Annotated in this window: 49 protein-coding genes and 7 pseudogenes (2 of these 56 running past the window's edge); 26 read left to right on the top strand and 30 right to left on the bottom strand. The window is 65.5% G+C overall.

Translation table 11 applies throughout. The features are described 5' to 3' along the window. Positions 1–597 (bottom strand): annotated as a pseudogene (locus MPSD_RS21675) (Rv1453 family transcriptional regulator); it reaches 669 nt to the left of the window's first position. A 326-nt stretch (positions 598–923) separates the two neighbouring features. Here MPSD_RS21675 and MPSD_RS21660 point away from each other — a divergent pair. The 3 genes and pseudogenes from MPSD_RS21660 to MPSD_RS21645 form a co-directional block, all read left to right on the top strand. Then, positions 924–2126 (top strand): ISAs1-like element IS2404/ISMul1 family transposase, encoded by a 1203-nt coding sequence (locus tag MPSD_RS21660; RefSeq protein ID WP_420811958.1) that lies wholly within the window; start codon positions 924–926, stop codon positions 2124–2126. 263 nt (positions 2127–2389) lie between these two features. After that, entirely contained in the window at positions 2390–3592 is a 1203-nt protein-coding gene (locus MPSD_RS21650) for an ISAs1-like element IS2404/ISMul1 family transposase (RefSeq protein ID WP_420811957.1), read from the top strand. 21 nt (positions 3593–3613) lie between these two features. Further along, positions 3614–4246: pseudogene (locus MPSD_RS21645) on the top strand (alkaline phosphatase family protein); the annotation flags it as partial. 36 nt (positions 4247–4282) lie between these two features. Here MPSD_RS21645 and MPSD_RS21640 read toward each other — a convergent pair. The 11 genes from MPSD_RS21640 to MPSD_RS21590 form a co-directional block, all read right to left on the bottom strand. Next, complete coding sequence (locus MPSD_RS21640; RefSeq protein ID WP_011740418.1) at positions 4283–4684, bottom strand: Rv3143 family two-component system response regulator; 402 nt, start codon at positions 4682–4684, stop codon at positions 4283–4285. Positions 4685–4758: 74 nt separating this feature from the next. Further along, on the bottom strand, positions 4759–5298 hold the full coding sequence (locus MPSD_RS21635; RefSeq protein ID WP_020786330.1) for a YceI family protein: 540 nt from the start codon (positions 5296–5298) through the stop codon (positions 4759–4761). Between the two features lie 35 nt (positions 5299–5333). After that, the gene (locus MPSD_RS21630) at positions 5334–5744 is read right to left on the bottom strand and encodes a nuclear transport factor 2 family protein (RefSeq protein WP_036426352.1); all 411 of its coding nucleotides are present in this window, start codon (positions 5742–5744) and stop codon (positions 5334–5336) included. An 11-nt stretch (positions 5745–5755) separates the two neighbouring features. Beyond that, positions 5756–6097 carry a DUF6285 domain-containing protein gene (locus MPSD_RS21625; RefSeq protein ID WP_020786332.1) on the bottom strand — a complete coding sequence of 114 codons (342 nt, stop codon included), beginning with the start codon at positions 6095–6097 and terminating at the stop codon, positions 5756–5758. Continuing rightward, entirely contained in the window at positions 6097–7059 is a 963-nt protein-coding gene (locus tag MPSD_RS21620; protein WP_086085842.1) for a phosphotransferase family protein, read from the bottom strand. Before MPSD_RS21620 ends, MPSD_RS21625 begins: the two co-directional genes overlap by 1 nt. Then, entirely contained in the window at positions 7056–8294 is a 1239-nt protein-coding gene (locus MPSD_RS21615; protein WP_020786334.1) for an acyl-CoA dehydrogenase family protein, read from the bottom strand. Before MPSD_RS21615 ends, MPSD_RS21620 begins: the two co-directional genes overlap by 4 nt. A gap of 24 nt (positions 8295–8318) precedes the next feature. Further along, positions 8319–8960 carry a TetR/AcrR family transcriptional regulator gene (locus tag MPSD_RS21610; RefSeq protein ID WP_020786335.1) on the bottom strand — a complete coding sequence of 214 codons (642 nt, stop codon included), beginning with the start codon at positions 8958–8960 and terminating at the stop codon, positions 8319–8321. After that, on the bottom strand, positions 8960–9856 hold the full coding sequence (locus MPSD_RS21605) for a hydroxymethylglutaryl-CoA lyase (protein WP_011740412.1): 897 nt from the start codon (positions 9854–9856) through the stop codon (positions 8960–8962). The genes MPSD_RS21610 and MPSD_RS21605 overlap by 1 nt, the downstream gene beginning before the upstream one ends. Then, entirely contained in the window at positions 9853–11058 is a 1206-nt protein-coding gene (locus MPSD_RS21600) for a CaiB/BaiF CoA transferase family protein (protein ID WP_020786336.1), read from the bottom strand. Before MPSD_RS21600 ends, MPSD_RS21605 begins: the two co-directional genes overlap by 4 nt. Continuing rightward, positions 11055–12245 carry an alpha/beta hydrolase gene (locus MPSD_RS21595; RefSeq protein WP_020786337.1) on the bottom strand — a complete coding sequence of 397 codons (1191 nt, stop codon included), beginning with the start codon at positions 12243–12245 and terminating at the stop codon, positions 11055–11057. Before MPSD_RS21595 ends, MPSD_RS21600 begins: the two co-directional genes overlap by 4 nt. Before the next feature lie 2 nt (positions 12246–12247). Next, positions 12248–13351 (bottom strand): homogentisate 1,2-dioxygenase, encoded by a 1104-nt coding sequence (locus tag MPSD_RS21590; RefSeq protein WP_020786338.1) that lies wholly within the window; start codon positions 13349–13351, stop codon positions 12248–12250. Positions 13352–13666: 315 nt separating this feature from the next. Between MPSD_RS21590 and MPSD_RS21585 the strand changes: the two genes are divergently transcribed. Further along, a complete protein-coding gene (locus MPSD_RS21585; RefSeq protein WP_232022621.1) occupies positions 13667–14323 on the top strand; it encodes a PPE family protein in 657 nt (218 codons plus the stop codon). Here MPSD_RS21585 and MPSD_RS21580 read toward each other — a convergent pair. Continuing rightward, the gene (locus MPSD_RS21580) at positions 14320–15522 is read right to left on the bottom strand and encodes an ISAs1-like element IS2404/ISMul1 family transposase (RefSeq protein WP_420811912.1); all 1203 of its coding nucleotides are present in this window, start codon (positions 15520–15522) and stop codon (positions 14320–14322) included. The two genes, MPSD_RS21585 and MPSD_RS21580, sit on opposite strands and share 4 nt — an antisense overlap. Before the next feature lie 147 nt (positions 15523–15669). Here MPSD_RS21580 and MPSD_RS21570 point away from each other — a divergent pair, with 147 nt between their 5' ends. Beyond that, positions 15670–16851, top strand: coding sequence for a PE-PPE domain-containing protein (locus MPSD_RS21570; RefSeq protein ID WP_086085290.1), 1182 nt, complete (start codon positions 15670–15672; stop codon positions 16849–16851). Between the two features lie 17 nt (positions 16852–16868). Here MPSD_RS21570 and MPSD_RS21565 read toward each other — a convergent pair whose 3' ends face one another. The 6 genes and pseudogenes from MPSD_RS21565 to MPSD_RS30450 form a co-directional block, all read right to left on the bottom strand. Then, positions 16869–17840, bottom strand: coding sequence for an NADPH:quinone oxidoreductase family protein (locus MPSD_RS21565; RefSeq protein ID WP_015354951.1), 972 nt, complete (start codon positions 17838–17840; stop codon positions 16869–16871). Between the two features lie 42 nt (positions 17841–17882). Then, entirely contained in the window at positions 17883–18881 is a 999-nt protein-coding gene (locus tag MPSD_RS21560) for an acrylyl-CoA reductase family protein (RefSeq protein ID WP_086085289.1), read from the bottom strand. Between the two features lie 105 nt (positions 18882–18986). Continuing rightward, a pseudogene (locus MPSD_RS21555) lies at positions 18987–19601 on the bottom strand (amidohydrolase family protein); the annotation flags it as partial. Next, positions 19598–20638, bottom strand: coding sequence for a VOC family protein (locus MPSD_RS21550; RefSeq protein ID WP_086085288.1), 1041 nt, complete (start codon positions 20636–20638; stop codon positions 19598–19600). The pseudogene MPSD_RS21555 and the gene MPSD_RS21550, both read right to left, overlap by 4 nt. Beyond that, the gene (locus MPSD_RS21545; protein WP_086085287.1) at positions 20635–21498 is read right to left on the bottom strand and encodes an alpha/beta fold hydrolase; all 864 of its coding nucleotides are present in this window, start codon (positions 21496–21498) and stop codon (positions 20635–20637) included. Before MPSD_RS21545 ends, MPSD_RS21550 begins: the two co-directional genes overlap by 4 nt. Then, positions 21495–23170, bottom strand: a pseudogene (locus tag MPSD_RS30450) (FAD-dependent monooxygenase). Before MPSD_RS30450 ends, MPSD_RS21545 begins: the two are co-directional and overlap by 4 nt. Positions 23171–23277: 107 nt before the next feature. Here MPSD_RS30450 and MPSD_RS21535 point away from each other — a divergent pair. From MPSD_RS21535 to alsS, 5 genes are read left to right on the top strand one after another with little or no spacing between them, the layout of a single operon-like run. After that, entirely contained in the window at positions 23278–23946 is a 669-nt protein-coding gene (locus tag MPSD_RS21535) for a TetR/AcrR family transcriptional regulator (RefSeq protein WP_036427185.1), read from the top strand. Beyond that, a complete protein-coding gene (locus MPSD_RS21530; RefSeq protein WP_020786348.1) occupies positions 23943–24953 on the top strand; it encodes an acetaldehyde dehydrogenase (acetylating) in 1011 nt (336 codons plus the stop codon). Before MPSD_RS21535 ends, MPSD_RS21530 begins: the two co-directional genes overlap by 4 nt. Then, positions 24950–25984, top strand: a complete 1035-nt coding sequence (gene dmpG / locus MPSD_RS21525; RefSeq protein ID WP_086085286.1) for a 4-hydroxy-2-oxovalerate aldolase — start codon at positions 24950–24952, stop codon at positions 25982–25984. The genes MPSD_RS21530 and dmpG overlap by 4 nt, the downstream gene beginning before the upstream one ends. Before the next feature lie 48 nt (positions 25985–26032). Then, positions 26033–26809, top strand: coding sequence for an acetolactate decarboxylase (gene budA / locus MPSD_RS21520; RefSeq protein ID WP_015354960.1), 777 nt, complete (start codon positions 26033–26035; stop codon positions 26807–26809). A gap of 2 nt (positions 26810–26811) precedes the next feature. After that, positions 26812–28482 (top strand): acetolactate synthase AlsS, encoded by a 1671-nt coding sequence (alsS, locus tag MPSD_RS21515; RefSeq protein ID WP_020786350.1) that lies wholly within the window; start codon positions 26812–26814, stop codon positions 28480–28482. A gap of 9 nt (positions 28483–28491) precedes the next feature. On the opposite strand, the gene MPSD_RS21510 is transcribed toward alsS, so the two are convergent. The 3 genes from MPSD_RS21510 to hisN form a co-directional block, all read right to left on the bottom strand. Beyond that, positions 28492–29697: an acyl-CoA dehydrogenase family protein gene (locus MPSD_RS21510; protein ID WP_015354962.1), complete on the bottom strand. Its 1206-nt coding sequence runs from the start codon at positions 29695–29697 to the stop codon at positions 28492–28494. A gap of 54 nt (positions 29698–29751) precedes the next feature. Continuing rightward, positions 29752–31149 (bottom strand): acyl-CoA dehydrogenase family protein, encoded by a 1398-nt coding sequence (locus tag MPSD_RS21505; protein WP_015354963.1) that lies wholly within the window; start codon positions 31147–31149, stop codon positions 29752–29754. 81 nt (positions 31150–31230) lie between these two features. Further along, positions 31231–32019, bottom strand: coding sequence for a histidinol-phosphatase (hisN, locus tag MPSD_RS21500; RefSeq protein ID WP_020786351.1), 789 nt, complete (start codon positions 32017–32019; stop codon positions 31231–31233). Between the two features lie 23 nt (positions 32020–32042). Between hisN and MPSD_RS21495 the strand changes: the two genes are divergently transcribed. After that, on the top strand, positions 32043–32378 hold the full coding sequence (locus MPSD_RS21495) for a hypothetical protein (RefSeq protein WP_036426358.1): 336 nt from the start codon (positions 32043–32045) through the stop codon (positions 32376–32378). 18 nt (positions 32379–32396) lie between these two features. Here MPSD_RS21495 and MPSD_RS21490 read toward each other — a convergent pair whose 3' ends face one another. Next, positions 32397–33545, bottom strand: coding sequence for a PPE family protein (locus tag MPSD_RS21490; protein WP_020786353.1), 1149 nt, complete (start codon positions 33543–33545; stop codon positions 32397–32399). A gap of 540 nt (positions 33546–34085) precedes the next feature. Then, a pseudogene (locus MPSD_RS21485) lies at positions 34086–35234 on the bottom strand (PPE family protein). Between the two features lie 937 nt (positions 35235–36171). Between MPSD_RS21485 and MPSD_RS21480 the strand changes: the two are divergent. Genes MPSD_RS21480 through MPSD_RS21470 form a run of 3 tightly spaced genes read left to right on the top strand, consistent with a single transcriptional unit; the run spans position 36172 to position 39409 of the window. Continuing rightward, positions 36172–36966, top strand: a complete 795-nt coding sequence (locus tag MPSD_RS21480) for a universal stress protein (protein ID WP_020786356.1) — start codon at positions 36172–36174, stop codon at positions 36964–36966. 23 nt (positions 36967–36989) lie between these two features. Continuing rightward, positions 36990–37640: a hypoxia response regulator transcription factor DosR/DevR gene (dosR, locus tag MPSD_RS21475; RefSeq protein WP_011740390.1), complete on the top strand. Its 651-nt coding sequence runs from the start codon at positions 36990–36992 to the stop codon at positions 37638–37640. An 11-nt stretch (positions 37641–37651) separates the two neighbouring features. After that, entirely contained in the window at positions 37652–39409 is a 1758-nt protein-coding gene (locus MPSD_RS21470) for a GAF domain-containing sensor histidine kinase (RefSeq protein WP_020786357.1), read from the top strand. Here the strand turns inward: MPSD_RS21470 and MPSD_RS21465 are convergent. Then, positions 39389–40387, bottom strand: coding sequence for an Acg family FMN-binding oxidoreductase (locus MPSD_RS21465; protein ID WP_086085285.1), 999 nt, complete (start codon positions 40385–40387; stop codon positions 39389–39391). The two genes, MPSD_RS21470 and MPSD_RS21465, sit on opposite strands and share 21 nt — an antisense overlap. 191 nt (positions 40388–40578) lie before the next feature. Here MPSD_RS21465 and MPSD_RS21460 point away from each other — a divergent pair, with 191 nt between their 5' ends. Continuing rightward, positions 40579–41967 carry a WS/DGAT/MGAT family O-acyltransferase gene (locus tag MPSD_RS21460; RefSeq protein ID WP_015354971.1) on the top strand — a complete coding sequence of 463 codons (1389 nt, stop codon included), beginning with the start codon at positions 40579–40581 and terminating at the stop codon, positions 41965–41967. Between the two features lie 2 nt (positions 41968–41969). Next, the gene (locus MPSD_RS21455; protein ID WP_015354972.1) at positions 41970–42386 is read left to right on the top strand and encodes a group III truncated hemoglobin; all 417 of its coding nucleotides are present in this window, start codon (positions 41970–41972) and stop codon (positions 42384–42386) included. Between the two features lie 84 nt (positions 42387–42470). Here the strand turns inward: MPSD_RS21455 and MPSD_RS21450 are convergent, their stop codons facing one another. Further along, complete coding sequence (locus MPSD_RS21450; RefSeq protein ID WP_011740385.1) at positions 42471–42899, bottom strand: pyridoxamine 5'-phosphate oxidase family protein; 429 nt, start codon at positions 42897–42899, stop codon at positions 42471–42473. A 4-nt stretch (positions 42900–42903) separates the two neighbouring features. After that, positions 42904–43905 (bottom strand): Acg family FMN-binding oxidoreductase, encoded by a 1002-nt coding sequence (locus MPSD_RS21445; protein ID WP_086085284.1) that lies wholly within the window; start codon positions 43903–43905, stop codon positions 42904–42906. Between the two features lie 151 nt (positions 43906–44056). Between MPSD_RS21445 and MPSD_RS21440 the strand changes: the two are divergent. The 3 genes and pseudogenes from MPSD_RS21440 to MPSD_RS21430 all read left to right on the top strand — a co-directional run bounded on the left by MPSD_RS21440 (position 44057) and on the right by MPSD_RS21430 (position 47264). Beyond that, a pseudogene (locus tag MPSD_RS21440) lies at positions 44057–45429 on the top strand (HNH endonuclease signature motif containing protein). A 28-nt stretch (positions 45430–45457) separates the two neighbouring features. Further along, a complete protein-coding gene (locus tag MPSD_RS28485) occupies positions 45458–45661 on the top strand; it encodes a hypothetical protein (protein ID WP_036426361.1) in 204 nt (67 codons plus the stop codon). Positions 45662–45671: 10 nt separating this feature from the next. Next, positions 45672–47264: an FAD-binding oxidoreductase gene (locus MPSD_RS21430; protein ID WP_020786361.1), complete on the top strand. Its 1593-nt coding sequence runs from the start codon at positions 45672–45674 to the stop codon at positions 47262–47264. On the opposite strand, the gene MPSD_RS21425 is transcribed toward MPSD_RS21430, so the two are convergent. Next, positions 47265–48635, bottom strand: coding sequence for an FAD-dependent oxidoreductase (locus tag MPSD_RS21425; RefSeq protein ID WP_020732280.1), 1371 nt, complete (start codon positions 48633–48635; stop codon positions 47265–47267). Positions 48636–48768: 133 nt separating this feature from the next. Between MPSD_RS21425 and prfB the strand changes: the two genes are divergently transcribed. From prfB to smpB, 6 genes are read left to right on the top strand one after another with little or no spacing between them, the layout of a single operon-like run. After that, positions 48769–49884, top strand: coding sequence for a peptide chain release factor 2 (gene prfB, locus MPSD_RS21420; RefSeq protein WP_020786363.1), 1116 nt, complete (start codon positions 48769–48771; stop codon positions 49882–49884). Beyond that, a complete protein-coding gene (locus tag MPSD_RS21415; RefSeq protein ID WP_020786364.1) occupies positions 49874–50860 on the top strand; it encodes a mechanosensitive ion channel family protein in 987 nt (328 codons plus the stop codon). The genes prfB and MPSD_RS21415 overlap by 11 nt, the downstream gene beginning before the upstream one ends. A gap of 2 nt (positions 50861–50862) precedes the next feature. Further along, complete coding sequence (locus tag MPSD_RS29680) at positions 50863–51363, top strand: Rv3103c family proline-rich protein (protein WP_011740378.1); 501 nt, start codon at positions 50863–50865, stop codon at positions 51361–51363. 44 nt (positions 51364–51407) lie between these two features. After that, the gene (ftsE, locus tag MPSD_RS21405; protein WP_020786365.1) at positions 51408–52097 is read left to right on the top strand and encodes a cell division ATP-binding protein FtsE; all 690 of its coding nucleotides are present in this window, start codon (positions 51408–51410) and stop codon (positions 52095–52097) included. After that, the gene (gene ftsX, locus MPSD_RS21400) at positions 52098–52991 is read left to right on the top strand and encodes a permease-like cell division protein FtsX (protein WP_012393370.1); all 894 of its coding nucleotides are present in this window, start codon (positions 52098–52100) and stop codon (positions 52989–52991) included. A gap of 2 nt (positions 52992–52993) precedes the next feature. Then, the gene (gene smpB / locus MPSD_RS21395; protein ID WP_012393371.1) at positions 52994–53500 is read left to right on the top strand and encodes an SsrA-binding protein SmpB; all 507 of its coding nucleotides are present in this window, start codon (positions 52994–52996) and stop codon (positions 53498–53500) included. Positions 53501–53533: 33 nt separating this feature from the next. Here smpB and MPSD_RS21390 read toward each other — a convergent pair whose 3' ends face one another. After that, positions 53534–54406 carry a hypothetical protein gene (locus tag MPSD_RS21390; RefSeq protein WP_165601465.1) on the bottom strand — a complete coding sequence of 291 codons (873 nt, stop codon included), beginning with the start codon at positions 54404–54406 and terminating at the stop codon, positions 53534–53536. Continuing rightward, a pseudogene (locus MPSD_RS30910) lies at positions 54403–56286 on the bottom strand (putative alpha/beta hydrolase). The gene MPSD_RS21390 and the pseudogene MPSD_RS30910 overlap by 4 nt, the downstream one beginning before the upstream one ends. Positions 56287–56630: 344 nt before the next feature. Here MPSD_RS30910 and MPSD_RS21380 point away from each other — a divergent pair. Beyond that, on the top strand, positions 56631–57671 hold the 5' portion of the coding sequence (locus MPSD_RS21380) for an ATP-binding protein (RefSeq protein WP_015354984.1). 195 nt of this gene lie beyond the right edge of the window; only the first 1041 of its 1236 coding nucleotides appear in the window; its start codon is at positions 56631–56633; its stop codon lies beyond the right edge, outside the window.

Genomic DNA, 57671 nt, shown 5'->3' with positions numbered 1-57671 from the left:
GGCTCGAATAAGGGAGTAGCCCAACCGTGTCTCGGCGCGCTCGCGGCTGATAGGGGCGCCTTCTAGCAGGTGGCCCACCACTTCCAGGCGGTCGGCATGGTTGCCGCGGGTCAGCTCGTCGTGTTCCAGTTGCACTTATGCGGCGATGCCGGCCAGCGTGGCCTCGATGAACTCATTGACAGACTTGGCGGAAACGTCGAGCAGCTCGCGCAGTTCCTGCGGATCGGAAGTGAGATCGAAAGCGATGTTGATCCAGAGCCGCCAGGCGATGTATTGGCCGATCCGATATATGTCCAGCGTCAGGGTCTCCAGCCCGCGACGCACTAGATCGCGGGCCATGCGCAACGGCTCCCCGCCGAGATTGGCCGGCACCGGTGCGCCGGGATGACGCACGTTGGCCGCCGCCCAGTGCACCAGATTGGCGCGGTTGGCTCGTTTGACCACCTTTGCCAGCACCGGATCGTTGGCGATGGTCGGGTTGGCCGATACCGTTTCCCGGTCCAGTTCCTCGATCCATTCCGGTCCCGCGTTGAGTGCCCTGCGGGCTCCCTCCCGGATCAGTTCGCGTATCCGGGACGAGGGTCGTTGCCAGGGCACGTGCCGATCCTAGTCACGGCGGCGGTGGGGCGCACTGCATGTCCTCGAGTGTTCGAGTGGAATTAACGCGTTGCGCCCCAAGCGCACTCAGGCCGGTGAGGGCGCGGTCACAGCAGAGGGTTTGATGTTAGCTGTCTCACTGACTGGGGCGGGTCGCCACCGCGGTCGGCTTTGGGCCGGGGGCAGGGCTCCGGCGTTGTTGATTAGCAGGCTTGTGAGCTGGGTTGATGATCTTTGGTGCCGCGCTATTGGGGCCGGAGTGTAGGCACGGGCTATCTGGAGAACGATCGAGTTGGTTACTGTTCGTCGTTGGTCTGGAGTTGCCCGTGCCTACCGTTTCAGTATTGCCTGTGTCGTCGGTTCCAGAGGTGTTCGACCGCTGGAGTCCTGGTGAGCGCAGCGAGTTCATCGGATCGGAGTTTCTCGATGTGTTGGCCTCGGTGCCAGACCCGAGGGGCCCACGCGGTCGGAGGTATTCGCTGATGGCTTTGTTGGCGATCGCGGTTCTGGCCACTGCCGCGGGGATGCGCGGCTATGCTGGTTTTGCCACATGGGCGGCCACCGCTCCCGATGATGTGTTGGCCCAATTAGGGGTCCGGTTCCGGCGGCCCAGTGAGAAGACCTTCCGCGCTGTTTTGTCTCGGCTAGACCCCGCCGACCTCAACGCCAGGATGGGCAGTTACTTCACTGCACACGTGGCCAGCAGCGACCCCAGTGGATTGGTGCCGATCGCGTTGGACGGCAAGATGCTGCGTGGTGCTTTACGCGCCAAAGCGACAGCCACGCATCTCGTGTCGGTGTTCGCCCACCGTGCCCGATTGGTGCTCGGTCAACTCGCTGTCGCCGAGAAAAGCAATGAAATTCCCTGCGTACGTGCCCTGCTCACGCTGCTGCCGGGTAGCTTGCGGTGGCTGGTCACCGTGGATGCGATGCATACCCAGGTCGTCACCGCGAAGTTGATCTGCGCCACCTTGAAGTCGCACTACCTGATGATCGTCAAGTCCAACCAAGCCAAAATACTTGCGCGTATCACCGCGCTGCCCTGGGCCGAGGTGCCCGCAGCCGCTACCGACGACTCCCGCGGCCACGGCCGTGTCGAGACCCGCACCCCGCAAATCATCACCGCTGCACGAGGAATCGGCTTCCCCTACGCAAAACAAATCATCCGGATCACTCGTGAACGCTTGATCACCGCCACCGACCAGCGCAGCGTGGAGGTGGTCTATGCCATCTGCAGCCTGCCGTTCGAGCACGCCCGCCCTACCGCGATCATGACCTGGATGCGTCAACACTGGGGAATCGAGAACAGCCTGCACTGGATACGCGACGTCACCTTCGACGAAGACCGTCAAAGGGCACATACCGGAAACGGCGCACAGGTCCTAGCAACGCTACGCAACACCGCGATCAATCTGCACCGCCTCAACGGCGCCGACAACATCGCCGAAGCCTGCCGAATCACCGCTTTGACCGCCAACCGCCGCCTAGACCTCCTCAATCCACAATTCCCCAGCTCACAAGCCTGCTAATCAACAACGCCGGAGCCCTGTGCCGGGGGACGGACCCATGAGCTTCGGCGACTGCTACGTGAATGATATGGAAACAATTGGTGAACAAATAGAAACCTGGTCAGGTTGGTGCGTTTGAGTCAGGGCTCCGGCGTTGTTGATTAGCAGGCTTGTGAGCTGGGTTGATGATCTTTGGTGCCGCGCTATTGGGGCCGGAGTGTAGGCACGGGCTATCTGGAGAACGATCGAGTTGGTTACTGTTCGTCGTTGGTCTGGAGTTGCCCGTGCCTACCGTTTCAGTATTGCGTGTGTCGTCGGTTCCAGAGGTGTTCGACTGCTGGAGTCCTGGTGAGCGCAGCGAGCTCATCGGATCGGAGTTTCTCGATGTGTTGGCCTCGGTGCCAGACCCGAGGGGCCCACGCGGTCGGAGGTATTCGCTGGTGGCTTTGTTGGCGATCGCGGTTCTGGCCACTGCCGCGGGGATGCGCGGCTATGCTGGTTTTGCCACATGGGCGGCCACCGCTCCCGATGATGTGTTGGCCCAATTAGGGGTCCGGTTCCGGCGGCCCAGTGAGAAGACCTTCCGCGCTGTTTTGTCTCGGCTAGACCCCGCCGACCTCAACGCCAGGATGGGCAGTTACTTCACTGCACACGTGGCTAGCAGCGACCCCAGTGGATTGGTGCCGATCGCGTTGGACGGCAAGATGCTGCGTGGTGCTTTACGCGCCAAAGCGACAGCCACGCATCTCGTGTCGGTGTTCGCCCACCGTGCCCGATTGGTGCTCGGTCAACTCGCTGTCGCCGAGAAAAGCAATGAAATTCCCTGCGTACGTGCCCTGCTCACGCTGCTGCCGGGTAGCTTGCGGTGGCTGGTCACCGTGGATGCGATGCATACCCAGGTCGTCACCGCGAAGTTGATCTGCGCCACCTTGAAGTCGCACTACCTGATGATCGTCAAGTCCAACCAAGCCAAAATACTTGCGCGTATCACCGCGCTGCCCTGGGCCGAGGTGCCCGCAGCCGCTACCGACGACTCCCGCGGCCACGGCCGTGTCGAGACCCGCACCCTGCAAATCATCACCGCTGCACGAGGAATCGGCTTCCCCTACGCAAAACAAATCATCCGGATCACTCGTGAACGCTTGATCACCGCCACCGACCAGCGCAGCGTGGAGGTGGTCTATGCCATCTGCAGCCTGCCGTTCGAGCACGCCCGCCCTACCGCGATCATGACCTGGATGCGTCAACACTGGGGAATCGAGAACAGCCTGCACTGGATACGCGACGTCACCTTCGACGAAGACCGTCAAAGGGCACATACCGGAAACGGCGCACAGGTCCTAGCAACGCTACGCAACACCGCGATCAATCTGCACCGCCTCAACGGCGCCGACAACATCGCCGAAGCCTGCCGGATCACCGCTTTGACCGCCAACCGCCGCCTAGACCTCCTCAATCCACAATTCCCCAGCTCACAAGCCCGCTAATCAACAACGCCGGAGCCCTGCCCGCCGGCCGTCGGAGCCGTCGCCATCGTGAACCTGCTCAGGATCTTGCTATCCAATCCGGCGGTATGGGAGAAGACGGCGCTGATCGTCGGTTACGACGAAAATGGCGGCTTTTTCGATCACGTCGTTCCGCCTACCGCGCCGGAGGGAACTCCCGGCGAATACCTCACCGTGCCGGACATCAATTCGGTCTCGGGGGCCGGTGGCATACGCGGGCCGATCGGCTTGGGCTATCGCGTCCCCGGCATTGTCATCTCGCCGTTTAGCTGCGGCGGCTTGATGGTCCACGACGTGTTCGACCACACCTCGCAGCTGAAGTTGATCAGCAAGCGGTTTTCGGTACCGGTCCCCAATCTCACCCCCTGGCGCGACAGCACGGTGGGCGACATGACCTCGGCATTCAACTTCGCCGTCCCGCCCAACCCGTCGCGGCCCAGCCTGAGTCATCCGGGATTGGCCGCCCTGCCCAAGCTGCCGCAGTGCATTCCCAACGTGTGGTTGGGCACGGTGGGGGTGAACCCGAATCCCTACACCGGCTCCCCGCAGGGAATTCCCTATCGGGTGCCGTTCCCACAGTCCCTGCCGTCGCAGGAAACCACCCCCGCCCGCGGGATCCCCAGCGGGCCTTGCTGACCGGTCGGCCACACCGGGCCGGACCAAGCGCTTGGGCTACAGCGCGGGCGCGCGGAGCAGACCCAGCACCGTTCGGCCCAGCACAATCGGGTCGATGGGGTGAGGCACCGCGGCCTCGGCCCGCGACCAGCTGGCCAGCCAGGCGTCGTCGGGGCGGCCGGTGAGCACCACCAGCGGCGGGCAGTTATCCAGTTCGTCCTTGAGCTGCTTGGCGATTCCCATGCCCCCGGTGGGTGTCGCCTCACCATCGAGAATGGCCAGGTCGATGCCGCCTTCGTCCATTCGCCGCAAAACCATGGGGCCCGTCGCCACCTCGACGTAGGTCAGCGCGGGCAAGTCCGGATGTAGCCGTTTGCCCAGCGCCCGCACTACCTGTTCGCGGGTCTGGACATTGTCGCTGTAGACGAGGATCCGCAGGTCTTCGCTGGAGTCGGCCACGGTGCAGATGCTACTGGTCTCCGGTTGCCCGGCGCCGGGTGGCACCACGGCAAGTGCGCTGGACCCGCGTTGAATCAGACGACCCGCGCCGGGGCGAAGACCAACACCGCCGACACGGTCGCCGTCCTGGCCATCACCCCGAACTTGTTCCAGTCCAGGCCAAACTGCGCGCGATCGATTTCGGCCTCGCCGCAGATCCGCACCGAGCCGTCGCCGAACTCGGTGATTGTCACCGGCAGCGGTACCGGGTCGCCGACGCCTTTGATGGTGAAGTTCGCCCGCAGGTCGGCCCCGCGGCCGTTGGTCGGCTGCAGTCCGGTGACCACCACTCGGATCTGTGGGAAACGCTCGACATCGAAGAAGTCGGCCGAGCGCAGATGCTTGTCCCGGCTGCCGATGTCGGTGCGCACCGAGGCCGTTTCGATCTCCAGATGACCGGAGACTGCGCCGTGGTCGGCCAACTCGCCGTAGCCGCCGAAGTTGGTGAATTCGCCCTTGACGGTCAGCAGACCCCACATGTTCTTGATCTTGAAGGTGATGGTCGAGCGGTCGGCGACGAGATGCCATGGGCCTTGGGCGTCGGGATCGCTCAGCAGAGCTTCCAGGGTCGTCATCATCGCTCCTCACGGTTGTCGAGCTCGTCGGCGCCCTAGTCGAGCAGGGGCGCGAGTTCGGAGGGGTCGAAGTATTCGTCGATACGGTTGATCACACCATCTCTGTCCAGCTTGATCACGATGCAGACCCGCATCGCGATCACCTGGCCGGCTCGGCCGGTCGCGTGCAACGTGTGTTGTTGGACGAAGCCGCTGGCTGATTCGTCGCTGAACACCCGACGGTCCAGGATTTCATAGCGGCGCTCGGTGGTCGCCGAGAGGAACCAATCGATCACCCGCAGCGCGCGCGCCTTGTCGTTGTCCCGGCGCGCGCCGACCCGCCAGACCGCAATGTCGGGGCTCCACATCCGGTCGACTTCGGCCCGGTCGCCGTTCTCGATCGCGGTGAACAATCGGTCGGCTACCTTAGTGATAGCCTCGGTGCTGGATAAGGGCGGTGGGGGCATGCGCCGGGCTCCTATTCGCTGTCGTATCCGGGGTGGGCAACTGCCAATCGATGTCGCACCAGTGTGCGCAGGCACCCGATGACCACCTCGGCGCGACCGTCGAGTTCGCCGGCCCGGATGGCCGCGGCCAGAGCGGCCTCGTCGGCGAAGCCCAACTCGCCCAGCGCGGTCCGCACCTCGGCGTCACCGGGGCCGAGCAGCTCTCGCTCGACGATGCGCAGGGCATTGGCGGCCACCCTGGCATGAAAGTTGACCTGGCCGTCGGTCGCCGCCCGGACATCGCCCTCCAGGAACTCGGCGACGGCGGCCACGAGCTCGGCCGCGGTTGGACGCCCGTAGTTGCCGGTGCGCATCAGGCCCCCTCCAATAGGTCCAGCAGATCCCATTCGTTCTCGCATACCCGTCGGCCGATCGTCGCCAACTCCACCGAGCGGGCCTGCCCGCTCAAGTGGCGCCATGCCTGGTATTGGCAGATCACGCCCCAACGCGGCGTGGCCAACACCAGCCACCAGTGAAAAGCGCCTCGGTCGACGGCGGTGCCGCCGGCCCGCTCGTAGGCCCGCAGGAAGTCCTCGATGCTGCCCAGCCCGCCGGCGCCGTAGCTGGCCGGAGCCCCGAACCGCCAGGCCCGCACGCAGAACCAGGCCAGGTCCTCGTATCCCGCACCGACGTGCACCAGCTCCCAATCCAGCACGGCGGCAAGCCTGGATCCCTCGACGATCAGATTCCCCATCCGGTAGTCGCCGTGCACCAGAACCGGTGCCGACTCGGCCGGCCGATGGGCATCGAGCCAGCGGAACGCCCATTCGAAGGTGGCGGTGGACTCACCCATCGCGTCGAGCCGTTCACGCCAGTGCGCCACCGGGTCTTCGTGGACAAGGCCGGCGTCGCCGGCGTCGGCGCGGTGAATCGCGGCCAGCGCCTGCGCGCATTCACCCAGTAGCCGCTGCCGGCCCGCGTCGTCGAGCTGGCGTTGGATGCGCCGGACGATGGTTTCGCCGCCGACCTCGTCGCAGATCAGGAACGGATTGCCCAGTGCGGCGGGGGAGTCGTCGGCGACCAGCACGTGGGGGACCGGTGCACCGGCGGCCGCGGCGGCGGCCTGAACGCGGGCTTCGAGCTCCATGCCGGCGTGCACATCGTCGGGCGGCCCGGTGCGCAGGATCAGCGATCGGCGTCGGTGGCCGGTAACGGCGTCGAATGCCCAGGTGGTCCTGCTGGCTCCGCCGGTCAGTGCGCGCAGCTTGTCGATGGCCACCTCGGTGCCCAGCATCGGGCGCAACACGGTGGCCAGGCGGTCGGCCAACTCGGTCACTTCTGGCCAAACTTGAACAGCCGCTGCGCGACCCGGCGAATCTGAATTTCCTCGGCGCCCTCGGTGATCCGGTATCGGCGGTGGTGGCGATAGATGTGCTCGAATGGTTCGTGCCGGCTGTAGCCGACGCCGCCGAACACCTGCATGGCCCGGTCGGCGGCCTCGCACACCAGTCGGTTTGCGCGGTAGTTGGCCATCGAGACCTTGTCGGACACCTCCATATGGTGATTTCGGTCCAGATGCCAGGCCGCGTAGTACACCAGCAGCCGCACCATCTGCGCCTCGGTCTGCAGTTCGACAAGCGGCCACTGGATGGCCTGGTTCACCGACAGCGGCTTGCCGAACACGCGGCGTTCGCCGGCGTAGCCGACGGCCCGGTCGATACAGTATTGGGCCGCGCCCAGGCTGCTGGCCGCCTGGCGAATCCTGTTCTCGTGCAGAAAAGTCTGGCCCACCTCGAGGCCCCGATCGACCTCGCGCAGCACCGCGTCATCGGGGACGCGCACGTTGGTGAGCTCGACCTCGCCGTGATCGGTGGGCATGTTCAGCGTCCACCAGTAGTACGGGACGTTGAATCCCGCGGTGTCGGTTGGGACCAGGAACGCGGTGATGCCCCGGGCCTGCCCCGGCTCGCCCGAGGTTCGGGCGAACACCAGGTCGTGGGTCGCGCGATGCACACCGGTGTTGAACCGCTTGGCGCCGTTGATGATCCAGCTGTCACCGGCGTGCTCGGCCTGGGTCTGCATCCAGGTGGCATCCGACCCGTGCAGCGGCTCGGTCAGCCCGAACGCCATCGACCGCTCGCCGGTGATGAGCGCCTCGGTCCATTCGCTTTTCTGAGCGTCGGTGCCAAAGCGATCCATCATGATGACCTGCGGGAAGTTGCCGACGATGGAGGACTCGTTTTGCAGGTCGTTGTGCAGGCCAAGGCCTTTGTGCGCCAGATGTTCGCGGATGGCGGCCATGTCCAGGTTGGTCCCGTCGCGACCGCCGAACCGGGCCGGCAGCCCGTAGCGCAGCCAGCCCGCCTGGTCGGCGCGCCTGCGCATCTCGGCTAGCAGTTCTTCCCATTCCCGGCGCGGGACACCATCGTTGTCCCAGTCGGTGCGGGCGTGCTCGCGACGATGGTCGAAGTATTGAATGTGTTCGTGTTCCAGCGGTTTGATCTCGGCCTCGATGAACTCGTCCATCTGGGCGAGTAGGCTCTGAAGATGTTCTGGCAGAGTGAATTCCACGTTGAATCTCCTCCTGTCGTGCCGCTAGAAACCGTATAGAGTCTTCTTCCAGATCCGCGACAGCGTGGTGATGGCGTCCTCGTCGGTGATGGTGACACCCAGGCCGCCGGGTCCCGAGGATTCCGAGGTGCCGACCAGGACCGAGGTGAAGTTCTCGAACAACAACGCGATGGCCACCGCGGTGTGGTCCGGGTTGAGTTCGGTTCCGTAGCCCTGATCCTGCGCGTGCCGTACCGAGGCGGCGATGATGTCCATGCCGAAGCGCCGGAATTGGTTCTGCACCGCGGCAAAGCGCTGCTGGGTGGCGGCCAGTTGGTCGACGGCGATCATGATGCCGATGTTCTGTTTGAAGATGTTCCAGTAGCCGGTCACCACCGCGGTGAAGAACGTGTCATCGTCGGGAGAGTCCGGCAGTTGCAGGCTGACCCCGGAGGGAGTCACCACATCGTGTAAGAACGACTGCGCCAGGGCGGCCAGTAGGTCTTCCTTGTCGGTGAAGTATCGGTAGAACACCGCTGAGGACTTGCCCGCGGCGCAGGTGATGTCGGCCAGCGTGGTTCCGTGGAATCCTCGCTCGGCGAACAGCTTGCGCGCGGCCTGCTCGATGGCCTGCCGGGTCTGGCGGCCTTTGGAGCTGAGTTCTCGTGACTCTTGCCGGGCGGGCATCAGCTGCGAATCCGGTCTCCTGCGCGCAAGAGTGCGCCTGGCAGGTCATGGCCAACAACCGCCTTGGCCACCTCGGCCGCGGCGATGGCGGCGGCCAAGTCGACGTCGACGGCAAAGCCGCTGTCGGCCAGCAGGTACACCAGGTCCTCGGTGGCGATGTTTCCGGTGGCCCCGGGTGCAAAGGGGCAACCGCCGAGCCCGCCGACCGAGGCGTCCAGCCGGGTGACACCGGAGCACACCGCCGCATAGGCACTGGCCAGCCCGGAGCCGCGGGTGTTGTGGAAGTGCGCGCCCAGCGGCATGTCGCCGAGCACCGGCCCCAGCTGCGCGATGAGCGCACTGACCCGGCCGGGCGTGGCGGTGCCGATGGTGTCGGCGATCGAGAACCGGTCCACCCCTTGGTCAACGGCGGTGGCCGCGATGTCGAGAACTTGCTGTGGCGCGACGGCCCCGTCGAACGGACAGTCCCAAGCGGTGGCCACGATCACCTCGACGGTGACCTCGCCGTCGCGGCCGATGGCGAGGATCTCGCTGATCTGATCGGTCGCGTCGGCGGTGCTCCGTCCGACATTGGCCATGCTGAACGAATTGCTGGCCGCCACCACGTATTCGATCGCGTGCAAGCCCGCGGCAATCGCCCGCCTGGCCCCGTTGGGACTGGCTACCAACGCGGAGAACTCGATGTCGGGGTAGCTGTGCAGCTCCGCGGCGAGTTCGGCGGCGTCGGCCATCGACGGCACTTTCGATGGCGACACGAACGCCGTCGCCTCGACTTCACGGACTCCGGTTGCGGCCACCGCTGCCAGCAGCTCCAGCTTGGCGGACAACGGCACCGGCTTCTCGATCTGCAATCCGTCGCGTAGCGCTACCTCGCGAATGGTGACGTGGGTGGTCATAGCACCTCCTCGGCGCGCAGCTGCTCGAGCTCTTCGATGCTCTTGCCCAGCAAGCCGATGTAGACGTCGTCATTGTGCTGCCCCGGCCGCGCAGGCCCGGCGCTACGCACCTGGCCGGGGGATTCGGAGAGCGCCGGCACAATCCCGGGGCCCAGCACGTTGCGCCCGATTCGTTCGTCGTAGTGCTCGACCAGCATGCCGCGGGCCCGCAGTTGCCGATCCTTGACCACTTCGGCGACGGTATTGATCGGCCCGGCGATCACCCCCGCGGCCGAAAGCGTTTCGATGATCTCATCGGGTTGGCGCTGCGCGGCCCACGCGCCGATGATCTTGTCCAGTTCGTCCTGGTTGCGGCCGCGGGCGCGGTGGGTGGCGAAGCGGTCATCGGTGGCCAACTCCGGACATCCCATCGCTTGGCACAGCCGCGTGAACACGGTGTCCTGGTTCGCCGCGATCACCACCCACGATTCGTCGGCACTGCGATAGATATTGGACGGCGCGATACCTTTCAGCCTGGTACCGGACGGCCCACGCACCACTCCGCCCACGTCGTAGTCCGAAATGGTGGACTCCTGCAGAGCCAAACAGGATTCGGTCAGCGCGACATCGACCACCTGGCCCGTCCCGGTGACGCTGCGGCGGTACAGGGCGGCCAGCGCACCTTGGGCGCCGAACATCCCGGCCAGGCTGTCGCCCAGGGACAGGGCCAGCCGGGGCGGGGGTCCGCCGGGGAAGCCGTTGAGATGGCGCAACCCGCTGGCCGCCTCGGCTACCGACGCGTAACCGGCCTTGTGGGCATCAGGGCCGGTCTGCCCGTAACCCGATACCCGCACCAGGATGATGCCGGGGTTGCGTTCGCGCAGTACGTCGTAGCCCAGGTCCCACTTCTCCAGCGTGCCCGGCCGGAAGTTCTCCACCACGATGTCGGACTTGTCGACCAGCTCCAGGAACAGCTCCCGGCCCTGCGGCCGGCGCAGGTCGAGCGTGATGGCCCGTTTGTTGCGGGCATGCACCGTCCAGAACACGTGGTGTCCGTCGACTTCGGCCTGGCCCCAGGTCCGCAGCGGGTCGGGGGCGCCGGGCGCTTCCGCCTTGATGACGTCGGCACCCATGTCGCCGAGGAGCCGGCCGGCGAAGGGGCCGGCGATCAGGGTGCCCAGTTCGAGCACCCGGATACCGTCCAGTGCCCCGGGTTCGGTCATGGCCTGCTCGCAAAGTCGTGTCGCAGCAGCCAGTCGGTGACAATGTCGACGGCCTGACCTAGCTTGTCGCGCTGGTCGGGGCCCGCGTAATAGTGAGTAGCACCAGGGATTTCGTACATCTCCTTGTCGGCATGCCCGATGGCCTCGAAGAGTCGTCGGGTGTGGCTGGGCGTGCAAGCGTCATCGGCCAGATTACCGATGACCAGTGCCGGGACGGCAAGATCCCGGCCGCCTACCACGCCGTCGCCCCGCGCATCGTCGTAGCTCCATTGCGACAACCAGCTGCGCAGCGTGCAGAAGCGTGCAAGCCCGACCGGGCTCATGTTCACCACCTGCGGATCACCCAGATAGCAGGTGCCGGGCGTGCGCTCGTTGGGGTCGACGCTGGGATCGAGCCAGCGCGGGTCGGCCATGGTGCCGTGCACCACGAAGCAGAACTCCGCAACATCGGAGTCGGGGCGCCCGCTGGCCTCGAGTTCGGCCAGCTTGTCTTTCACCCAGGCGGTGATGCGCCGGTTGCGGTCGATCTGAGCCTGCCGGTAGCGGGTGAGGAACTGTGCGCTGTAGGGCGGTTGGTTGGGGTTGTTCGGGTCGTAGAGATCCAGGTCGGGATCGCGTTTGCTCGGATCGGATTCGTCGATGATCGAGGCGTCCAGCCATTCGGTGAGCGTGCCGTGGCGGCTGATGTGCGCGGCGAGCAACATGATGGCGTCGGCGGCGGGCAGGTCCAGCTGGGTCAGGTCGGGGCCGTCGCCGGAGGGGCTGGCCGTCAGTGTCGGCCGCTGGGCCTGCTGCTGGTAGAGCACCGACAGCGAGCCGCCGCCGCTCCATCCGGCCAGTACCACCTTGGAGTAGCCCAGCCGCTTCTTCGCGTCCTTGATGCATTCGCCGAGATCTTCGACCACCTTCTCCATCAGCAGCGCCGAGTCGGTGCCGCGGAACCGGCTGTTGCAGTAGATGACGTGGTGGCCGGCGCGGGCCAGTGCGTTGATCATCGGCAGATATGCGCCGCCGCCGATCGGGTGCATGAATACCAGCACGGTCTCCGACGGTTTGTCCTTCGGCTTGAGCAGATAGCTCTCCAGGACGGTGATCTCGGCGAGTCCGCCATAAACATCGCGGACCCCGGAATTGTTCTGGAAAGCAACGAGATAGGGGATTCGATCGTATTCGTGTCGGGTCGCCATGGTCAGTGTTGCCCCAGGTCGTGGGCCAGCACCGCGGGCGAGGGTGTCAGGCGCCGGCGGGTGTCGACGGCGATGACCTGCCAGTCGACGCGGGAATATTCGGCGAACTTGCGCCGGGCCCGTTCCCGGGCACGTTCGGGTGCGCCGTGATGAACCCCTTGCGGTGCATGGGAAATCAGCCCCGGCGGCATCGGGATGCCGTAGAGCGAGCCGCCATGGAAAAACGCGATCTCGTCATAGTCGACGTTGCGGTGATACCAGGGTGTGCGCTCGGTCCCCGGAACTCCTTCGGCGGGTTTGGGCAGGAAGTTCATCACGCATACGCCGGTGGCCTGCATGAACAGGTGCACCGTCGGGGGCAGGTGCACACTGTCGGAGGTGATCACGTTGTAGTCGGCGATGTTGAAGGTGAAGGCGAAGTTGTCGCCCCGCCAGCCTTCGACGTCGATCGGATTATGTTGGTAGAAAAGCGTTGTCGGGCCACCCTCATGTACGAGCCGGACTTGGTATTCGTCGCGCGCCCCCAACCCCGGCGGGTTATCGACGGGGGCCGGTTCGGGGATCACGGCTTGGGATGGGTCGAAGGGGAAGTGCCGGCCGAGCGCGCCCGGGGCGGGGACGCGGAACTCGTCGGTGGCCTCCACCATGAGCAGCGTCGTCTCGGTGTCCGGCAGCTGGCGCCAGGTGGTCGCCTTCGGGATATACACCCAGTCGCCGGTGCGGTAACGCAGCGGCCCGAACTCGGTTTCCAGCAGCCCGGCGCCGTCGTGCACGAAGCACAGCAGGTCGCCGTCGACATGGCGGTTGTAGAACGGCGTCACTTGGTGGCGGCGACTGAGCAGGATGCGGCAGTCGGCGTTGCTGAACATCAGCAGCGGGCCGCCGTTGGCGTCGGTGGCATCGCTGGGCTCGAGCTGGTCGGCCAGCACGTCGACGGGGCGCAACGGTCCCACCGCGCGGTAGGCGGTGGGGTCATGGCGACGGTAGAGGTTCGCGGTGCGGCCGGTGAACCCGCCGCGGCCGAGCTCGTCGTCCTTGAGCCCGTCGAGGTCGGCGTGCAGGCGCCGCGGTGTCCTGCCTTTGCGCAGGTGAACGAACGATTCCATGGGTGCTCCGGGACTCGTCGGATACAAAAATAAAAGTGACATTACTTTCTCTTTTGGTGGTGAACAAGGGCCCTGCGCGCAGCTTCGCGCGAGTCGGGGGCAGGCCTCGGCAACGCCGCACCATCAGGGCGCCGGTCGATCGGCTGAAAACGTTCAATTTCGAAATGCCTTCGCATTTCGATGTCTGTGCGACCGCAATTGCGCCGGCGACATTGGGCTGAAACGTGAACGTCATTCGGCCGCCTGGGCTAACGTTCGCGCCATACGCTTGCGTATTGCTGGTCCTGCTCGATCCGGATGAACGAGGTGGGTTAGGTGAATTTTGCCGTGCTATCGCCGGAGGCAAATTCGGCTCGAATCCTTTCCGGTCCGGGGCCGGGACCGTTGTTGGCTGCGGCGGCAGCTTGGGATGGGATCGGTCAAGAGCTGGCCGCGGCGGCAAGCGCGTTTTCTTCGCTGACCTCCGACCTGGCCGGGGCGGCGTGGCAGGGCCCGTCGGCGGCGGCGATGGCCAGCGTCGCGACGTCGTATGTCCGGTGGCTGGGATCCGCGGCGTCCGGCGCGGTGCAGACTGCGCGTCAAGCCGCGACGTCGGCTGCGGTGTTCGAGGCAGCGCGCACGGCCACGGTTCCGCTGGAGCTGGTGGCGGCGAACCGATCTGCGTTGATGTCGATGGTGGCCGCCAACGTGTTTGGGCTGAATGCACCGGCAATCGCGGCGATCGAGGCGCAGTACGAGCAGATGTGGGCTCAAAATGTGGGTGCGATGTTCGGCTACCACGTCGGAGTCTCGGAGGCGCTCTCTGGGCTCGCGCCGTGGCAGGAGGTGCTGTCGGGTGTGTCGGGTCGAGTGGCGAGCGCGCTGGAAGGGACCTCCGCGGCCGCCGCGGCGGCGCTTGGCCCCACCGCGCTGACCGCGGCGGGAAGCGCGCTACCGGCCGCCGCGACCCAGGGCTCCGGCGTTGTTGATTAGCAGGCTTGTGAGCTGGGGAATTGTGGATTGAGGAGGTCTAGGCGGCGGTTGGCGGTCAAAGCGGTGATCCGGCAGGCTTCGGCGATGTTGTCGGCGCCGTTGAGGCGGTGCAGATTGATCGCGGTGTTGCGTAGCGTTGCTAGGACCTGTGCGCCGTTTCCGGTATGTGCCCTTTGACGGTCTTCGTCGAAGGTGACGTCGCGTATCCAGTGCAGGCTGTTCTCGATTCCCCAGTGTTGACGCATCCAGGTCATGATCGCGGTAGGGCGGGCGTGCTCGAACGGCAGGCTGCAGATGGCATAGACCACCTCCACGCTGCGCTGGTCGGTGGCGGTGATCAAGCGTTCACGAGTGATCCGGATGATTTGTTTTGCGTAGGGGAAGCCGATTCCTCGTGCAGCGGTGATGATTTGCGGGGTGCGGGTCTCGACACGGCCGTGGCCGCGGGAGTCGTCGGTAGCGGCTGTGGGCACCTCGGCCCAGGGCAGCGCGGTGATACGCGCAAGTATTTTGGCTTGGTTGGACTTGACGATCATCAGGTAGTGCGACTTCAAGGTGGCGCAGATCAACTTCGCGGTGACGACCTGGGTATGCATCGCATCCACGGTGACCAGCCACCGCAAGCTACCCGGCAGCAGCGTGAGCAGGGCACGTACGCAGGGAATTTCATTGCTTTTCTCGGCGACAGCGAGTTGACCGAGCACCAATCGGGCACGGTGGGCGAACACCGACACGAGATGCGTGGCTGTCGCTTTGGCGCGTAAAGCACCACGCAGCATCTTGCCGTCCAACGCGATCGGCACCAATCCACTGGGGTCGCTGCTGGCCACGTGTGCAGTGAAGTAACTGCCCATCCTGGCGTTGAGGTCGGCGGGGTCTAGCCGAGACAAAACAGCGCGGAAGGTCTTCTCACTGGGCCGCCGGAACCGGACCCCTAATTGGGCCAACACATCATCGGGAGCGGTGGCCGCCCATGTGGCAAAACCAGCATAGCCGCGCATCCCCGCGGCAGTGGCCAGAACCGCGATCGCCAACAAAGCCATCAGCGAATACCTCCGACCGCGTGGGCCCCTCGGGTCTGGCACCGAGGCCAACACATCGAGAAACTCCGATCCGATGAGCTCGCTGCGCTCACCAGGACTCCAGCGGTCGAACACCTCTGGAACCGACGACACAGGCAATACTGAAACGGTAGGCACGGGCAACTCCAGACCAACGACGAACAGTAACCAACTCGATCGTTCTCCAGATAGCCCGTGCCTACACTCCGGCCCCAATAGCGCGGCACCAAAGATCATCAACCCAGCTCACAAGCCTGCTAATCAACAACGCCGGAGCCCTGGACCATGACCGAGGACGCGTCGTGGGCCGAGGGTCTCACCATCCTCGATACCGCGATCAAAGCGCAGCTCGCCGCCGGCAACAACGTTGTCGTCCAGGGCTACTCGCAGGGCGCCGGGATCGCGTCGCTGGAGATGTCCAACCTCAAAGCGGCGGGGGTGCCGACCGGGTCGGTGAGTTTCTCGCTGATCGGTAACGCCATGAACCCCAACGGGGGGCTATATGAGCGTTTCGCCGGCCTGGTTTCACCAAGTCTGGGCAAAACATTCTGGGGCGCAACGCCCGACAATTACTACACGACGGACGTCTACACGCTCGAATACGACGGCTTCGCGGACTTCCCCCGGTACCCGCTCAACTTTGTGTCCGACCTGAACGCCATTATGGGCATTTACTACGTGCACACCCAATATCCGACTCTCACCGCCGCGCAAGTTGCTACCGCATTCACCTTGCCGACGGAGGGGGCAACGATGACCACCTACCACATGATTCCGACCGAGAACCTGCCGCTGCTGGAACCGCTACGTGGGGTTCCGTTTATCGGGAATACCCTGGCAGATCTGGTGCAACCGGACCTGAAGGTGCTGGTCAACCTGGGCTATGGCGACCCCAACTATGCCTATTCGACCGGACCGGCCAATGTGCCGACGCCGTTTGGTTTGTTCCCGGATGTCGCCCCAGCCACGGTGTTCGACGCATTGGTCGCCGGCACTCAGCAGGGCATCAGCGATGCCGCGGCCGATATCGGTGCGTGGCAGTTGCCGTCGTTGCCCGACATTTCGCTCTCGGGCATCTCCAACGCCCTTGGCTCGGATCCATGGTCGGCGCTGAGCAACGCGACCTTGCCCACGCTTTCGGTATCGACGATCGAGAACGCCATCAAGGGCGTCCAGACCGCGACTACCGATATCGCCAATACCATCTCATTCGATGCCACCACGGCGTACGCAACCTTGCTGCCAACCGCGGATGTGGTGAACGCGATGGTCACGACGCTTCCGGCTTACAACCTCAAGCTTTTCCTGGACGGAATTCTGCAGGTCCTCGATGGTGATCCGGCCGGATTGATCTATGCACTCGGGGCACCAATCGCCGCCGACACCGCGTTGGTGACACTGCTGGCCGGCTTCAACCTCTACGCCTACTTGTACGCGTTCAACAAGATCTTGCCGGGGGTCCTCTGAGTCGCTCGCGATGCCACTCAGCCCCGTACCCGCAGCACCACTTTGCCGCGGGCGGTGCGATTCTCCAGCGACGCCACCGCCGCGCCGGCCTGCTCGAGCGGATAGACCGCTGGCTCGGGAGGGGGTAACGCGCCCGAACTCAGCAGACTCTCGAGGGCGGCCCACTGCTCGGCCAGCGCGCCGGGGTGGGTTCCGGCCCAGGCGCCCCAACCGACGCCGACCACATCAATGTTGTTCAGTAGCAGCCGATTTACCTTTACCGTCGGTATCTCCCCACCGGTGAAGCCGATCACCAGCAGCCGCCCGGCCGGAGCCAGTGAGCGAAGCGAATCGGTAAACCGGTCACCGCCGACCGGGTCGACAACCACGTCGACGCCGCGGCCGTTGGTGAGCTCCTTGACCGTGTCCTTGAACCCGTCGGCGAGCACCACGTCGGTGGCACCGGCGGCCGTCGCGATTGCGGACTTCTCCTCACTGCTGACCACCGCGATGGTGCGAGACGCGCCCAGCACCGGGGCCAGCCGCAGCGCCGAGGTGCCGATGCCGCCGGCCGCGCCGTGCACCAGGACCGTCTCGCCGCGCTGTAGGCGGCCCCGGACGGCCAGGGCGAAGTACACGGTCAGATCGTTGAACAGCAAGCCCGCTCCGGCTTCGAAGCTGACGTTGTCGGGCAGCCGGAACACCCGGTCGGGCGCGAGCACCGCGACCTCGGCCATGCCGCCGGAAAGCATGGTCAAACCGACGACCCGGTCGCCGGCGCGCACGTGGCAGTCCGGTGGGGCGCTCCGAACCACACCGGCGATCTCGGCCCCGAGCACGAAGGGAAGCTGCGGTCGGTATTGATAGAGGCCGCGAGTGAGCAACGCATCGGGGAATGCCACCCCGGCGGCATGCACATCGACGACCACCCCGTCGCCGGTTGGTTCGTCGACCTCGGCCACCTCGACCGCGTCCGGACCATCGAGCCGAGTCACCCGTATCGCGCGCATGCCACCTCCGTTGTCAGCTTCGACCCTCAATGAGGCCCCAATCTAGAACGCGCCGGCCACCCGCGCCACAGCCCGGCCGGTGAATTCGCCCGCGCGCAGTTGATCGAGCACACCGACCACGTCTTTGATGTCGACATCGGTGGTGAGATCGTCCAGACGGCGGGGCCGCAACGAATCGCCGAGAAGTGACCACAGCCGCCGGCGCGGGCCGATGGGCATCAACACCGAGTCCATACCGAGCAGCGCGATGCCGCGCAGGATGAACGGCATGACCGTGGTGTGCAGCGCCGCCCCGCCGGTCAGGCCGCTGGCGGCCACCGCGCCTCCGTAGTCGACGGTGCTCAGAACGTCGGCCAGCGTCGCGCCGCCCACGCAGTCCACCGCCGCGGCCCAGCGGGCCTTGGCCAACGGTCGCGGTTTGGCATCGGGATCGGCCGGCAGCCGGCCGATGACCTCGGCGGCCCCCAACGATTTCAGTAGCTCGGCGGCCTGAGGTTTGCCGGTCGAGGCCACCACCTGGTAGCCGGCGGCCGCCAGCAGGTCGACGCTGATCGAGCCGACCCCGCCCGAGGCGCCGGTGACGACGACCGGCCCGGCGTCGGGCGCCACGCCCCAGTTGATCAGCGCCTGAACACTCATCGCCGCGGTGAAACCGGCGGTGCCGATGGCCGCGCCCTCACGCGGACTCAATGTGCCCAGTGCCACCACCTGGTCAGCGGGCAGCCGAACGTATTCGGCGTAGCCACCGTGGCGGCCGGTGCCGATTTCATAGCCGTGCGCCAGCACCAGGTCGCCAACGCTGAACTCGGGCGATTGGGATTCGACGACTTCTCCGGTCAGATCGATGCCCGGAACCACGGGGTACTTACGCACCACACCGCCCCCGGGCGTCAACGCCAGCGCGTCCTTGAAGTTGACACTCGAGAAATGCACCCGGATCGTCACGTCGCCAGGGGGCAGATAGTTGGGTGTCAGCGTCCGGATCGACGCGGTGATCCGATCCCCGTCCTGATGTGCGACCAGCGCATGAAACGTGTCCATAGCGCCCTACGCTAACCTGACCGGCGCCGGTGCGAACTCGCGGTGGCGACACGTCCGGCGTGCGGAACTAGCCGCCCGAATTCATCAGCCGCGCAACGCCACGCGGCGATGACTGGCATAGGGGACAAACCCGCCGGCATGGCTGAGCACGAACTTGATATCCGGATACCGCTGGCGGATGCCATTGCGCACCAACAGATGGGCCGCCCGGGTGGTGTCGAGCAAGAAGTCGCCGGCCCATGGGGCAACTCCGGGAACCGCCGGGCCGGGCCGTTCGGCGGGATGGACGAACACCACCGCGGCGCGCGAATTCAACGCGGTGAACAGGTCGTCCTGGCCGTCTTCGCCGAGATAGACGCCAGCGTGGTTGGCCAGCAGCACGACACCGTCAGCCTTCAGATCATCAAGTGCACAAACGGTTTCGGCCACGCTCTGGTCGAGATGGGGCATCGGTACGGTAGCGAAGAACCCGAACTGCGCTGGTCGGCCGGCGACGACATCGGCCGCGTAGTCGTTGATGTCGCGCGCTAGCGCCGCGGCATCGCTGGCCTGGGGCAGGAAAGCGGTTGCGGGTGCCGATACCGACAAGATCGCCGCACCGACGGTGAGTTCGGCCATTGCCTGCAGCGACCCCGCTGGACTCCAGTCCGGCAGCGCTCGCCCGCCCGCACCATCGACGCCCGCATTGCGCAGCGCGCGACGATAGTCGGGCGGAATCATGTGGTGGTGAGTATCGATTCGCCAGACCGCGAACTCCTTGCCGGGCCGCAGAGCGGCGCCACGTTGTCCTCGCGCCGCAGCAACGAACGGCCCGCCGTCTTGAACTGGGCCAACTTGTCGATGATGTGCTGTCCCTCTGGAGTATGGCCCCAAATGCTGATTCCCTGGTAAGTCGTCGGCTCCCAGGTGGATTCGTCGACCACGATGGGGTTCCAGCCGAGTTCCCATTCGAATCCTGACGGTGTCACCGCGTAGTAGGACAGTTCCCGGTCGTTGGTGTGCTGTCCGACGCTGAGCGCCAGCCCAAACCCCAGTTCCCTGATGCGCTGATAGGACGCGGTGAGATCGTCGAGGTCGGCGACCTGCACGTTGACGTGTTGCACTCGGGTGCGGATCGGGTTGATCGGCAGGCGGTTTGCTGCGGCGATGGCTACCGAGTGATGTCGCTGGTTGACCCGCAGGAATCGGATCTTGAACTTGATGCCGCTGATCGTCTCATCGATGAAGTCGCTCAGTCGCGCGTCGAACACGGTGTCAAAGTAGCCGCGGACTTCCTCTGGCCTCTTCGACGTGATGGCCACGTGTCCGATGCCGCCGGCGCCGGTGACGAAGCCGCCCCGCGCGCCGATGTTCAATGGCGCTGGGCATGGGCGCGGCTCGGCGTAGATCTCCTGGGTCAGGCCGTTGGGCCCGGGGAATCGCGCGAGCCGCGCCACCCCGCGCAGGGAGGCTTGTTCGGCCGAACCTTCGATGATCGGAACGCCTTGGCGCCGAACCCGATTGATGATTTCCTCGAATGTGTTGTGGTCGTCGAGTTGCCAGCCCAGGGCCGTGACGTCCTCCGCCGGTCCGTGCTGTAGCAGGAAGCGGCATTCGTTGCCGTCGAGGCGAAACCGCATGGTATCGGCGAGTGAGTCATTGACGTGCAGGCCGATCGCGTCTCGGCCGAACCGGCGCCAATCGGAGAACCGGTTGGTCTCGATGACGATGTAGCCGAGCTGCACGTTGCCGAACACCGAGCGTCCCGTGGTGCTCATGATGCGAAAGCCGAACTTTGCAAGAGGAATTCGGCAACCAGCTGATTGAACAGTTCGGCGCGCTCCCACTGCATCCAGTGACCGGTGCGCGAGGTCATGACCAACTCGGCGTTGGGCATCAGGTTCAGCAGCTTCGGACCGCCGGCCGGGCGGTTGATCTTGTCGTCGCGGCCCCATAGCACCAGGGTCGGCGTGGGTAACTGCCGGAGTCTGCGGTCGCGGGTGAGGTCCATGCGCCACAGGGTGCGAAGCCCGTTCGGGCGCCGTAGCGGCGGGTCGGCGATCACAGCCGGGTCGATGGAGGCCTGGTAACGCAGGTCGATCAACTCGTCGGGCACCGAATCTCCCTCGTATACCAGGTAAGTACGGATCAGGTGCGCCAATTTGGCCCGCCTCGGCCCGTCGCCGGCGTAGTAGGACAACAGGGTCTTGAGTCCCGCCGTGGGCGCGCTGCGCGTGGTGCCGATCCCACCGGGGCCCATCAGTACCAGCCGGTCGACCCGGTGCGGGCTGTCGAGGGCCAACCGCAGTGCGGCGGCACCGCCGTAGGAATTGCCGACCAGATGTGCCGACGGGATCCTCAGTTCGTCGAGCAGCCCGCGGATTGCGCTGGCCAGATAGCCGAACGGGTCGGACTGATCCACGCCTTTGCTGGAGCGGCCGTAGCCGGGCATATCCGGAATGATCAGCCGGAACCGCTGCGCGAGTAGGTCGATGTTGCGCGCGTAGTTGGAAAGGCCGGTTGCGCCGGGACCTCCGCCGTGTAGTAGCACCACGGTGGGCCCGCTGCCGGCCTCGGCGAAGAAGATCGGCTTTCCATCGACGGTGACGGTGCGTTCGGCGAGCGTCGTGGTGGTCATGCCAGTGCCTCGATCTTCATGGAGGTGGGGAGGGTGTTGCCGAAGTGGCCGGCCGGAGGTGGTGGCAGTGGACTCCCGGATTCGGCAGCGGCATAGACGAATCCGTCCGGGCGCAACACCACGGCGCTCGCGTGCTTGCGCGCCAGCCAGCGCAACAGCGTGCCACCGGAATCGCGAATGCCGTCCGGGCGCGCACCCGATTCGGGCGTGCCCAATCGCACCGCGGGCACACCGCGCTGTGTCCAGGCCTGGCTACCCGTTGGGGCGTCTCCGGTATGCAGCAGCACCCACTGACTGCCGAGAATGTCGTCCAGGCGCGCGGTCGCACCATTGCCATCGAGGACCCATGGCTGCGGAATCTGCCAGCCGACCGCGCGATGTCCGCGAGCCAGGAAGCCATCCTGATACCGGGCGGGTGGGATCCACATGGCCCGCTGCAGCCGGGCCATCGCCGACGGGAACCGGGTCAGGGCGCGCCCCAGGCCATTTCGAACGGCGGCAGCTGCCCGGCGGCGCTCGGTGATGAGGCGTCCGGTGAAGACCGCGCGCCGGGTGACCTCGGTGACGTGCGGCTTGCGCTCGTCCTGGTAGGAGTCCAGCAGCGAGTCCGGTGCGTTTCCGTTCAACACGGCGGCAAGCTTCCAGCACAAGTTGGCCGCGTCCCGCACCCCTGCGGACATGCCCTGGCCGATCCACGGCGGCATGGCGTGGGCGGCGTCGCCGGCCAGGAAGATGCGTCCGATGCGCCAGCGGTCGGCGACGCGGACGTGGTGGCAATAGATCACCGCGCGCAGGATCTCGACCTCGTTGTCGGTGATGCCTTGTGCGTTGAGGACTCGCCAGATCGCTTCCTCGCGGACTAGCTTCTGATCGGCCTCATCGGCCTCATCGGCCTCATCGGCCTCATCGGCCTCATCGGCCTCATCGGCCTCATCGGCCTCATCGGCACTGGCGGGATACTCCCAGCGGTGATGGCCAAGTGGGGTCGGGCAGTCGACGGTGGGGCGGGCCGGGTCACAGTGGAATCGCAAGCGGTCGTGTGCATCCCAGGCGCGCCGCACCTTGGTGTCGATGACCACCCATCGTCCGCGTAGGTGCGGCCGGTGTAGCCGACGCTGAGCTGACCCCGGGTGGGTGAGGAGCCGCCGTCGGCCGCGATGACGTAGCGGGCGCGCAGCCGCTTGAATGTATCGGTACGCAGGTCGGCCAGCAGCAGCTCGGCCGCCGCGTCGTTGTTCAGCACCCGCAGGCATTCGTGCTCGACCAGCACCTCGACATTGGCGAACCGGGCCACGCCCGCGCGCAGTACCTGGTCGACCGCGGGCTGATACAGGAACTGCTGGGGTGGATGGCCACTGCCGCGCGGCTCGATTTTCATCTCGATGAAGGGCACGCCGTGGGCGTCGACAAACGCGATTGGCCGGTCCGGCAGCATGTCGGACTGCAGGCGCTCGGCCAGGCCGACGGACTGCCAGATGCGCATCACCTCTTCGTCGGTGGAGATGGCCCGGGCCCTCCCATAGATGTCCGGATCACGTTCTATGACTACCACTTTCATGCCAAGCTGACCCAATAGGTTGGCCGCGGTGGCGCCGGTCGGTCCGTAGCCGATGATCGCCACGTCGTAGGTCGCTGCCTCAGACATCGCTTCGGTCATCGCCGCTGTTGTCATTGCCGTCTCACATCCGCCTGGGCTCCGCCGGAGCTTGTACTGTAGTGATCGCTACGGTAGTGTAGTGATGACTACAGAGTCAAGGGGTGATCGACGAAGGAGGCTTCATGGCCAAGGAAACCGAATCCCGGCCCCGCAAGCGCGCACCGCGCCGGGGCCGCGCCGACGGGGAACTGTCGCGGGCCCGGATCCTGGACGCGGCGACCGGGATCGCGGCCGAGCGCGGTTATGAAGGCACCAGCATTGCGTTGGTGAGCGCGAAATGCGGGCTGCCGGCCAGTTCCATCTACTGGCACTTCAAGGACAAGGACGATCTGATCGCCGCCGTGATCGAGCGTAGCTTCGGCGCCTGGCTGACGGCATGGCAGCTTCCCGAGGGGCAAAGCGGAGACGAAACCATCCAGGGGACTGGGCAATTCGTAGGACTGGCAACACAGACCGCTAAGGCCTTGTTGGATTCACCGGACTTCATCCGGCTGGGCCTGATGCTGGCGCTGGAGCGTCGGCCGGCCGAGCCGCGGGCCCGAACCATGTTCCTGGAAGTCCGAGCCCAGGCGTTCGGGCAGCTCATTGGAAACTTCGGCAGGTTCATGCCGGGGTTGACCGAAGCGCAGATCTACCAGCTCGCGACCTACGCAATGGCGGGTCCCGACGGCTTGTTCATCGCCAAGGAAATCGACGGCGACGCGGTCAATCTCATCGAGATGTTCGAGTTGCACGGCCGCGCGCTCTACGACGCGGCCCGCCGGTTCATCGAAGACGGGGCAACACGATGAGCCTGGGCGCCGCCGACGTCGGTGCTGGCGCGGGTCCGCCCGGCCAGCATGCGGGCGCAGTGGACAACTGGCCGGTGGCGATCATCGGCTCCGGTGTTGTCGGCACCGATCTGATGAGCAGGATCGGCAATGGCGACGGACGGCTGCGGGTGAGCGCGATGGTTGGCACCAACCCGCACTGTGACGGCCTGGCCCGGGCGGCCGCCGCAGGGATCTCGACCAGCCCAGGTGGGGTTGACGGGCTGCTGAGCATGCCCGAGTTTGCGAATATCCGCCTGGTTTTCGACACCACCAACCCCGGCGCACACCAGAGCAATTGGGCGCGGCTGGCCGATACCGGCGTACGGATGCTCGACCTCCCCGCGTCCGCGATCGGCCCATGCTGCGTGCCGGCAGTCAATCTCGATGCCCAGCTCGACGCGCCGAACCTGAGCATGGCGACCTGCAGCGCACAGGCGGCGGTGCCCATCGTCGCCGCGGTGCGCCGGCACGGGGTGGTGCGCTATGCCGAAGTTGTTTCTGCCGTCGCCTCGCAGGCCCTGGGGCCGGCTGAGCGGGTGACCCTCGATGAATTCGCCGAACTGACCACGACCGCGGTCCAAGAGTTCGGCGGCGCGCCCCGGGCCAAGACGCTCACGATCGTCAACCCCGCCGATCCACCGATGCCGATGCGCACCACCGTCTTCTGCCTGGTTGACCAAGCTGACGAGGTGGCTCGGATCGAGGCGGACGTACTGGCCGTGGTCGACGGAGTCCAAGCCTTGCTGCCCGGCTACCGGCTCAAGCATCGCGTGCAATTCGAGCGGTTGGGCAGCGGCAACACGCTCTACATTCCGGGGACGGGGGAGTTCGGTGGCACTCGGATCACCGTTCTGCTCGAGATCACCGCTGCCGGGGGCTACCTGCCAGCCTGCGCCGGAAACGTCGCGATCGTGACGTCGGCGGCCAAGGCCACCGCCGAGGCGATCGTCGAACGCCACGCTCAAACGCTAAAGGCGAAAATATGATTGGCGATCTGTACATCAGCGACGTCACCTTGCGCGACGGCATGCACGCGGTGCGTCACCAGTACGGCATCGCCCAAGCCGTGGCGATTGCCAGGGCCCTCGACGATGCGGGGGTCGACTCCATCGAGGTCGCCCACGGTGACGGGCTGGGCGGGTCGAGCTGCTGTTACGGCTTCGGCGCGCACACCGACCTGGAATGGATGGAAGCTGTCGCCGGCGCTGTCGATCGCGCCAGGGTGGCGACATTGCTGCTGCCCGGGATTGGCGGCGTCGCCCACCTCGAAGACGCGCACCGCGCCGGCGCGAGCGTGGTTCGGGTGGGTACCCACTGCACCGAAGCCGATCTGGCTGCTCGCTACCTCGGGGCCGCCCGTGACCTCGGTATGGACGCCGTCGGATTCCTGATGATGAGCCACCTGACCACCCTGAAATTGTTGGCCGAACAGGCCAAACTGCTGGAGGGCTATGGGGCGTCCTGCGTGTACGTCGTCGACTCCGGAGGTGCGATGACCGGCGCGGCCGTTGCGCAGCGATTTGACGCGCTGCGCCAGAACTTGGATCCGGCAACAGAATTGGGCATCCATGCGCACCACAATCTGTCGCTGGGCGTGGCGAACTCGGTGGTGGCCGTCGAGCATGGTGCCCGCCGCATCGACGCCTCGCTGGCGGGCATGGGTGCCGGGGCGGGAAACGCGCCCCTGGAAGTGCTCATCGCCGTGGTGAACCGGCTGGGCTGGACGCACGGATGCGAGCTGAACGCCCTGGAAGACGCCGCCGACGACCTGGTACGGCCGCTGCAGGACCGGCCGGTGCGCATCGACCGCGAGACGCTGACGCTGGGCTACGCCGGCGTATATTCGAGCTTCCTGCGGCACGCCGAAATCACCGCCGGGCGTTACGGGGTGGACGCGCGCAGTCTGCTGGAGGAGGCCGGTCGCCGCGGCCTGATCGGCGGGCAAGAGGACTTGCTCGTCGATATCGCTCTGGATCTGGTCGGGCCGGCCGAGCCGTTGGCCCACGGTGTGCCATGATGGGTTAGGGGAGCCGCTGCCTGCTCGTTTGGAAGGAGACCCGAAAAGATGCCGGCCTTTGACAGCGAGCTTGGCGCCTTGCGCCGTTGGGCTCAGGCGATCCTGAACCGGCGTCGCGACGGTGAGATCTACCAGACATCGACCATGGGAGCGTTGCTCAGCGGGGTTTATGAGGGTGATGTCACCATCGGTGAGCTATTGCGCCACGGTGACTTCGGTCTGGGCACTTTCAACCGGCTGGACGGCGAGATGCTGGTGCTCGACGGAGTCTGCTACCAGCTCCGCAGCGACGGCAGCGCCACCGTAGCCGATCTGGACGAACGCACGCCGTTTGCCGCGGTGACCTGGTTTCGCCCCGACCACACGATCGACGTTTCGGCTCCGTGTGATCGCGCCGCCCTGAAGTCGGTCATCGACGCGGCCCTGGAAAGCGCGAATCTGATGGTGGCCGTGCGGGTTAGCGGCCAGTTCAGCTCCATTCGCACCCGTACCGTCAGCGAGCAGCGGCCACCCTTTCGCCCCTTCACCGAAGCTACCCAAGACCAGCGCGAGGTGACGTTCACCGAGGTCAGTGGCACGCTGGCGGGATTCCGGATGCCGGACTACGAACAGGGCATTTCGGTGGCCGGCTATCACTCACACTTCATCGACAGCGAGCGCCGCCACGGCGGGCACACCCTCGACTATCGGCTGATGGCCGGGACCGTGGAAATCGGTATCCGATCCGAACTGCATCTGAGCTTGCAGCACACCCCGGCGTTTCTCAACGCGGAACTCGACCAGGACGATCTGGATGGACAGATCCGGCGGACGGAGGGCGATTGAGCATGAGCGACGGCGGCGTGCGCTCGGCGCAACGGGTGGTCGAGACATTGAGCGCCTACGGGGTCCGATACCTCTTCGGTGTGCCCGGGGCCAAGATCGACTCGGTATTCGATGCGTTGCGCGACAGCGAACTCGAGGTGGTGGTCTGTCGCCACGAACAGAACGCAGCGTTCATGGCGGCCGCCGTCGGTCGGCTGACCGGCACCCCGGGGGCCGCGCTGGTGACCTCGGGGCCGGGCACCACCAATCTGGCCACCGGCCTGGTCACCGCGACCACCGAGCAGGATCCGATGGTCGCGATCTGCGGTGCCGTTACCCGCGCCGACCGACTCAAGCGCACCCATCAGTCGATGGATGCCGTCGCGGCGCTCAAGCCCTTCACCAAGTACACCGGCGAGGTCACCGACCCTGACAACGTGCCCGAAACCGTCGCCAACGCGATCCGGGCGGCGGTGACGGTTCCGCGCGGCGCGGCGGCGGTGGTGTTGCCCGCCGACGTGTCCAGCGCGCCGACCACCGCCGCCATCGTGCGCCCCACTCGGGTGGCCACACTTGGCGCGGCGCCGCCCGAATCAATCGCGGAGGCGGCCAAGCTGATTCGTGCCGCCGAGCGGCCGGTGCTGTTTGTCGGACTTCGGGTCGGCGACCCGGCACCGTGTGCGGCGTTGCGTGCCTTGCTGGCCGCCACCGATCTGCCCGTCGTGGAGACATTCCAGGCCGCCGGGGTGGTATCGCGCGAACTCGAGAATCGTTTTGTCGGCCGCGTCGGACTCTTCCGCAATCAGCCGGGCGACATCCTGATGGGGCATGCCGATGTGCTGGTGACCATCGGCTTCGACCCCGTCGAATACGACCCGCGGCTGTGGAACACCGATCCGACCAGGACGCTCATCCACATCGATGAACTGCCCGCCGAGGTCGACAACCACTATCAGCCAACGCTGGAGCTGCGCGGCAACATCGCCGCGACCCTGACCGAGTTGACTCGGCGAGTCGATGGCCTGCGATCCTCGGATGAGGCGAACGCCGCCCAGGCCGACCAGCGTGCGGCGCTGCGCCGTACCGATGAGCAAGCCCGCAACCATCCCGACGGTGCACAAGGTCTGAACCCGGCGGCCGTGGTCCTCAAGATCCGTGACCTGGTTGATGATGACGCCACCATCGCATGCGACGTGGGGTCGCACTATATCTATATGGCTCGGCACGTCCGGGTGTATCAACCACGCCGGCTGTTGTTCTCCGATGGACAGGAGACGCTCGGAGTCGCACTCCCGCGCGCCATGGCCGCCGCGATGGTGCGCCCCGGCACCCAAGTGGTGTCAGTGTCCGGTGACGGCGGCTTCCTGTTCAGCGCGCAGGAGCTGGAGACCGCAACCCGGCTGGGGCTAGATCTCACCCACGTCATCATGCGCGACAACAGCTACGACATGGTTGGTTTCCAGGAAGTGCTCAAATACGGCCGCACATCGGGTGTCGAGCTAGCCGACTACGACGTGGCCCACTACGCCAAAGCCTTTGGAGCCAAGGGAATCCGGATCCACAGCATGGACCAGTTCGCCGAAGTGTTCCGGATGTCGCTGGCCGAACCCGGCGTCACGCTCATCGATGTGCCCGTCGACTACAGCCGCAACATCGAACTGTTTGCCGACCTGCATGACGGGGTGCTCGACTGAATCCCCGGGCTACTTGAGCTCGGCGGACGACATGCCCAGCAGTCGACGAGCGACAACCAGCTGCTGGATCTGTTGGGTGCCCTCGAAGATGTCCAGGATCTTGGAGTCGCGGCCCCACTTCTCCAACAGCAGCTGCTCGGAATAGCCAGTGGTGCCGGCCAGCTCGACCACCTTGAGGGTGACGTCACTGGCCATCCGGCCAGCCTTGGCCTTACTGATCGAGGCTTCCTTGGAGTTGGGGATCTTGTTGTCCGCCTGCCATGCTGCGCGCAGCGAAAGCAGGTAGCTGGCTTCCCAATCGGCTTCCATCCGCAGGAACTCGGCCGCGGCGGCACTCTGGGTGTACGCGGGCCGGTCGTAGTCGATGTCGATGCCGGCATCGGTGAGGATCTTGCGGATCTCCTCCAAGGCGGCGCGGCCAATGCCGACAGCCATGGCGGCCACGATCGGGCGAGTGTTGTCAAAGGTTTCCATGACCCCGGAGAAACCCTTGCCCACTTCGATTTCCGGCTTGCCCAACAGGTTGTCTTTGGGGATGCGCGCGTTGTCAAAGCGGATTACGGCGGTGTCGGAACCCTTGATGCCGAGTTTGTGCTCGAGCCGTTCGACGATGACGCCGGGATGTTCGCGTGCCACGATGAACGACTTGATCGCCGCCCGGCCCTTCGACTTGTCGAGGGTGGCCCAGACCACGATGTGAGTGGCGCGCGATCCCGCGGTGACAAAGATCTTCTCGCCGTTGATCACGTACTCGTCGCCGTCGAGGGTGGCCGTGGTCGACACGGCGGCCGAGTCGGAGCCGAAGGCCGGCTCGGTGATGGCCATCGCCGCCCACACCTTGCCGAGGCGCTCCAGTTGCTCGTCGGTGGCCACCGCCGAGATCGCGGCATTGCCCAGGCCCTGGTAGGGAATCGAGAGCATCATCGCGACGTCGGCCCAGCTGGCTTCCATGGTCTGCACCAGGGCCGCCATGTTGGCGCCGTTGTGGTTCTCGTCCTTGCTGTCTTCGGAGCCGCGCAGCGCGTCGGCTCCGGCGAAGTTGTAGGACTCCGAGGCTCCCTCAAACAACGTGATGAGGGTGTCCAGCTCGACCGGGTACGCGTGTTCCTTGAGGTCGTACTTGCGCGCGATCGGTCGAATCAGCTCCGCCGTGCCCTGGTGGGTCTTGGTGATGATCGCTTGTAGCTTGCGCGGGATTTCTAAATTGATTGCCATGATTGATCTTTCGCTTGAAAGGCCGGAAAGTCTTGGTTGACGACTGGTTGCGGACTAGATGACGACTACGCCCTCGGCGACGCCGATGGCCCGCAGGTCGCGGTACCAGCGCTCGACCGGGTGCTCCTTGGTGTAGCCGTGCCCGCCCAGCAGCTGCACGCCGTCCAGGCCGATCTGCATGCCCTTGTCGGAACCGAGCCGCTTGGCCAGTGCGGCCTCGCGGGCGAACGGCAGACCCTGCTCAGCCCGTGACGCGCCGCGCCAGGTGATCAACCGCAGACCGTCGAGCTCGATGGCGATGTTGGCGCACATGAACGCAACGGCTTGACGACGCGCGATTGGCTCGCCGAAGGCTTCGCGCTCCTTGACGTAGGGGATGACGTAGTCGAGCACCGCGTGCGAGGTGCCGACGGCCAGCGCGGCCCAGCCCAGCCTGGCCAGGGCGATGGCCTCCGAGTAGTCGGCGTCGGTGGCCTGATCCTCACCCAGTCGGGCGCTCAGCGGTACCGAAACCTTGGAGAGTTCGATCTGGCCCAAGGCGGCGGCGCGAATGCCCATGCTCGGGTCCGCCTTGACGATCAGTCCGGCGGCCGAGGACTCCACGATGAACAGTGCCGGCTTGCCGTCGAGCTGGGCGGCGACGATGAACAATTCGGCGTCGGCCGCAGCGGGAACCAAGGACTTCACGCCATCGAGGCGGTAACCGGACGGGGTGCGCACCGCGGTGGTCTTCAGCCGGGTGGGATCGAACAGCGGTTGCGGCTCGGCGATGGCCACGCAGGCCTGCGGGACATTGTCGCCGGCGAACTCGCTGAGGTAGGTGGCCTGCTGGTCGGCGCTGCCCCAATGGGTCAGTGCCGATGCCACGCCGCCGGGCGCCAGGATCGGCAGCGCCAGCCCCATGTCGCCGTAGGCCAGGGCCTCGGCCACCAACGCGTTGGTCACCGTGGAGCGCTGCTCGGCTATCCCGTCGAAGTCCTCGGGAATGTTGATCGCGGTGATGCCCAGTTCGGCGGCCTTGGCGATGAGATCGGCGGGATAGCTGATGGCTTCGTCGGCGTCGTGAGCGGCCGGACGCAGGATCTCAGCGGCGAACTCCTGCACCGTCTCGACGATCATCTTCTGGTCGTCGTCGGGCGTGAGGTCGAAGTAGTCCTTGCCGCTGGACTTGAGCCGGACCGGGCCGCCGCCGCGCAGGTTCTGTACCCGCTGGAATTGACGGTTCGCCTTGCCGGAGGTGGAGAACATGGTCTTCACCCCGTAGCGCAGGCCCCGGTTCAGCGGATCGCGCAGGTTGTACTTGTCCAGAAATTCCTGGCCGATGATCGGGGTAAGGAATGCCAGTGCCACGTCGATTCCGGTTCGTTTGTGGGGTTGCATCCCCAGCGAGGTTTGGCGGTCGTCGCGTGAGCGAGAGCGCTTGGCGGAAGGGGCGGGAAGTGTTTCGGTCATGTCAGCAAGCCTCTGTCGTTGGGGCAGTGCGATAACCGTATCTTACTCCTGAGTAAGATAGATAGGGGCCTGTTAGTTAATTCACACCCGGTCGCTGCGAAGCCGGTTGAGGACCTGTTCGTGCAGCAGGCCGTTGCTCGCCACGGCGCTGCCGCCGTGCGGGCCGGGGGTGCCGTCCAGGCTGCTGAATTGCCCGCCGGCCTCACGCACCAAAATGTCCAGCGGGGCCAGATCCCACACCGACACCTCCGGTTCGGCGGCGATGTCGATGGCCCCTTCAGCGAGCAGGCAGTAAGAGAAGAAGTCGCCGTAGGCGCGCACGCGCCATACCGCATCGGTCAGGTCGACGAATTGTCCGCGCAATCCGAGTTGGGCCCACCCGGACAGGCTGGAGAAGGAGAGACTGGCCGAATTCAGTTCTGCCACAGAAGAAACCGCTATCCGGCGCGGCGGTCCACCCTGGACCGCGGTGAAGGCGCCCTGACCCCGTCCGGCCCACCATCGTCGCTGCAATGCGGGGGCGCTGACCACCCCGATGGATGGGACGCCGTCTTCGAGCAACGCGATCAGGCTGGCCCACACCGGCACCCCGCGGACGAAGTTCTTGGTGCCGTCTATCGGGTCGATGATCCACTGGCGTCCGCGCAGGGTCGTGGTACCGCCGTATTCCTCGCCCAAGACGCTGTCGCCGGGGCGCTCACGTTGCAGCGCCGCACGTATTTCAGTCTCGACCGCCCGGTCTGCGTCGGTGACCGGGGTCAGGTCCGGTTTGGTGTCCACCCGCAGGTCGAGCGCCTGGAATCGGGCGCGCGTCACTGCGTCGGCACGGTCGGCGAGTGCCAGCGCAAGGTGCAGATCCTGCTCACTCATGCCAGCAGTCCTACCATGGCGGCGTGGGATGGGAATTCGGCGTGTTGCTCATATTGGTCGCGGTGCTCTTGGCGTTTCTTGCCCCGCGGTTCCTTCCTCGTGGTCCCCGCGGTGCCCGGGCCAGCGGCACCTTGTTGGTGACCGGAGTGAGCCCGCGGCCAGACGACGCCGTCGGCGAGCAGTACGTGACCATCACCGGCGTCATCAACGGGCCAACCGTCAACGAATACACGGTGTATGGGCGGATGGCCGTTGACGTAGATCAGTGGCCGTCCACCGGGCAGGTGCTGTCGGTCGTGTATTCCCCCAAGAACCCCGACAATTGGAACTTCGCGCTCGAAGAACCGCCCGAGGACTAGCGGGCTTGGCACGCGATCTCACCCGGCCGCCGGGGGGTGTGCCATCACGGTGAGCCGGACGCCGTAGCGGGGCAGCACGCCCGAGGCCCGTGTTGCGGGCGGCGCGACCATGCCCGGAAAGCCCGGTGAACCCGCGGCGGCAGCCTCCTCGGTCCCCGGGATCGTGGTCAGCCCGGACGGCGACAGCGCCGAGACCATCCGCGCCGACGGCGCGGACCAGCTGGGCGGAACCGACAATTGGCCGATCGAGCCCGACCGTCCGACGCTGGCGGCCACCGCACTGCCCAGCCCGCCGCCGGAGGCGGCGCTGGCGGGAGCGGTTGACGAAATCAGCGAGCCGAGCCCAAAATCGCTGGGCGTTACCTCGGCAGGATTTTCTGATGAGCCGATCAAGCCCAAGTTGTTCTCGGCGCCGATGACCCCGGCGCAGAACGACTCGATGTCCTGCGTGACGCCGACCGTCGCATAGGCGCTGAAGACGCCGTCGACGATCGTGAAGTCATCGGGGAGGATGCTCGGTATCGCCTGTATTGCCCCCAGCGACTGAGTCAGCGACGAAACCAGTTGGGTAATCGGATCTGTGGCGGCGGCGGTGGCATTGGCTTGGGTGACCGCGGTGCTTTGCGCGGCAAGCCCAGCCGGGCTGGTTGCCTGGTTCGGAGAAGAGAACGGCGTCAGCATGCCCGCTGCCGCCGAGGTGGTGGCATAGCCGTACATCGCCGCGGCGTCCTGGGCCCACATCTCCGCATACTGCGCCTCGTTAGCCGCGATCGCCGAGGTGTTCTGTCCGAAGAAGTTCGTCGCGATCAGCACCAGCAGCTGCGCGCGGTTGGCCGCGACCAGGGGTGGCGGCACGGTCATGGCGTATGCCTGCTCGAAGGCCAACGCTGCCGTCCTGGCCTGGATTGCGGCCTGCTGCGTCTGCTCGGCCGTCCGATACAGCCAGCCGACATAGGGGGCGGCGCTGGCCGCCATCGATTCCGATGCCGGGCCACGCCAACTCAAGTCGGTCAGACCCGTCAGGATCGACCCACATGTTTCGGCCGTGGTACCCAGCTCGGCTGCCAGCGCATCCCAGCTGGCCGCGGCCGCCAGCAGGGAGCCCGAACCAGGGCCGGTGTACATGCGGGCGGAGTTTACTTCCGGCGGTAATAGCGAGAAATCCATTGGTACACAGCTCCTTAGTTGATGTGAGTGTTGAACCCTTCGCGATCGGCGGCGGCGTCGTCGGCGGCCGTTGTGGTGGGCGGGGGTTACTCAAATATCTAGAATTTCCGCAATTGCGGTGGGGGATTGACGCAAAATGTGCGAATCACGTGAAATGCCACCCGCGGTGGGTTGGCGCGCCCGCGGCAGTTGGGCGTCGTGACGGGCTTAACCAGGCGCAATCAGGCGCCAGTCGCCGCCAGGGGCAGGTGACGTCCGCCAATCGGTGGCGGGCCTCGTGCGCGCGGCATGCGGGCGACCTTCGGTTCAGGCTTGCCCTAAAAGTCGCAAAGGTGCGGGTGACGGCGCATACCGTTTGAGCAAATTCCTGGTAATAGTCCAGTGAATTCCGCGCCGCTGCCGGCGATAGCTAAAGTCCGGCGATCCAGCCAGCCGTTCAACAATCGCCGAAAGGCGGAATTGCTTTCTGCTACTGGCCGTCTCACCAGCCGGAGTGGCTCAGCGCAATCCGGCTATTCGGGCTCGAGTGCCCGCGGGGTGTCAGCCGGCCGCGGGCGGGCGCGCCATGACCGTGAGCCGGACTCCGTATCGGGGTATGACGCTGGTGGCTCGCTTTCCAGTTCCCACCGGCATACCCGGCATGCCCGGTGCGCCCTGCTCGGCCACTTCGGTGCCCGGGATCGTGGTCAATCCGCTGACCGACAACGCCGAGGCGGAGCCCGACGAAGGGGCGGCCCAAGACGGGGGCACCGACAACTGGCCGATGGAACCCGCCCGGCTCATGCTGACGGTCACCGCATTGGTCGCGCCCCCGACGGCGCTGCGCTCGGCGGAGGAGAACATCGCGCCGAGTCCGAGGGCACCAGGAGTCACCTCGGCGGGGTTCTCCGAAGCGGCGCCGAGCAGACCCAGATTGTTCTCGGCGCCGATGATTCCGGCGCAGAACGATTCGACATCCTGGGTGACGCCGACCGTCGCGTACATCGCGAAGATGCCGTCGAGAATGCTGAAGTCGTCGGGCAGGATGTTTGGTCAGTTGCTCAATGACGGCAGCGCGTCGGGCACCAGCGAGGTCAACTGCGACCACACGGACTGGGCGCTGGCCGGGGCGTTGCCGGCGGCTTGGCTGACCGCGACGCTTTGGGCGGCCAACCCGGCGGGGTTGGTGTCCTGCCCGGGAGCGGAGAACGGCACCAACGCGGTAGCCATGGCCGAGGTGGCGGGATAGTCATACATTGCTCCGGCGTCTTGGGCCCACATCTCGGCATACTCTGACTCGGTAGCCTCGATCGCTGCGGTGTTCTGCCCGAAGAAGTTTGAAGCGACCAGTGCTACCAGCAGGGCGCGATTTGCCGCAACAACGATCGGCGGAACCGTCATCGCGTAGGCCTGTTCGTAGGCCGCGGCCGCCGCGGCGGCCTGGTCGGCGGTTTCGCTGGCCAGCGCGCCGGTTATCTCCAGCCAGTCGATAAACGGACCGGTCGCGGCCAGCATTGCCGCAGAGGCGGGGCCCCACCAGTACATACCGCTGAGGGTTGAGATCACCGAGCGGTAGCCCTCGGCCGCCGATGCCAACTCGATCGCGACCATGTCCCAGCTTGCCGCGGCGGCCAGTAGCGACGCAGAACCGGGGCCGCTGTACATCCGCGCTGAGTTAACTTCGGGCGGCAACAAGAATGCGTAGTTCATTGCTCCACAGCCCCTTTGACTGGTTATGGCCGTATGTGGCGGTATGTGTGCGTGGGTTGTACGTGCGTTGGACGTGGGTGGGCGTTCCGAGCCGACACTGGCTCTCGGGAGGGTCGCAAGCGCTAAGCAACTGCCGGGGTGCGAAACGCTGAATTCGCGTCCGAGTGGGAGCTGGCTAGCGTCGCGCCGAGCTTACAACCGGCCGGCGGTCGCGCCAGTGCGCGGCAATTTGCGGGACAGGCGCCGCTTGCACCTGAAATTACACTGTGGGATAGCTGTATAGCGGCTATTAAAGGGCGCTATTGGGTATTCGCTGCGTTGGCCGTGAGTCGTTTGTTGACTTTTGGTCACGTTGAATCTAAACGATCATGCGACGTTTGCCGGCCGGCTTGTCTCCGGCGCATGGTTCCGGTTTGCCGTGCCGGCTAGCTGGGGCTCAGGGCTGTTTGCTGCCCGTTGCCGCGCGCTTGGCCGAGTCGGGCCGCATCGACGAACGGGGAGGCGGAAAGCCCAGCTCCACTGGGCCGGGCGGGCCCAGCGGATGTCGAACTCGCAGCGGGCACGCACCGCCCCCGGGCGTGCCCCGCCATCGCGGTTGGGCCGGTGTTGGGAACTGACCCATTGCCAACCTACCGGGCCGTGATGCATGCTTGTGCACCGGAAGTCACCAGGCGATGTTTATTGCCGCGTGATTGCACCGTCATTGCGTTCCGCCAGTTGGCGATGAACGTAATTCTCGGGTATCTGTGGAGCGCTCATGCGTGGATGAGACACGGGAACCCCCAATTCGTCTGTTGTCGCTTTAGTAGCTGTGTTCTCACTACGGCCGGATTCGTAGGGACCAATGGCACTGGAATCGGGACCAACGCCTCTGGGAACTCTGGCCCGCCGCCGATAACGTATTGACTAGCCGAGCGGCCCAGTAGAGGAGGCCACGATGAGCAACCAGGCAGCCCCGGCAATCGTCGTCGGTATCGATGGATCGCGGGCGTCCACCCATGCGGCTGTGTGGGCAGTCGATGAGGCGGTCAGCCGCGATATCCCCGTGCGCTTGGTGTACATCATCGATCCCGCGCAGGCTCCTGCCGGTGATCGAGATGGCCGGCAAAGCGCCGCGCGCGCGGCGCTGTTCGACGTTCAGCGCGCCGTCGAGGCAACCGGACAACCGGTCAAGATCGAAACCGAGATTCTGTGGGGACGGCCGCTTACCAAGCTGCTGGAGGAGTCTCGCACGGCGGTAATGGTCTGTGTCGGGTCGATCGGACTCAACCACGCACGCCGGGGCGAGGGCTCGGTGGCGGGAACTCTGGCCGGTTCGGCGTTGTGCCCGGTGGCCGTCATTCAGTCACCCGCGGGTGCTGCGGGGGCGCCCAAGGTCGGCGAAGTCGTCGCGGAAGTGGACAACGGCTCGGTGCTACGGCATTCATTCGAGGAGGCCAGGCTGCGCAATGTCCCATTACGGGCCATCTCCTCACGTGTTGCCACAGTTCACGGGAGTGAGGACGGAAACCGTTTGGCGACAGCGCAACTGACCCGGCGGCTGACCCGATGGACACGGCTATACCCCGATGTTCGGGTGGAGTCGGCGATCATCGCCGGACATGCCTGCCGCTACATGGCTGCCAATGCCAAGCCGGACGAACTGTACGTCACGGATTCGCACGCAGCCCAGGTGTGCAGCGTGTACGGCGCTGGATGCTCGGTCCTGACGGTCCGTAGCGGCAACCTGTAGGCAGCAGAGCGGGGAGTGGTCCGTTGGTAACGGTCTTCTTGGTCGATGATCATGAGGTGGTGCGGCGCGGCCTGATCGACCTGCTCGACGCCGATCCCCAACTTGACGTCGTCGGTGAGGCGGGTTCGGTGTCGGAGGCGATGGCCAGGATTCCCGCGGCCAATCCCGACGTCGCGGTGCTCGACGTCAGGTTGCCCGACGGAGACGGCATCGAACTGTGCCGTGACCTGTTGTCTCGCATGCCGAATCTGCGCTGTCTGATCCTCACGTCCTACACCTCCGATGAGGCGATGCTGGATGCCATCCTGGCGGGAGCCAGCGGATATGTTGTCAAGGACATCAAGGGGATGGAATTGGCTCGAGCCATCAAAGAGGTCGGTGCGGGGCGCTCGCTGTTGGACAACCGTGCCGCGGCCGCACTGATGTCCCGATTGCGCGGCGTTGTCGAGAGGCCGGACCCGCTGTCCGGCCTTACCGATCAGGAGCGGACGTTGCTGGGGTTGCTCAGCGAGGGGCTCACCAACAAGCAGATCGCCGACCGGATGTTCCTGGCCGAGAAGACGGTGAAGAACTACGTTTCGCGGCTGCTGGCCAAACTGGGGATGGAGCGCCGGACGCAGGCCGCGGTGTTCGCCGCGGAGTTGAAGCGCGCGCGCTCGGCAGGCCATCGATAGGCGGCGCGGCCATGACCGACGAACCACATCCGCAGGATGCAGGTCCATCCCTGGGCGTGCCCTCAGGTGACGGTCTACGTCCGTTGCGCCTCACGCTGTCTCAGCTGCGGCTGCGTGAGCTGCTGGTCGAGGTGCAGGAACGGGTCGAGCAGATCGTCGAGGGCCGCGACCGTCTCGACGGACTGGTGGAGGCCATGCTCGTGGTCACCTCGGGCCTGGAGTTGGACGCCACCTTGCGCACGATCGTGCACTCGGCCACCAATCTTGTCGACGCTCGATATTGCGCCCTGGAGGTGCACGATCGGGATAAGCGCGTGTTGCAGTTCGTCTATGAGGGCATCGACGAGGACACGGTTGCCCGTATCGGCCACCTGCCCGAGGGCCTGGGCGTCATCGGTCTTCTCATCGATGAGCCCAAACCCCTACGGCTGGAAGATATTTCCCAGCACCCGGCCTCGATCGGCTTTCCGTCGCATCACCCGCCGATGCGGACCTTCCTCGGGGTTCCGGTTCGGGTGCGCGACGTGTCGCTGGGCACCCTGTACCTGACCGACAAGACCAACGGGCAACCGTTCAGCGACGACGACGAATTGCTGGTACAGGCACTGGCGGCGGCGGCCGGTATCGCAATCGCCAACGCGCGCCTCTACGAACAGGCCAAAGCGCGACAGGCGTGGATCGGGGCCACCCGTGACATCGCCACCGAACTGTTGTCCGGCACCGAACCGGCGAGTGTGTTTCGGCTCGTCGCCGAGGAGGCGCTCAAGCTCACGTCGGCCGACGCCGCGCTGGTGGCCATTCCCGTCGATGAGGACGTGCCCGCTTCCGAGGTGGCACAGCTACTGGTGATTGAAACGGTTGGCAATGCGGTGGCTGCGGCCGAGGGGTGCACCATCGCGGTAGCAGGTACCGCCCTGGCGGAGGTCTTGCTCGACAGCGCTCCACGGCAAGTCGACAAGATCGCTGTCGAGGATGTGGACGAACTGGGCGACATGGGTCCGGCGCTGGTCCTGCCGCTGCGCGCCACCGATGCCGTGGCAGGTGTCGTGGTGCTGCTGCATCCCAGCAGTCCGGAGTCGGTCACCGAAGAGCAGCTGGAGATGATGGCCGCCTTTGCCGACCAGGCCGCGCTGGCCCTGCAGCTCGCCACCTCGCAGCGGCGAATGCGCGAACTTGACGTGATGACCGAGCGTGATCGCATCGCACGCGACCTCCACGATCACGTGATTCAGCGGTTGTTCGCCATCGGTCTGGCGTTGCAGGGCAGTGTGCCGCGAACGCGTGAACCAAAAGTGCAGCAACGGCTTTCAGAAGTGATCGATGACCTGCAGGGGGTGATCCAGGAAATCAGAACGACCATCTTCGACCTGCATGGGTCATCGCAGGGCGTCACTCGGTTACGGCAGCGAATCGATGCCGCCGTCGCTGCGTTCGGCAGCTCGGGATTGCGCACCACCGTCCAATTCATCGGGCCGCTGTCGGTGGTTGACAACGTGCTCACCGACCACGCCGAGGCGGTGGTCAGGGAAGCGGTCAGCAACGCGGTCCGGCACGCGCAGGCCACCACCTTGACCGTTCGGGTCAAGGTCGACGACGACTTGTGCATCGAGGTCAGTGACAACGGGCGCGGGATGCCCAAGACGTACACCAGTAGCGGGCTGACGAATCTGCGGCGGCGCGCCCAGGAGGCTGGCGGCCAGTTCACCATCGAAAGCCCGGCCGCCGGCGGCGGAACGTTGTTGCGCTGGTCAGCCCCGCTCATCCAATAGTTGTTCGGGCCATTCGACCACCCGGGAAAGGTTGCGACGCGGCGTCGCCGGCAGTGGATCGGCATTGATCGGTGCCCAACCGACTCGCAGCAGCATTTGCGGGTAGGCACTGCCGCCGAACACATCCTTGCGAATCGCTTGGCGGGTCTTGTGGACCTCCAGCGGTTCGGTGATGGGACAGGAGGCCAACCCCATCGCCGTCGCGGTCAACAGGACAGTGCTGGTCGCCTCGCCCGCGTGAAGTCTTGATGCCCGGTCATCTTCCTCGGTGCCCAGCGCCAGGATCACGGCGCTGTCGGCGGCCGGTGAGACCCCCGACGGCTGGGCCAGCCCCGGCCCAGCGAAAAGGCGTCCGGGAATCGGGGCGTCCTGATCCGACGGGGGCGTATTGCGGGCCGGAACTCCGGCTACCGCGCCGTATCGTCCACTCCACGTGGTGAGTTCGCGCATGTACTCGTCATTGGTGGCGTGGTCCCAGACCGCCTGCGCCACAACTTCGCGCATCTTGTCCAGCGCTTCGACCTGGCGCAGCGCTACGTCGCAGCGGGCTACCCGGGCCGCCATCTGGGCGATGTCGCCGGCGGCCACTGGCCAGGAACTGTAGGCCCGCCGGTCCGTTCGCCGCCGCGGGATGGCCGCCGCAAGCGCGATGTCGCCCTGATCCGGTGGCTTCGCCTGCAGCTCGAGGCTCGCCAGATGACGGGAGTTGTCCGGGTCGGGAATGCGGGTCACCGTGGCTTGCCAGCCCATCGACGCCAGGGCGACGACGCAGTGATGCAGTGCGACGCCGCAGCTGATGATCAGGTCGCGGCCGTCCGGGTCGGTGCTGTGCAGCTGCATATCCGGTTCGGAGAAGAGCTCCAAACTTCTCGAGGTGACCTGCCAGCGCCACGGCTGCGTGTTGTGAATGGACGGTGCGCGGGTGGCCAGCGTGAGGACCGTTCGCAGGGTGCCCACGTCTGGGAATTGGGCGTTCATCGCTGCCTTTCCGGTCAGACAAGCCGTCCCATCGCTGTCATACGTCAAGGATCGGTGTGCGACCTCTGATCGTGGCAGAGGATGAAGCCACCGGCAACGAGGGACCTTTGGCCCTGCTCCGGGCCGTGGCCGCACCGGAATAGTGGTACTGCGGGTTGCAGATAAACCGCGGGAGGTTGGGAAGAGCGCTCATGAACCATCTGACGACGCTCGATAGCGGGTTCCTCAAGGCCGAAGATGTGGACCCGCGGGTGAGTCTGGCGATCGGTGGCCTGGCCGTCATCGAGGGGCCGGTACCCGAGCAGCATGACCTGGTGTCGGTGTTCTCCGAGCGGATCCGCGCCTGTCCGCGGTTTGCCCAACGACTGCGTCGGTACCCGTTCGACCTCGGCGCACCACAGTGGGTGGATGACCCCGACTTCGACATCGCCCGGCACGTGCGGCGCGTGGCGCTGCCCCACCCCGGCGATGATGATGCGCTGTACCGGCTGGTTGCCGACGTGATGGCGCGGCGCCTGGACCGCGATCGGCCGCTGTGGGAACTCTGGGTTATCGAGGGCCTCGCCGGAGAGCGGTGGGCGATGCTGACAAAGGTGCACCACTGCATGGCCGACGGGATCGCGGCAACCCACATACTTACCGGGCTATGCGACCGCGATGGTGGCGGCGCGGCTGACGGTTCGGCCCGCTGCCGCGCCGCGCAGCGGCCGAAAACGGCCGCCGCCCGCCCCCGCAGCGGGCTGAGTGGGCTGTGGAATGCGCCCGCCGCGATCGCTTCAGGGGTGGTCCGCCTGGCCCAAGGGTCGGGCGAACTTGTCACCGGCCTGCTGACCCCGGCGGCGTCGGCGCTGACCGGGCCGCTCAGCGACCTGCGCCGGTTCAGCGGGGCTCGGGTGCCGATGGCCGACCTCGAACTGGTTTGTGAGACATTCGACGTCACCATCAACGACGTTGCGCTGGCTGCCATTACCGAGAGTTACCGCAACGTGCTGCTGGCGCGGGGCCAGCAGCCGCAGCAGGGTTCGTTGCGAACACTGGTGCCGGTTTCGGTGCGGGCCGACAACGCCTTCGACAAGACCGACAATCGGGTCTCGGCGATGTTGCCGAACTTGCCCGTGGACGAGGAGGATCCGGTTCAGCGGTTGCGCAAGGTGCATGCCCGGTTGGGGCAAACCAAGGCCAGCGGCCAGCCCCAAGCCGGAAACCTGTTCCTATCTCTGGCTGATCGCATCCCGTTCGCACTGACCGCCTGGACCGTTGGCGTCTTGATGCGGCTACCGCAACGCGGAGTCGCAACGGTGGCGACGAATGTGCCCGGGCCACGCCAACCACTGCAGATCATGGGTCGGCCAGTGGCCGCGGTATTCCCGGTGCCGCCGCTGGCGATGCACCTGCGCACCGGCGTCGCGATGCTCAGCTACTCCGACGACCTGTACTTCGGCATTCTCACCGACTACAACGCGGTTGCAGATGTGGATCAGCTGGCGCGGGGGATCGAAGCCGCGGTGGCCCGGCTGGTGGCGATCAGCAAGCGGCGCAAGGCCCGTCGCGCTCGCGGACCGTTGTCACTGGTGGTGTGAGGATGGGCGATTCTGCTAGCGACCTGGCAAACCGCACCGATGTCGCGGCACTGTTGCGCCGGTTCTACGGTCGAGCCTTGGACGACGAGGTGTTGGCGGAGCCGTTTACCGAACTGCGGTCGAGCGGACTGGACTCGCACCTTCCGGTCATGTGCGACTTCTGGGAGACGGTGTTGTTCCGTGCCGGTCGTTATCGTGGTAGCGCGCTGACGGCCCACCGGGATCTACACCGCCAGACCCCGCTGCGCGCCCGCCATTTCGTCCGCTGGCTGACCATTTGGAATGACACCGTCGATGCGATGTATCGCGGGCCGGTGGCCGAGCATGCGAAAGTTCAGGCCGCCAGGATCGCCTGGGCGATGCATCGCCGGCTCAACGGAGTGGATGCCCTCGAACTCGACGCACTCGTCGGCCGCTGAGGTCACGCCCCCCCCCGAGCGTCACGCCAGAGTGACGCTCCATGCCGAACGCCACGCTGGCGTGACGCTCGGCGCAGAAGGGGGTCAGGCGAAGGTGTCGTTGCGGTCTGGCTCCGGGCCGAACTTGAAGTGCCGTCCGGTGATTCCGGTCGGGATCACCCGCACGTAGTGCAACTTCAAGGTCGGGATCCACGGTGACAGTTTGGCGCGCTCTGCTTTTTGCACCTCCGCGTCGGTTCTCAGTACCTGAGCGCGACCCTTGACGATCACACTCCAGCCTTCGGTGTCGCTGTGATCGTCAGCTTCAAAGGCGACCGGGCTACTCGTCACGGCGAGAAACAGTTTGGTGCCCTCGGCGGTGCGGAACAGCACGGTGCGATCCTGCACCACGTAGTTGACCGGGAAGATCTCCGGCTCGCCGGCGATGCTGGTGACTAACCGGCCCAGCGCCGCGCTGCTCAGCAGCTTCCAGCTTTGATCGTCAGACAGAAACGTGACTGGTCGGTCGGGCATCGTTTCAACCTTTCTCGGGCTTCTGGCGAACTTCAAAAATACTGTCTAGTCCTCGCCGCGGCGTCGGAGCGAGAATTTCTTCGATCAGCGGAGTGATCCCAGCGCGGATCAAGACTTGCGGCTGGCCGCGTCGGCCGATCAGGTCGGCGACGATGTCGCGGCTTTCGTTCGACTCGATCAGATGCGTCAAGGTGCACGTTGCCATTCCGGCCATGGTGCATTCGAGCAGAACGCTGGACAACACCTCACCGCACCGCAATACGTCGGCCCGAGTGTCGCCGGGGGTGGATAGAACAAGGATTTTCGACCAGTCCGAGGTGATTTCGGGCCGGCGGTCCTGGTGACTGCGAACCGGAAAATCGCGGCTCAGGTCTACCCGCTGGCGCTCGGTGTCGGAAGCGAGCGCCAGCGGTGGCACGCCATCGGTCAGCACGAACGGTGAAGTCCACCAATCCAGTTCGGCATGATAGGACAAGTCATCGCGCCGTAGCGCCGCGCTGAGGTGCGACGCTTGCACCAGTTGTGGCCGTTGCTCGTCGGTGAGCACGTCGAGCATCGCGATGTCGTTGTCGATGGTGTTCCTCAGCACCCCTTCAAACAGGTCCCAGTAGCGGGGACGGTCAAACGCAAGTCGATCGGTGCGCCGTTGCAGGATCGACTCGGCCCGTTTGAGTTCGGTCTCGGTGACTTCCTCGATGGGGCGGAAGTCGACCGTGGCCAGATGGTTGGGGTCATCGGGGGTGGGGAAGCGGGTGATGCTGGGTTGCCAGCCCGCCGCCGTCATGGCTACGCCCAGATGGTCGAGCACCGCCCCGCAGCTGATGAGGGTTTCCCGGCCGGAATGGTCTGTGGCGGGAACGGTTCGGCCGCGATCGGCGAACAGGTGAACAGCCACGACCTCGGAACCGGAATCGCGGTCGCGGTCGGCCACCCACCGCCACGGTTGGCTGTTGTGTACCGATGGCGCCCGGCAGGCCAGCAGCACTGCGGTTTTGAGCACCTCCATGTCCACACCCTCGAGGCTACGGACGGCCTGGAGCGGCTGGCTAGGGTCATTCGTCATTCAGCGCAAATACCTTGTGTCACTGTGCGTTCAGGGTGGAGTTGCTGCTCGCTCGGGCTCTGATTCTGTCGGTGGCCGCTCGTGTTATTCGAACATGAGTTCGATTAACCGGGAAGAGGTTGTTGCGGCTTTCGACGCGCTCGATGCGGTGATGACGCGGCTGCAGGACTTGTGTTTTGACGGGTTGACGACGCCGGAGCGGTTGGCGTTGTTGCAGCGTTGTGAGGTTGCGCGGCGTCGGTTGCCCAGCATCGAGCATCCGCTGATCAATCAGCTGGGGGAGCAGGCCGGTGAGCAGGAGTTGGGTGGGAAACTGGCGGCGGTGTTGGCCGGTCGGTTACGGGTCAGTCGCGGGGAAGCCAGTCGGCGGCTGGGGGAGGCCGCTGATCTGGGTCCGCGCCGGGCGTTGACGGGCGAACAGCTGGCGCCGTTATTGAGTGCGACCGCCTCCGCGGTGCGTCAGGGGCGTATCGGTGCGGGTCATGTGCGGGTGATCCGGGAGTTCTGTGGCCAGGTGCCCGCCGAGGTGGACCTAGAGACCCGCGAGCGCGCCGAAGCGCATCTGGCGCGGTTGGCGGGGCAGTTCCGCCCCGATCAGTTGGCCAAATTGGCGCAGCGGTTGATGGATTGTGTGAATCCCGATGGTCGCTATAGCGATGAGGATCGGGCGCGGCGACGCGGCTTGACGCTGGGGCGGCAGGGACGCGACGGGATGTCGCGGATCAGCGGCTGGCTGACCCCGGAAGCGCGGGCGGGGTTGGATGCGGTGCTGGCCAAGCTGGCGGCCCCGGGGATGTGCAACCCCGATGACGAGAGTCCGGTGGTGCAAGCCCCGGCCGGTGCGGACGCCGTGAGTCGTGATCGGCGTTCGGTTGGGCAGCGTCACCATGATGGGCGCAACGCTGCGGTGCGGGCGTTGGTGGCCTCAGGAGACTTGGGCCAGCACAACGGGTTACCTGCCTCCATCATTGTGACGACCACCCTTGGTGAGCTGCAAAGGGCCTGCGGTCGGGGGCTGACCGGGGGCGGCACCGTGTTGCCGATATCGGATGTGATCCGGTTGGCCCGTCACGCGCATCACTATCTGGCGGTGTTTGATCGGGGCAAGGCGGTGGGGCTGTATCACGCCAAACGGCTGGCCACTGCGGGGCACGCCTGGTGTTGTATGCCAAAGACCGTGGTTGCACCCGTCCGGGCTGTGATGTGCCGGGCTATCAATGCGAGGTGCATCATGTCGCCGCGTGGGCCACCAGCGGGCGCACCGACATCGATCAACTCACTCTGGCCTGCGGGCGTGACCACAAACTGCTCGAGCAGGGCTGGCGCACTCGCAAGAACGCCCACGGTGATACCGAATGGCTGCCACCGCCGCACCTCGACCATGGACAGCCAAGAACCAACACCTACCACCACCCCGAAAAACTGCTCCGCGACAGCGCAGCCGACGAAGGCGAAGAGGGGGGTTGATCGCGCCGTTGTCTGGCATGCTGAACCCATGGCAGGCAAGGAAATCGATCGGGTCCGCGGGACGAGCGCGCTGGCGGTGATCAAGCAGCACCCCGCAATGGTGCTGTTCGTGTTGTCGCCGGCGCTGGCACTGTTGGCTGTCATCTGGTGGCTGGCTGGTGCCGGTTGGGCAATCGCCGCGGCCCTGGTGGTGCTGGTCGTCGGTGTTGCCGTCGTGGTCCGCAAACGCTGATCGAGCCACGATGCGGTCATGGTGGGGTTGGGGCAACGTCGAGGATGCTCTGACCGAGGCGGAGACGCACGCGTTGTTATCGCGCGTATCGGCGTTGCTTCCCGGCCATGACCTTTCCGATCATCAGCCGCCGGACCCGGCCGCGCTCGCGCTGCCCGCGGCCCGGGTCAGCCCGCCGGAATCGCTGGCGGGGATCTGCTCGTCCGATCCGATAGATCGTGCGGGTCATGCGCGCGGCAAGGCTTTTCGCGACGTCACCCGCAACCTGCTGGGCCACCTCGACCATGTGCCCGACCTGATCGCGCGGCCGCGCAGCGAACAGGACGTTGTCGATGTGCTGGATTGGTGTACCCGAGAACAGATTCCGGCGATCCCATACGGTGGTGGCAGCTCGGTGGTCGGCGGTGTCGAGCCGCGCTTCGATCAGCCGGCGGTCACGGTGGACATCGGTGCACTGGGTGCGGTGCTCGAGATCGACAGGGTGAGTCGGGCGGCACGGATCCAGGCGGGCGCGCTGGGGCCCTCGATCGAAGATCAGCTCCGCCCGCACGGTCTCACGTTGCGCCATTTCCCGCAGTCCTTCGGATTCTCCAGCCTGGGCGGCTGGCTTGCCACTCGCGCGGGCGGGCACTTCGCGACGCTCTACACCCACATCGACGACTTGACCGAATCCATGCGGGTGGTCAGTCCGGCGGGAGTCGGCGAGTCGTGGCGGCTGCCGGGCTCGGGTGCGGGGCCCTCTCCGGACCGGATGTTCCTCGGTTCCGAGGGCACCCTGGGCATCATCACCGAGGCGTGGATGCGGTTGCAGGACCGCCCGCGATGGCAGCTCACCGCATCGGTCGAGTTCGACGATTGGGCGGGGGCGGTCACCGCGACCCGCGCCATCGCGCAAGCGGGCCTCTATCCGACGAACTGCCGGCTGCTGGATCCGGCCGAGGCGTTCCTCAACACCGGTACCGCGGTCAGCGGCGGCCTGCTGGTGCTGGCTTTTGAATCGGCCGATCATCCGATCGACCCGTGGCTGGACCGGGCGGTGGAGATAGCCGCCGGCTACGGCGGCACCGTGACCGCACGGCGTGGACGCGAGACCCGCCAAGCCGCCGCGGCGCAGAGTGGCTCTGACGTCTCTCAGGCATGGCGTTCGGCGTTCCTGCGGATGCCCTACCAGCGCGACGCTCTGGCCCGGCGCAGTGTGATCGCCGAAACCTTCGAAACCGCATGCACCTGGGACGGATTCGACGCCCTGCACGCCGCCGTCACCGACGCGGCCCGCGCGGCGATCGAGCGGGTCTGTGGCGTCGGGTTGGTGACCTGCCGCTTCACCCACGTCTATCCGGATGGTCCGGCCCCCTATTACGGCGTCTACGCGGCGGGGCGCTGGGGATCCCTGGATGCGCAATGGGACGAGATCAAGGCAGCCGTTTCGGAAGCGATCAGCACGACCGGCGGCACCATCACCCACCACCACGCCGTCGGCCGCGATCACCGGCCCTGGTATGACCGGCAGCGCCCCGATCCCTTTATGGCGGCGTTGCGCGCGGCCAAGACCGCACTGGACCCGGCCGGGATTCTCAACCCCGGGGTGCTTCTCGACCGTTGATCAGGCGTGCCCGATGCGCAGCATCTCGGTCACGTTCGGCAGTTTCACGCGCGGACGTCCGAGGGCCTCGCCGGCGGCTCGTTCGAAGTGGTCAATGGATTTCCAGTGCTCGGCGGTGACCAGCTCCGGCTGGCGTGAACTCAGCCAGTCGGCAAGGTCGGCGGTGTGGCTGCTGGGGAACGTGTTGAGCTCGGCGGCCGTCAGGTCGGCCATCAAGGTGTCGACGGTGTCCTGGGAATCTTTCTTGTTGGTCCCGATCACCCCGGTCGGTCCGCGCTTGATCCAGCCCACGACGTACTCGTTGCTGCTGCCTTGCACCCGGCCGGCGGTGTTGGGGATGATCCCGCGTTTCTGGTCAAACGGCAGCCCGGGGGTGGGGACCCCGCGGTAGCCAACCGATCGCACGACCAGCTGAACCGGCAGTTCCTCTCGCTCTCCGGTGTCCTTGGCTGACACCCACCCGTCCTCATCGGTAACGAGTTCGTTGTGGCCGAGCACGATCTGCTCCACCCGGTCGGTGCCTTTGATTTCGACCGGCGAAGTCATGAACTTGAACACGATTCGGCGGTGACCTGGACGTGGTGCGCGCTCGGTGTAGCCGCGCAACACCTTGATGTTCTGCTTGATCCCCTTGCCGGCCGCCTCCGCATCCGCGTCGCTGATGCCCTCCAGCTGGGCCGGGTCAACCACCACGTCGACCCCTTCGAGCTCACCGAGCTCGCGCAACTCCAGAGTCGTGAATGCGGCCTGCAGCGGCCCGCGCCGACCGATGATCACCACTTCCTCGACCCCGCGCGGGCGCAGTGAGTCCAGTGCGTGGTCGGCGATGTCGGTGAGGGCCAACACTTCGGGATCGGTGACCAGGATCCTGGCTACGTCGATCGCGACGTTGCCGTTGCCGATGACGACGGCGCGACGGCCCGACAGATCCGGTGTCGAGTGTTCGAAGTTCGGATGCGCGTTGTACCAGCCGACGAAATCGACGGCGGCCACGCTGCCGGGCAGGTTCTCCCCGGGGATGTTGAGCGGCTTGTCGGATTGGGCCCCGATGGCGTAGATGACGGCGTCATAGCGTTCGGTCAGCTCGGCGGTGGTGACGTGTTCGCCCACCACCACGTTGCCGAAGAATCGGACGCGAGGGTCTTCGGCGGTCTTCTCGAACTGTTTGCTGATCGACTTGATCTTGGGGTGGTCGGGGGCGACGCCGGAACGCACCAGTCCCCACGGGGTCGGCAGCATCTCGAGTATGTCGACGGCCACCTCGATCTCGTCGGAGGAGTCGGCTGCCTTCAGCAGCGACGCTGCGGCGAAGAACCCCGACGGCCCGGAACCGACGACGGCGACGTGGTACGGACGTTGGTTTTGCGGCATGGTTCTGCCCTCTGTTCGTGCCCGGCTGCGCGCAGGGGGTACATGGGCTGACAGCGTCGCAGTCGCGCGGTGCACATGATCGTCTCCTGATGCTAGACGCTGATGCCAGCGACTACCGGTAGCCTTGTCGGCTGTGGAACCCGACCGTCAAGCCGAGATCGCTGCCCTTGACTCCGCCCTGACCACGGTGGAGCGGGTGCTCGACGTCGAAGGTCTGCGCAGTCGCATCGAGAAGCTCGAGCACGAGGCGTCCGACCCGAAGCTCTGGGACGACCAAACCCGAGCCCAGCGTGTGACCAGTGAGTTGTCTCACACCCAGGGGGAGTTGCGGCGGGTCGAGGAGCTGCGAAGGCGTCTCGAGGACCTGCCGGTGCTCTACGAGCTCGCCGCCGAGGAAGAGGGCGCCGCGGCCGGAGAAGCGCTGGCCGAGGCGGACGCCGAGTTCAAGGCGTTGCGTGCCGACATCGAGGCCACCGAGGTGCGCACCCTGCTTTCCGGCGAGTACGACGAGCGTGAGGCGCTGGTCACCATTCGCTCCGGCGCAGGGGGAGTCGACGCCGCGGACTGGGCCGAAATGTTGATGCGGATGTATGTCCGGTGGGCCGAGCAGCACAAGTACCCCGTTGAGGTGTTCGACACCTCCTACGCCGAGGAAGCCGGGATCAAAAGCGCCACGTTCGCCGTGCACGCGCCGTTTGCCTACGGCACGCTGTCGGTCGAGCAGGGCACCCACCGGCTGGTGCGGATCAGCCCGTTCGACAATCAGAGCCGCAGACAGACGTCGTTCGCCGAGGTCGAAGTGCTGCCGGTGGTGGAGACCACCGATCACATCGACATCCCCGAAGGCGATGTGCGGGTCGATGTCTACCGGTCCAGTGGCCCGGGCGGGCAGTCGGTGAACACCACCGACTCGGCGGTTCGACTGACCCACATCCCGACCGGCATCGTGGTCACCTGCCAGAACGAGAAGTCGCAGCTGCAGAACAAGGTGGCGGCGATGCGGGTTTTTCAGGCAAAGTTGTTGGAGCGCAAGCGTATAGAAGAACGCGCTGAGCTCGACGCATTGAAAGGCGACGGCGGTAGCTCGTGGGGCAACCAAATGCGCTCCTACGTGCTGCACCCCTACCAGATGGTCAAGGATCTGCGAACCGAGTACGAGGTTGGTAATCCGGCGACCGTGCTAGACGGAGACATTGACGGATTCCTGGAAGCAGGGATCCGGTGGCGCAACCGGAAAGATGACGACTAACACCACAGCTTTTGCCCTGGCAACATTCTCGCCGGCCCAGTATTGGCACGACTTCTGGCGCGGGCAGATCGGCGAATGGATCATCACCCGCGGTCTGCGCGTCGTCATGGTGCTGATCGCGGCGGTACTGGCCGCGCGCTTCGTGACCTGGGTTGCCAAGCGAGTGACTCAGCGCCTCGACCTGGGGTTCACCGAAAGCGACGCGCTCGTGCGATCGGAGGTCTCCAAGCACCGCCAGGCGGTGGCGTCGGTGATCTCCTGGGTCTCGATCGTCCTGATTTACGTCATCGTCCTGTACGAGATCGTCGACATTCTGCCGTTTCCGGTCGGGTCGTTGGTAGGGCCGGCCGCGGTGCTGGGTGCGGCGCTGGGCTTCGGCGCCCAGCGCCTGGTGCAGGACCTGCTCGCGGGGTTCTTCATCATCGTCGAGAAGCAATACGGGTTCGGCGACCTGGTGGAGCTCAGCATGGTCGGGTCACCGGAGAATGCGGCCGGCACGGTGGAGGAGGTCACGCTGCGTGTGACCAAGCTGCGATCCAGCGACGGTGAGGTGTACACCGTTCCCAACGGCAACATCGTCAAGTCGATCAACCTGTCCAAGGACTGGGCGCGCGCGGTCATCGACATCCCGGTCCCGACCGGCGCCGACCTCAACCGCGTCAACGAGGTCTTGCACCGGGAATGCCAACATGCGCGCGAAGACGCCATCCTCGGCGACCTGTTGCTGGATGAGCCCACGGTAATGGGCGTGGAGAAACTCGAAATGGACACCGTCACGCTGCGGCTGGTGGCGCGCACGCTGCCCGGAAAGCAGTTCGCGGCGGACCGGCAGTTGCGGGTGTTGGTGATCCGCGCGCTCACCGGCGCCGGGATCATCACCCCGGCCGACGCCCAGGCCGCGGTGGGGGTCATGGCTCACCCGGCCACCGTTAGTGGGGCAGCGGACGCACCTGCGGGAGCGGAGCAGCAGCGGTAGCGATGAAAATCACATTTGTTCCTACCCGCTTGCGGCGCAGCGGTCAGTCGAACGGCAACCGCAAGCGCGGTACGCCCCGTCAGTTGTTCGGCGGCCGGATCCGTCTGTCAACGGTGGTACTGATGGTGGCTTTCCTGGCGGTGTGGTGGCTCTATGACACCTACAACCCGCAGCACTCGGCTGGAAAGACCACACCCCCCAGCCAGGTGGTACCGCCGGGCTTGGTGCCCGATCCGAACTACACCTGGGTGCCGCGCACCAGGGTGCAGCCACCGACCACGGCCACCCGGCCCACGCCCACCACCACATCGCCGACGCCGACTCCGACGCCGACCACGTCAACTCCGGTTCCCGGCCCCTCGGCGCCGCCGTGTCTGCTGCCGCCGCCGTTCTGTCCCGCCACTACGACCCCGCCAACACCGGTTCCGTCACCGTCGCAGACCCCTGAGCCGGAGCCGGGGCCGGTATCGTCGGGGCCGACTCCGACACCACCGGCCAGCTAATTTTCGCCTGCAGGCGAAGCGCACCGCTACACTGGCGTGCCGTGATGATCACCCTGGACCATGTCAGCAAGCAGTACAAATCGTCGGCGCGCCCGGCGTTGGATGACATCAATGTCAAGATCGACAAGGGTGAGTTCGTCTTCCTGATCGGTCCGTCGGGTTCGGGCAAGTCGACGTTCATGCGGTTGTTGCTGGCGGCGGAGACGCCGACATCCGGAGATGTGCGGGTGTCGAAGTTCCACGTCAACAAGCTGCGTGGTCGCAATGTGCCCAAACTGCGGCAGGTGATCGGTTGCGTTTTCCAGGACTTCCGGTTGCTGCAACAAAAGACGGTGTACGAAAACGTCGCGTTCGCCCTTGAGGTGATCGGCAAGCGTGCGGACGCGATCAATCGGGTGGTGCCCGATGTGCTCGAGACGGTCGGCTTGTCGGGCAAAGCCAACCGCCTGCCGCACGAGCTGTCCGGCGGCGAGCAACAGCGGGTCGCGATCGCCCGCGCCTTTGTCAACCGGCCGCTGGTGCTGCTGGCCGACGAGCCCACCGGCAACCTGGACCCAGATACCAGTAAGGACATCATGGATTTGTTGGAGCGAATCAACCGCACCGGGACGACGGTGCTGATGGCAACGCACGACCACCACTTCGTTGACTCGATGCGGCAGCGGGTGGTCGAGTTGTCGCTGGGCAGGCTGGTTCGTGATGAACAGCGCGGTGTCTACGGGATGGATCGCTAAGTGCGCTTCGGCTTCCTGCTCAACGAGGTCCTGACCGGACTTCGTCGCAATGTCACCATGACGGTCGCCATGATCTTGACGACCGCGATCTCGATCGGCCTGTTCGGCGGTGGTCTGCTGGTGGTCCGCCTGGCGGAGAACTCGCGTGCCATCTATCTGGACCGCGTCGAAACCCAGGTGTTCCTCACCGACGACGTATCGGCCAACGATCCCAACTGCGATTCCGACCCGTGCAAGGCGTTGCGCGAGAAGATCGAAAAGCGCAAAGACGTCAAAGCGGTGCGATTCCTCAACCGCGCGCAGGCCTACGACGATGCCATCCGCAAGTTTCCGCAGTACAAGGACGTTGCGGGCAAGGATTCATTCCCGGCATCGTTCATCGTGAAGCTGGAGAACCCGGAGCAGCACAAGGACTTCGACTCCGCCATGCAGGGCCAGCCCGGGGTGCTCTCGGTGCTCAACCAGAAGGATCTGATCGACCGGTTGTTCGCGGTGCTGGACGGCTTGAGTAACGCCGCGTTTGCCGTGGCATTGGTCCAGGCCGTCGGTGCGATCTTGCTGATCGCCAACATGGTCCAAGTCGCCGCGTATACGCGGCGCACCGAAATCGGCATCATGCGATTGGTGGGGGCCAGCCGCTGGTATACCCAGCTGCCGTTTCTGATGGAGGCGATGCTGGCCGCGACGCTCGGGGTCGTCATCGCCATCGGCGGCCTGATATTCGTGCGGGCGATGTTCCTGGAAAACGCGTTGAACCAGTTCTACCAGGCCAATTTGATCGCCCGTATCGACTATGCCGACATCTTCTTCATCTCCCCGGCCCTATTGGCGCTGGGCGTTGCGATGGCCGGGGCCACGGCGTACGTGACGTTACGGCTATACGTGCGGCGGTAGCGATGGCGGCGCAGTCGAAGCAGGCGAAACCGTCCGGCAAGCAGGGTGGCAAGAAGATCATCGCCACCAATCGCAAGGCTCGGCACAACTACTCGATCATCGAGGTGTTCGAGGCCGGTGTCGCACTGCAGGGGACCGAGGTGAAGAGCCTGCGGGAGGGGCACGCGTCGCTGGTCGACGCCTTCGCCACCGTCGACGACGGCGAAGTCTGGCTGCGCAACCTGCACATCCCGGAGTACCTGCACGGCACCTGGACCAACCACGAACCGCGGCGCAACCGCAAGCTGCTGTTGCATCGCCGCCAGATCGACACCCTGTTCGGCAAGATTCGCGAAGGCAATTTCGCGCTGGTTCCGCTGTCGATGTATTTCCTCGACGGCAAGGTCAAGGTCGAACTCGCGTTGGCGCGCGGTAAGCACGCCCACGACAAGCGTCAGGACCTGGCCCGGCGTGATGCCCAGCGTGAGGTGATTCGCGAACTGGGTCGCCGGGCCAAGGGCATGGGCTGACTGGCGGTGCGACCGTAAGCGTCGCGTTTGGGCTCACGCCGGGTTTGCGATTGGCCAGCCGGGGTAGGGGTGTTGCGTCGGGAAATCGGAGCGCGGGTGGACTCCATCGGCTAGAAACACGCGCCGCTGGGGTGGGTCGGGTGCTTTGGTGACACACGCGTTGGTGTCGGCTTGCCTGGTTGGCGATTGCGGTGGGGCAAGCCGCAGGGTGTCGGTCGGTCCGTGGATGGCGTAGCCGACGATCCGCCAGCCGTCGAACACATCTGTTGTCGGTGCGGGGGCCGGCCCCCACTGAGGTGGCAACGGCGGGCTTGTGTCGGGTGCGGGGGCGGTCATTGCGACCCATTGCGCGAAAATGCCGCCGTCGGGATTGTGAGTGCCCAGAGGGTTGGTCGGATCGTTGCTGTATCGGCCATCTCCGATGTCGTAGGCGGTCCCGTAGTCCCATCCGCAGACCACGGCGGTGACCTGGCGGCCGGAGGTGTCGATACGCAGGATGTGGGAGCGGCCCGTACCTACGGCTGGATACGGGAGCGGACTGCTGTCGGGGCGTGGCTCAGGCCAGAGGTCTTGGGTGATGGGGGGTGGGTTCAGCGAATAGTCGGGCTCGGCTGGGTCGTTGGGTGCGACCGCGTGTTTAAACCCGGGGTAGACGTAGTCGATGTCGCCCATCTGGCTGGCAAGTGAGCGCGACTCCAGGTACGCGCGGATGACTACCGCAGGTCCGGTCACAAGGTCGATTCCCGGTTCCGCGCTCCACACTTCTCGTTCTTGTGCCAGCAGTCCGGTCCAGGGGACCTTTGATAGCGGCGGCGGCGCGGGTTCCGAGTGACTGCAGCCGATGGCTGCCATCATGACAACGGGTAGCGTGGCCAGTGCTCGGGATACGCGACGTGTTGCGCTCATTTTTTCCATGGTTGTGGGTTGTGCACAACATTGTTGTAGTAGGTCGAAATATCGGAGTCGATCCGTGTCACCGTGTCGTTGCCGAGTGTCTGGCTTAGCGCGCTTGAAAGTACGCTGTCGGAGGCTTGCGGAGTATTCCTCTTGCGCCAATCCTCGTTCATCTCGGCATAGGTGGCAATTCGCATCGGGCCGTCAGGATGCTGCGGATCGACTGGGCGATATAGCTCCGGTTCCAATCCAGACAGCGGTTGGCCGGACGCCAGAAATCCGTCGAGCACCAGCCGCGGTGGGGTGGTGTGGGGCATGTCCGGAATCGACGTCGTGGTGGGCGCGGGACCGACGATGTCGTGCTCTATGGCCGAGCCGATGAGATTTGTTCCGCCGCCTACGATTCCCGCTCCGGGGATCGGCAGAGTGCCGACGCCGAAGGTGCCGCCCGGTGTTGGCCCAAGTAGCTTGCGTATGCATGTGCGGTTTTCCCCGCGAGCTCGGCTTCAGGCCCCCCAGGGTTTTGCGTCCAGCTGAACAATGAGCCGATGCCCTTGCCGCCGTCGTCCCACCGATTGTGGGTCACATCGAACAAGAACTGATCGTGGCCACTGCCGGTAAGCAGGTCGGTCACCCTCACGTGATCGCGCCCGGCCACCCGGAATACATCGTCGAGGGTGCTCCGCTGGGCGCCATGGAGCAAACTATGGTCCACGATTTGCCCGTGTGGCATTTCTTCGTGGAGTTCTCGCGTGCCCCAGTCAAGCATGGCCTTGTCCAGCTCCGTGCCGTGCTGCAGTCTTGGGCTGCCATCACCGGCGACCTTGGCGATCTCCGCGATGTCGTTGGCCGAATTCGGGTGCGAGGGTTCGTTGAATGTGAGTGCGTTCTGCAAACTTTGCGGCAGTTGATTAAACCCGCCCTGCGTCGTTTCCGAACCCTCTTGGGCTCCTACTTTGGTATCGGTCTTGGGGAAATTGAGGTTCGGGTTGCTCATCAACTGCCACGAGTCGCCGATGATGGCTCGCTCGACTCCCAGGCGTTGTTCGGCGGTCTTGAGCGCATCGACAGACATGCCATGCTCTTGAGCTTGTAGCTGGCTCAACACCGATGCCTGCTCCGCGTTTAGTGGCGTCTTTCCGGCCAGCTGATCCGGGGTGATGGAACCCAGCACCCCGCTGACGCGAGCGGCCGCTCCCAGGTCACCGGCAAGCGCGTCATGTACGTCTCGCTCGGCCTGGCGGGGCGTCTCTGCCTCATGGCCGTCGGCCCCCCGAACCCGAGCCGGGTCGTATCCATCGGCGGCGAGGTTGGTCTGTCCTTCCTTTTTGCAGAATGTCTGAGTAGCAGTTTCGGATTGAGTGCAGTCGTCTCAGGGCGTCCTCTGTGTCGCGGATTGCATCGTCTTCACACGCCGTGATGATGGCATCGAGTGCGTTTCTATCCGCCGCGCTGAGGTGGGGGTCCTTTTCCATCTCCATCGCCTGCGCGATCAGGTCATCAAGGTCCTGCAACTGAATTTCGAGGGTGGCGATTCTTCCGGCAGCGCCTTTTTGCGCCTCAGCCAGCGCTGCGGCGACCTCCTCCAGATGGGCTCCGATCTGGGGCAACTGCTCGGATTGAGCGCCCAGCGCCTGGGCTGTGCGCTGCACCTCGGCGGAATCGTTGATGGGGTTCTCGCCGTTCTGGTGATTCCAGGCAGCTTCAAAGCGTCGGCGGGCTTGCTCAAACGTAACGTTCGACTCGGCAGTGCTGCGTCCCGCAGCGTGAAACGCGGTTGCCAAGTCGGAAATCTGAGCTGGGCGACCAGCCTGGAGGCTTTGGTTGATCGCCCAGGGATCACCTCCGGCATAGGCGACTAGCGCCGGGACGCTTATGTACCTAAGCTGCATTGCCCCACCTCGAGCGTGGCTGTCCGCGCGCTGGGATTGGTTCGTGCGCTCGGAATGGAACAAACCCGAATTGATCAGCATCGCCGTCCCTTCTCGGCCCGGGGACACAGGATACTGTCGCGAGCCGGGTGGTCAATTCGCTTGGCGATGGCCGGTCGTGCGGCGCTACGGGCGCATTTCGCTCCGGCCGGGTCGACCTGACACCATCGGCCCAAGAGACAACCCCAATAGACAACACAGAGACCTGGATCTCGTTGTCGGTCGCTATCGAGGTGGGCGAACATGGACAAGGCATGGGCTGACTGGCGCGCACGCGCAAGCTGCGGTACGTACGGGAGATGGCGGTGACTGAAGACCCTGTGATTCGGGAGTTGTCCGCGGCGGTGGAGCGCAGCCCCGAGGTTGTCGAACTTCGGCTGCATCTGGCCGCGCTGTTGGCTGACAGGGGACGCCACGCGGAGGCGCTGGGGCATTGCAGTGCGGTACTTGCCAAGGACACCGCCAATGCGGAGGCGCTGAGCTTGTTGCAGCGTTGCAGCGCGGCGTTGGCAGCGCCTGTCGAGGTGGTGCCGGCGCAACAGCAACAGCACGCTCCCGACACTGCCGGCTTTGACTGGTCCAAGGCGGAAAAACAGGTCGCCGACATCATCGAGCCCGCATTCGTGGAGGCGCCCCCGGACGTCGTCGGCGAGGGCGATTTCGACGTGGTGCAGCGCAGCCAGGTCCGGTTGGCCGATATCGCCGGTATGGCCGATGCCAAACAGCAACTGGAGCTTTCACTGCTTGGGCCGCTACGCAACCCCGAGCTGATGAAGGCGTACAAGGTCTCCGCACGCGGTGGCCTGTTGTTATACGGCCCGCCCGGGTGTGGGAAAAGCTATCTGGCCAAGGCCGTTTCGGGGGAACTGGGCGCCAGCTTCTACCAGGTGGGAATCGCAGATGTGCTGCATCGCTGGTTCGGGGACAGTGAACGCAGCATCCGCGCGGTCTTCGACAATGCCCGCCGCAACGCTCCGTGTGTGTTGTTCTTCGACGAAGTGGACGCGTTGGGGCATCGGCGTTCCGCGCTCAGCGGCAGTGCGGGTTTGCGCACGGTGGTCAACTCCATTCTCGAAGAACTCGACTCGGCGGCGTCCTCCAACGATGGCGTCTACGTGCTCGGGGCGACCAATGCGCCCTGGGACGTCGACCCGGCGCTGCGTCGGCCCGGCCGTTTCGATCGGATGATTTTTGTCGGCCTGCCCGACGCCGAAGCCAGGGCGGGCATCGTCCGCGTTCATCTGCGGGATCGGCCGGTCGCGGGGATCGATCCCCGGGCGATCGCCAACCGCACTGAAGGGTTTTCCGGCGCAGATCTGGCGCACATCTGTGACAGCGCAACCCAG

The sequence above is a fragment of the Mycobacterium pseudoshottsii JCM 15466 genome, from assembly GCF_003584745.1.
Lineage (GTDB): Bacteria > Actinomycetota > Actinomycetes > Mycobacteriales > Mycobacteriaceae > Mycobacterium > Mycobacterium marinum.
Note: the sequence above shows the minus strand (reverse complement) of the source record. Positions and strands in the feature narration are given on the sequence as shown.

Coding starts and splice junctions, on each gene's coding strand:
- MPSD_RS21635 (WP_020786330.1), bottom strand. CDS start 5,298: ATGACGACCCTGGAAGCTCTGCTGAGCGATCCCGACGCCCAAGGCCCA.
- MPSD_RS21630 (WP_036426352.1), bottom strand. CDS start 5,744: ATGCCCCCACCGCCCTTATCCAGCACCGAGGCTATCACTAAGGTAGCC.
- MPSD_RS21625 (WP_020786332.1), bottom strand. CDS start 6,097: ATGCGCACCGGCAACTACGGGCGTCCAACCGCGGCCGAGCTCGTGGCC.
- MPSD_RS21610 (WP_020786335.1), bottom strand. CDS start 8,960: ATGCCCGCCCGGCAAGAGTCACGAGAACTCAGCTCCAAAGGCCGCCAG.
- MPSD_RS21605 (WP_011740412.1), bottom strand. CDS start 9,856: ATGACCACCCACGTCACCATTCGCGAGGTAGCGCTACGCGACGGATTG.
- MPSD_RS21600 (WP_020786336.1), bottom strand. CDS start 11,058: ATGACCGAACCCGGGGCACTGGACGGTATCCGGGTGCTCGAACTGGGC.
- MPSD_RS21595 (WP_020786337.1), bottom strand. CDS start 12,245: ATGGCGACCCGACACGAATACGATCGAATCCCCTATCTCGTTGCTTTC.
- MPSD_RS21590 (WP_020786338.1), bottom strand. CDS start 13,351: ATGGAATCGTTCGTTCACCTGCGCAAAGGCAGGACACCGCGGCGCCTG.
- MPSD_RS21570 (WP_086085290.1), top strand. CDS start 15,670: ATGACCGAGGACGCGTCGTGGGCCGAGGGTCTCACCATCCTCGATACC.
- MPSD_RS21565 (WP_015354951.1), bottom strand. CDS start 17,840: ATGCGCGCGATACGGGTGACTCGGCTCGATGGTCCGGACGCGGTCGAG.
- MPSD_RS21560 (WP_086085289.1), bottom strand. CDS start 18,881: ATGGACACGTTTCATGCGCTGGTCGCACATCAGGACGGGGATCGGATC.
- MPSD_RS21550 (WP_086085288.1), bottom strand. CDS start 20,638: ATGAGCACCACGGGACGCTCGGTGTTCGGCAACGTGCAGCTCGGCTAC.
- MPSD_RS21545 (WP_086085287.1), bottom strand. CDS start 21,498: ATGACCACCACGACGCTCGCCGAACGCACCGTCACCGTCGATGGAAAG.
- MPSD_RS21535 (WP_036427185.1), top strand. CDS start 23,278: ATGGCCAAGGAAACCGAATCCCGGCCCCGCAAGCGCGCACCGCGCCGG.
- MPSD_RS21530 (WP_020786348.1), top strand. CDS start 23,943: ATGAGCCTGGGCGCCGCCGACGTCGGTGCTGGCGCGGGTCCGCCCGGC.
- dmpG (WP_086085286.1), top strand. CDS start 24,950: ATGATTGGCGATCTGTACATCAGCGACGTCACCTTGCGCGACGGCATG.
- budA (WP_015354960.1), top strand. CDS start 26,033: ATGCCGGCCTTTGACAGCGAGCTTGGCGCCTTGCGCCGTTGGGCTCAG.
- alsS (WP_020786350.1), top strand. CDS start 26,812: ATGAGCGACGGCGGCGTGCGCTCGGCGCAACGGGTGGTCGAGACATTG.
- MPSD_RS21510 (WP_015354962.1), bottom strand. CDS start 29,697: ATGGCAATCAATTTAGAAATCCCGCGCAAGCTACAAGCGATCATCACC.
- MPSD_RS21505 (WP_015354963.1), bottom strand. CDS start 31,149: ATGACCGAAACACTTCCCGCCCCTTCCGCCAAGCGCTCTCGCTCACGC.
- hisN (WP_020786351.1), bottom strand. CDS start 32,019: ATGAGTGAGCAGGATCTGCACCTTGCGCTGGCACTCGCCGACCGTGCC.
- MPSD_RS21490 (WP_020786353.1), bottom strand. CDS start 33,545: ATGGATTTCTCGCTATTACCGCCGGAAGTAAACTCCGCCCGCATGTAC.
- MPSD_RS21480 (WP_020786356.1), top strand. CDS start 36,172: ATGAGCAACCAGGCAGCCCCGGCAATCGTCGTCGGTATCGATGGATCG.
- MPSD_RS21470 (WP_020786357.1), top strand. CDS start 37,652: ATGACCGACGAACCACATCCGCAGGATGCAGGTCCATCCCTGGGCGTG.
- MPSD_RS21465 (WP_086085285.1), bottom strand. CDS start 40,387: ATGAACGCCCAATTCCCAGACGTGGGCACCCTGCGAACGGTCCTCACG.
- MPSD_RS21460 (WP_015354971.1), top strand. CDS start 40,579: ATGAACCATCTGACGACGCTCGATAGCGGGTTCCTCAAGGCCGAAGAT.
- MPSD_RS21455 (WP_015354972.1), top strand. CDS start 41,970: ATGGGCGATTCTGCTAGCGACCTGGCAAACCGCACCGATGTCGCGGCA.
- MPSD_RS21450 (WP_011740385.1), bottom strand. CDS start 42,899: ATGCCCGACCGACCAGTCACGTTTCTGTCTGACGATCAAAGCTGGAAG.
- MPSD_RS21445 (WP_086085284.1), bottom strand. CDS start 43,905: ATGGAGGTGCTCAAAACCGCAGTGCTGCTGGCCTGCCGGGCGCCATCG.
- MPSD_RS28485 (WP_036426361.1), top strand. CDS start 45,458: ATGGCAGGCAAGGAAATCGATCGGGTCCGCGGGACGAGCGCGCTGGCG.
- MPSD_RS21430 (WP_020786361.1), top strand. CDS start 45,672: ATGCGGTCATGGTGGGGTTGGGGCAACGTCGAGGATGCTCTGACCGAG.
- MPSD_RS21425 (WP_020732280.1), bottom strand. CDS start 48,635: ATGCCGCAAAACCAACGTCCGTACCACGTCGCCGTCGTCGGTTCCGGG.
- MPSD_RS21415 (WP_020786364.1), top strand. CDS start 49,874: ATGACGACTAACACCACAGCTTTTGCCCTGGCAACATTCTCGCCGGCC.
- MPSD_RS29680 (WP_011740378.1), top strand. CDS start 50,863: ATGAAAATCACATTTGTTCCTACCCGCTTGCGGCGCAGCGGTCAGTCG.
- ftsE (WP_020786365.1), top strand. CDS start 51,408: ATGATCACCCTGGACCATGTCAGCAAGCAGTACAAATCGTCGGCGCGC.
- smpB (WP_012393371.1), top strand. CDS start 52,994: ATGGCGGCGCAGTCGAAGCAGGCGAAACCGTCCGGCAAGCAGGGTGGC.
- MPSD_RS21390 (WP_165601465.1), bottom strand. CDS start 54,406: ATGAGCGCAACACGTCGCGTATCCCGAGCACTGGCCACGCTACCCGTT.